At 48.1% G+C, this 57,671-nt stretch carries 50 protein-coding genes (1 of these 50 running past the window's edge); 19 read left to right on the top strand and 31 right to left on the bottom strand.

Translation table 11 applies throughout. The annotated features are described in order from the left end of the window. The first annotated feature begins 66 nt into the window (after window positions 1-66). The 4 genes from DU002_RS11885 (at window position 67) to DU002_RS11870 (ending at window position 1,989) form a co-directional block, all read left to right on the top strand. Entirely contained in the window at window positions 67-669 is a 603-nt protein-coding gene (locus DU002_RS11885; RefSeq protein WP_158538044.1) for a lipoprotein intramolecular transacylase Lit, read from the top strand. A 38-nt stretch (window positions 670-707) separates the two neighbouring features. Further along, on the top strand, window positions 708-1,172 hold the full coding sequence (locus DU002_RS11880) for a hypothetical protein (RefSeq protein ID WP_114338603.1): 465 nt from the start codon (window positions 708-710) through the stop codon (window positions 1,170-1,172). A gap of 165 nt (window positions 1,173-1,337) precedes the next feature. Beyond that, on the top strand, window positions 1,338-1,541 hold the full coding sequence (locus DU002_RS11875; protein WP_114338602.1) for a hypothetical protein: 204 nt from the start codon (window positions 1,338-1,340) through the stop codon (window positions 1,539-1,541). A 55-nt stretch (window positions 1,542-1,596) separates the two neighbouring features. Then, window positions 1,597-1,989 carry a VOC family protein gene (locus DU002_RS11870; protein WP_233496484.1) on the top strand — a complete coding sequence of 131 codons (393 nt, stop codon included), beginning with the start codon at window positions 1,597-1,599 and terminating at the stop codon, window positions 1,987-1,989. Between the two features lie 85 nt (window positions 1,990-2,074). Here the strand turns inward: DU002_RS11870 and DU002_RS11865 are convergent, their stop codons facing one another. Further along, on the bottom strand, window positions 2,075-3,223 hold the full coding sequence (locus DU002_RS11865; protein ID WP_114338601.1) for an iron-containing alcohol dehydrogenase: 1,149 nt from the start codon (window positions 3,221-3,223) through the stop codon (window positions 2,075-2,077). Window positions 3,224-3,419: 196 nt separating this feature from the next. Here DU002_RS11865 and DU002_RS11860 point away from each other — a divergent pair, with 196 nt between their 5' ends. Next, a complete protein-coding gene (locus DU002_RS11860) occupies window positions 3,420-4,298 on the top strand; it encodes an AraC family transcriptional regulator (RefSeq protein WP_114338600.1) in 879 nt (292 codons plus the stop codon). Window positions 4,299-4,506: 208 nt separating this feature from the next. Here the strand turns inward: DU002_RS11860 and DU002_RS11855 are convergent. Both DU002_RS11855 and DU002_RS11850 read right to left on the bottom strand, forming a co-directional pair. Then, a protein-coding gene (locus tag DU002_RS11855; protein WP_114338599.1) for an IS3 family transposase occupies window positions 4,507-5,663 on the bottom strand; the annotation gives its coding sequence in 2 pieces (ribosomal slippage) (window positions 4,507-5,408 and window positions 5,408-5,663; 1,158 coding nt in all). Window positions 5,664-6,064: 401 nt separating this feature from the next. Beyond that, entirely contained in the window at window positions 6,065-6,499 is a 435-nt protein-coding gene (locus DU002_RS11850; protein ID WP_407642941.1) for a hotdog fold domain-containing protein, read from the bottom strand. A 529-nt stretch (window positions 6,500-7,028) separates the two neighbouring features. Here DU002_RS11850 and DU002_RS11845 point away from each other — a divergent pair. Then, entirely contained in the window at window positions 7,029-7,520 is a 492-nt protein-coding gene (locus tag DU002_RS11845; protein ID WP_131416727.1) for an Sbal_3080 family lipoprotein, read from the top strand. A gap of 138 nt (window positions 7,521-7,658) precedes the next feature. Here DU002_RS11845 and DU002_RS11840 read toward each other — a convergent pair whose 3' ends face one another. Both DU002_RS11840 and DU002_RS11835 read right to left on the bottom strand, forming a co-directional pair. Then, a complete protein-coding gene (locus DU002_RS11840; protein WP_114338596.1) occupies window positions 7,659-8,624 on the bottom strand; it encodes an electron transfer flavoprotein subunit alpha/FixB family protein in 966 nt (321 codons plus the stop codon). Continuing rightward, window positions 8,624-9,373, bottom strand: coding sequence for an electron transfer flavoprotein subunit beta/FixA family protein (locus tag DU002_RS11835; protein WP_114338595.1), 750 nt, complete (start codon window positions 9,371-9,373; stop codon window positions 8,624-8,626). Before DU002_RS11835 ends, DU002_RS11840 begins: the two co-directional genes overlap by 1 nt. A gap of 181 nt (window positions 9,374-9,554) precedes the next feature. Here DU002_RS11835 and DU002_RS11830 point away from each other — a divergent pair, with 181 nt between their 5' ends. From DU002_RS11830 to DU002_RS11820, 3 genes are all read left to right on the top strand, one after another. Further along, window positions 9,555-11,234 carry an electron transfer flavoprotein-ubiquinone oxidoreductase gene (locus DU002_RS11830; protein ID WP_114338594.1) on the top strand — a complete coding sequence of 560 codons (1,680 nt, stop codon included), beginning with the start codon at window positions 9,555-9,557 and terminating at the stop codon, window positions 11,232-11,234. Window positions 11,235-11,340: 106 nt separating this feature from the next. Next, entirely contained in the window at window positions 11,341-12,135 is a 795-nt protein-coding gene (locus tag DU002_RS11825; protein ID WP_114338593.1) for a substrate-binding periplasmic protein, read from the top strand. Between the two features lie 96 nt (window positions 12,136-12,231). Next, window positions 12,232-14,430 carry a tetratricopeptide repeat protein gene (locus tag DU002_RS11820; protein WP_114338592.1) on the top strand — a complete coding sequence of 733 codons (2,199 nt, stop codon included), beginning with the start codon at window positions 12,232-12,234 and terminating at the stop codon, window positions 14,428-14,430. A gap of 76 nt (window positions 14,431-14,506) precedes the next feature. On the opposite strand, the gene DU002_RS11815 is transcribed toward DU002_RS11820, so the two are convergent. From DU002_RS11815 to DU002_RS11790, 6 genes are all read right to left on the bottom strand, one after another. Then, window positions 14,507-14,926, bottom strand: coding sequence for a hypothetical protein (locus tag DU002_RS11815; RefSeq protein WP_114338591.1), 420 nt, complete (start codon window positions 14,924-14,926; stop codon window positions 14,507-14,509). 237 nt (window positions 14,927-15,163) lie between these two features. Next, window positions 15,164-15,976 (bottom strand): hypothetical protein, encoded by an 813-nt coding sequence (locus DU002_RS11810; RefSeq protein WP_114338590.1) that lies wholly within the window; start codon window positions 15,974-15,976, stop codon window positions 15,164-15,166. Window positions 15,977-16,004: 28 nt separating this feature from the next. Beyond that, window positions 16,005-16,232, bottom strand: coding sequence for a hypothetical protein (locus DU002_RS11805; RefSeq protein WP_114338589.1), 228 nt, complete (start codon window positions 16,230-16,232; stop codon window positions 16,005-16,007). A 187-nt stretch (window positions 16,233-16,419) separates the two neighbouring features. After that, on the bottom strand, window positions 16,420-17,094 hold the full coding sequence (locus tag DU002_RS11800) for a response regulator (RefSeq protein WP_199405225.1): 675 nt from the start codon (window positions 17,092-17,094) through the stop codon (window positions 16,420-16,422). A 94-nt stretch (window positions 17,095-17,188) separates the two neighbouring features. Beyond that, window positions 17,189-18,070 (bottom strand): YbaY family lipoprotein, encoded by an 882-nt coding sequence (locus tag DU002_RS11795; protein WP_114338587.1) that lies wholly within the window; start codon window positions 18,068-18,070, stop codon window positions 17,189-17,191. A 144-nt stretch (window positions 18,071-18,214) separates the two neighbouring features. After that, complete coding sequence (locus tag DU002_RS11790; RefSeq protein WP_199405224.1) at window positions 18,215-18,943, bottom strand: sulfite exporter TauE/SafE family protein; 729 nt, start codon at window positions 18,941-18,943, stop codon at window positions 18,215-18,217. Between the two features lie 215 nt (window positions 18,944-19,158). Between DU002_RS11790 and DU002_RS11785 the strand changes: the two genes are divergently transcribed. Both DU002_RS11785 and DU002_RS11780 read left to right on the top strand, forming a co-directional pair. Next, entirely contained in the window at window positions 19,159-21,045 is a 1,887-nt protein-coding gene (locus DU002_RS11785) for a Na/Pi cotransporter family protein (protein WP_114338586.1), read from the top strand. Then, window positions 21,042-21,323 carry a hypothetical protein gene (locus tag DU002_RS11780; RefSeq protein WP_114338585.1) on the top strand — a complete coding sequence of 94 codons (282 nt, stop codon included), beginning with the start codon at window positions 21,042-21,044 and terminating at the stop codon, window positions 21,321-21,323. Before DU002_RS11785 ends, DU002_RS11780 begins: the two co-directional genes overlap by 4 nt. A 172-nt stretch (window positions 21,324-21,495) precedes the next feature. Here DU002_RS11780 and DU002_RS11775 read toward each other — a convergent pair whose 3' ends face one another. From DU002_RS11775 to DU002_RS11745, 7 genes are all read right to left on the bottom strand, one after another. Then, window positions 21,496-21,837, bottom strand: coding sequence for a hypothetical protein (locus DU002_RS11775; protein ID WP_114338584.1), 342 nt, complete (start codon window positions 21,835-21,837; stop codon window positions 21,496-21,498). A 22-nt stretch (window positions 21,838-21,859) separates the two neighbouring features. After that, window positions 21,860-23,125 (bottom strand): hypothetical protein, encoded by a 1,266-nt coding sequence (locus DU002_RS11770; protein WP_114338583.1) that lies wholly within the window; start codon window positions 23,123-23,125, stop codon window positions 21,860-21,862. A gap of 305 nt (window positions 23,126-23,430) precedes the next feature. After that, window positions 23,431-23,772 (bottom strand): hypothetical protein, encoded by a 342-nt coding sequence (locus DU002_RS11765; protein ID WP_114338582.1) that lies wholly within the window; start codon window positions 23,770-23,772, stop codon window positions 23,431-23,433. A gap of 22 nt (window positions 23,773-23,794) precedes the next feature. Beyond that, window positions 23,795-25,102: a hypothetical protein gene (locus DU002_RS11760; protein WP_114338581.1), complete on the bottom strand. Its 1,308-nt coding sequence runs from the start codon at window positions 25,100-25,102 to the stop codon at window positions 23,795-23,797. A gap of 305 nt (window positions 25,103-25,407) precedes the next feature. Then, entirely contained in the window at window positions 25,408-25,587 is a 180-nt protein-coding gene (locus DU002_RS11755; protein WP_114338580.1) for a hypothetical protein, read from the bottom strand. A 56-nt stretch (window positions 25,588-25,643) separates the two neighbouring features. Next, window positions 25,644-26,249 (bottom strand): ankyrin repeat domain-containing protein, encoded by a 606-nt coding sequence (locus DU002_RS11750; protein WP_158538043.1) that lies wholly within the window; start codon window positions 26,247-26,249, stop codon window positions 25,644-25,646. A 327-nt stretch (window positions 26,250-26,576) separates the two neighbouring features. Further along, complete coding sequence (locus DU002_RS11745) at window positions 26,577-27,020, bottom strand: hypothetical protein (protein WP_147271855.1); 444 nt, start codon at window positions 27,018-27,020, stop codon at window positions 26,577-26,579. A gap of 305 nt (window positions 27,021-27,325) precedes the next feature. Between DU002_RS11745 and bfr (DU002_RS11740) the strand changes: the two genes are divergently transcribed. After that, window positions 27,326-27,790 (top strand): bacterioferritin, encoded by a 465-nt coding sequence (gene bfr / locus DU002_RS11740; RefSeq protein ID WP_114338577.1) that lies wholly within the window; start codon window positions 27,326-27,328, stop codon window positions 27,788-27,790. Between the two features lie 21 nt (window positions 27,791-27,811). Next, window positions 27,812-28,282: a bacterioferritin gene (gene bfr / locus DU002_RS11735; RefSeq protein WP_114338576.1), complete on the top strand. Its 471-nt coding sequence runs from the start codon at window positions 27,812-27,814 to the stop codon at window positions 28,280-28,282. Window positions 28,283-28,449: 167 nt separating this feature from the next. On the opposite strand, the gene DU002_RS11730 is transcribed toward bfr (DU002_RS11735), so the two are convergent. Next, complete coding sequence (locus tag DU002_RS11730) at window positions 28,450-29,049, bottom strand: PEP-CTERM sorting domain-containing protein (RefSeq protein ID WP_114338575.1); 600 nt, start codon at window positions 29,047-29,049, stop codon at window positions 28,450-28,452. Between the two features lie 515 nt (window positions 29,050-29,564). Between DU002_RS11730 and DU002_RS11725 the strand changes: the two genes are divergently transcribed. Beyond that, window positions 29,565-32,537, top strand: coding sequence for a DUF5060 domain-containing protein (locus DU002_RS11725; protein WP_199405223.1), 2,973 nt, complete (start codon window positions 29,565-29,567; stop codon window positions 32,535-32,537). Between the two features lie 205 nt (window positions 32,538-32,742). On the opposite strand, the gene DU002_RS11720 is transcribed toward DU002_RS11725, so the two are convergent. The 3 genes from DU002_RS11720 to DU002_RS11710 all read right to left on the bottom strand — a co-directional run bounded on the left by DU002_RS11720 (window position 32,743) and on the right by DU002_RS11710 (window position 36,305). Beyond that, window positions 32,743-33,513, bottom strand: coding sequence for a rhomboid family intramembrane serine protease (locus DU002_RS11720; RefSeq protein WP_114338574.1), 771 nt, complete (start codon window positions 33,511-33,513; stop codon window positions 32,743-32,745). A 139-nt stretch (window positions 33,514-33,652) separates the two neighbouring features. Continuing rightward, window positions 33,653-34,945, bottom strand: a complete 1,293-nt coding sequence (gene codB, locus DU002_RS11715) for a cytosine permease (protein ID WP_114338573.1) — start codon at window positions 34,943-34,945, stop codon at window positions 33,653-33,655. A 79-nt stretch (window positions 34,946-35,024) separates the two neighbouring features. Further along, on the bottom strand, window positions 35,025-36,305 hold the full coding sequence (locus DU002_RS11710) for an amidohydrolase family protein (RefSeq protein WP_114338572.1): 1,281 nt from the start codon (window positions 36,303-36,305) through the stop codon (window positions 35,025-35,027). 218 nt (window positions 36,306-36,523) lie between these two features. Here DU002_RS11710 and trpB point away from each other — a divergent pair, with 218 nt between their 5' ends. Then, window positions 36,524-37,747 carry a tryptophan synthase subunit beta gene (trpB, locus tag DU002_RS11705; RefSeq protein ID WP_114338571.1) on the top strand — a complete coding sequence of 408 codons (1,224 nt, stop codon included), beginning with the start codon at window positions 36,524-36,526 and terminating at the stop codon, window positions 37,745-37,747. Window positions 37,748-37,872: 125 nt separating this feature from the next. On the opposite strand, the gene DU002_RS19630 is transcribed toward trpB, so the two are convergent. After that, window positions 37,873-37,968: a PEP-CTERM sorting domain-containing protein gene (locus tag DU002_RS19630; RefSeq protein WP_407642940.1), complete on the bottom strand. Its 96-nt coding sequence runs from the start codon at window positions 37,966-37,968 to the stop codon at window positions 37,873-37,875. A gap of 110 nt (window positions 37,969-38,078) precedes the next feature. Beyond that, complete coding sequence (locus DU002_RS11695; protein WP_114338569.1) at window positions 38,079-39,356, bottom strand: esterase/lipase family protein; 1,278 nt, start codon at window positions 39,354-39,356, stop codon at window positions 38,079-38,081. Between the two features lie 572 nt (window positions 39,357-39,928). Here DU002_RS11695 and DU002_RS11690 point away from each other — a divergent pair. The 3 genes from DU002_RS11690 (at window position 39,929) to DU002_RS11680 (ending at window position 45,523) form a co-directional block, all read left to right on the top strand. Continuing rightward, a complete protein-coding gene (locus DU002_RS11690; protein ID WP_114338568.1) occupies window positions 39,929-42,103 on the top strand; it encodes a glutamine synthetase III family protein in 2,175 nt (724 codons plus the stop codon). A 330-nt stretch (window positions 42,104-42,433) separates the two neighbouring features. Beyond that, the gene (locus tag DU002_RS11685) at window positions 42,434-42,925 is read left to right on the top strand and encodes an Hsp20 family protein (RefSeq protein ID WP_114338567.1); all 492 of its coding nucleotides are present in this window, start codon (window positions 42,434-42,436) and stop codon (window positions 42,923-42,925) included. Window positions 42,926-43,099: 174 nt separating this feature from the next. Beyond that, window positions 43,100-45,523: a fatty acid cis/trans isomerase gene (locus DU002_RS11680; protein ID WP_114338566.1), complete on the top strand. Its 2,424-nt coding sequence runs from the start codon at window positions 43,100-43,102 to the stop codon at window positions 45,521-45,523. A 64-nt stretch (window positions 45,524-45,587) separates the two neighbouring features. On the opposite strand, the gene DU002_RS11675 is transcribed toward DU002_RS11680, so the two are convergent. Then, window positions 45,588-46,637, bottom strand: coding sequence for a CNNM domain-containing protein (locus DU002_RS11675; protein ID WP_114338565.1), 1,050 nt, complete (start codon window positions 46,635-46,637; stop codon window positions 45,588-45,590). Between the two features lie 831 nt (window positions 46,638-47,468). Between DU002_RS11675 and DU002_RS11670 the strand changes: the two genes are divergently transcribed. Then, window positions 47,469-49,232: a S8 family peptidase gene (locus DU002_RS11670; protein ID WP_114338564.1), complete on the top strand. Its 1,764-nt coding sequence runs from the start codon at window positions 47,469-47,471 to the stop codon at window positions 49,230-49,232. A gap of 434 nt (window positions 49,233-49,666) precedes the next feature. Here the strand turns inward: DU002_RS11670 and DU002_RS11665 are convergent, their stop codons facing one another. From DU002_RS11665 to DU002_RS11640, 6 genes are all read right to left on the bottom strand, one after another. Next, a complete protein-coding gene (locus DU002_RS11665) occupies window positions 49,667-50,215 on the bottom strand; it encodes a hypothetical protein (RefSeq protein WP_114338563.1) in 549 nt (182 codons plus the stop codon). Window positions 50,216-50,403: 188 nt separating this feature from the next. Beyond that, window positions 50,404-51,246 (bottom strand): DUF7281 domain-containing protein, encoded by an 843-nt coding sequence (locus tag DU002_RS11660; RefSeq protein ID WP_114338562.1) that lies wholly within the window; start codon window positions 51,244-51,246, stop codon window positions 50,404-50,406. After that, entirely contained in the window at window positions 51,243-52,472 is a 1,230-nt protein-coding gene (locus tag DU002_RS11655) for a phosphoenolpyruvate carboxylase (RefSeq protein ID WP_114338561.1), read from the bottom strand. Before DU002_RS11655 ends, DU002_RS11660 begins: the two co-directional genes overlap by 4 nt. A 12-nt stretch (window positions 52,473-52,484) precedes the next feature. Further along, window positions 52,485-53,129, bottom strand: coding sequence for a hypothetical protein (locus tag DU002_RS11650; RefSeq protein WP_114338560.1), 645 nt, complete (start codon window positions 53,127-53,129; stop codon window positions 52,485-52,487). Next, a complete protein-coding gene (locus DU002_RS11645) occupies window positions 53,130-56,813 on the bottom strand; it encodes an ATP-binding protein (protein ID WP_114338559.1) in 3,684 nt (1,227 codons plus the stop codon). Between the two features lie 68 nt (window positions 56,814-56,881). Continuing rightward, window positions 56,882-57,671: the 3' portion of a hypothetical protein gene (locus tag DU002_RS11640; protein WP_114338558.1), read on the bottom strand. Its footprint extends 44 nt past the window's final position; 790 of the gene's 834 nt are visible here — the last part of the coding sequence; its start codon lies off the right edge, out of view — the gene reads right to left on this strand; it ends in the stop codon at window positions 56,882-56,884.

The raw sequence follows: 57,671 nt of genomic DNA, 5'->3' as shown, positions 1-57,671 counted from the left end.
GCTATAAGGCTCGATATACTGCGGCCATCACTTATTCGATCCATATGCGTCAGGAACACGCCCTTTATGGCATTAGTAAGCAGACTAAGAACCATCGTATTGGCGCTCAGCCTGTTTTACGCGACCTTCTATCCCGCACTCGCATCAGTGATCTATACCCCTACCAGCTACCAAACCGCCTGCCATTTTCACGGGCGCTGCCTCGCCAGAGGAGTCGAATGGTTAGATCAGCGCATTGATGAGTTAGTGGAATATTGGCGTCATGATCGTTATCGATTACCGAGAAACTGGACCATTAAAGAACGACAACACCTAAAAGAAGTTAGAGCGATGTACGATCAATTGGTGTGGGGATTACCAATCGCGTTGATCCTGCTACTCGCCTTCGCCAACCAGAAGCAGATGTTAGCCGCCGCACGCTTTAATACGCTGTTTGTCGTGTCATTACTGCTGCTGATCCCAGTGTTTAACCCGTTCTGGAAAGAGGTTTTTCATCCGTTACTGTTTGATAACCTGATGTGGAAAAACAACCGTGCCGACACCTCCTGGTACTTTATGCCGAAGACCTTCTTTCGCGTCAGTACCATCTACATCATCTGCGCAACAACATTCGTAAACCTGATCATATGGCAGTGGTTACGAATCTCCTCTCGCCGGAGAACAGAATAATAATCATTAAGATAGATAATCAAAAAAAGGAAGTTGTAATGAAAGCAATAATACTGGCCTCTTTCACCGCCCTAGTACTCAGTGGTTGTGTATCCGTTGATGTTGATGCCGTTCAAAGGGTTTCAGTAAAAGAAGCAAGGAACACTCAGCCAATCGATGGTACGGCGGCAACATGTTCTAGCATGGGAGAGCTCACCAAAAGCTGCGACAACTGGGATGGCGCTAACAAAGAAATTGAAATAGATGGCCATAAGATGCGGATCGGAGCCAATGAAGCAGGAACTACGGTATTAATAATGTTTCACTCCGATGATTGTGGCGTGAGCGAGCTTCCCTGCATGACAGGCGCAAGTAATACTGCATACAAGTTGCTAAAAAGACACTATGAGAATGCAGACATCAACATCATTTCAGTTCAAGCGTTTGCAGTTGGAGAATATGTCGCGGGCTATCTAATAACACTGGATAAAGATGGGTTCAGCGTATTTGAGAATGCAAGCTAAATAGGACCAGCCCCCCCAAAATACCGCGGTCAAATCTACCGCGGTAGTTCAGTAACTCACTTCGTATACGTAAACCTCTCATTGTTTCACTCCAAGTCGCTACACGAATTTAGATGGCAAGCAAAGGTATAACTTCGCGGAAGAAGTTCATTTGAAAGGCAATGAATGGCTACTATCAAATGCCGCATATTGCAGTTCCATGACCCACGGGGAAAAATTGATAAACAAAAACTCGCCGATATCGTAGCGCTAAAGCTACCCAATCAGAGCGGTTTTCATCCTAGCGAGATGCAAGCAAAATCTGTCACCAGCGAAATAGAGTTAGCACAGCTGTTCCAACAGCAGGAGTTAACGCTGGCGATCCGCTAGCTGTTTTGCATTACTATATTGATAAGAGTTAGAGCTATCACTTGAAAGGTCACCGATGATAAAGCTAGAGCACATTGCCATCTGGACTAGAGATCTGGAGGGATTAAAAACCTTTTACGTTGACTACTTCGAAGCCACAGCCAGCCAAAAATATACCAATGAAGCAAAAGGCTTTAGCTCCTATTTTCTCGCCTTTGATGGTGAGGCTCGTATCGAACTGATGCAAAACAAAAGTATTCCCGACTGCACCAACGATCCTTATCAACAGGCAACGGGTCTTACTCATATGGCGATATCCGTTGGCTCTGAATATGCAGTAGACAACCTGACCGAGCGCCTGAAAGCTGATGGCTACGAGGTACTGGATGGCCCCCGCCGCACTGGCGATGGTTACTACGAAAGCGTAGTGTTAGATCCAGAAAACAATCGGATTGAGATAACGGCTTAGCATTTTTTCTTCTTCTAACTAATTAAAAAACGAGGCTTAGAGCCTCGTTTTTTAATGCTCTTAATTGTCTTCACTTCTCAGCAAACTACGCGACCGCTTGCTCCAATAATTCACGGCTCTGTTCAAGGCTGATTTTCTGATGTTCGCCCAGTGCAGTCATACCGTGGCTTTCCAGGTTACCAACAATGCTGCTGATGGCGGCGGCTTTATCCGCGCCATGCTCGGTCAGCTGGGTTGGCACATCTAAGCTGTGATAGAAGGCTTCTATCGCTTGCACGGTCCGCTCTGCCAAGTCATCACCAGCATCCAAACCGAACACATTACGCCCCATCTGCTCCAGCTTGGCCTTTTTATCGGCCATCTGGTTACGTAACAAAGATGGCTGCACAATCGCCAGCGAACGAGCATGATCAACGCCATACAAAGCGGTCAACTCGTGACCTATCATGTGCGTCGCCCAATCCTGTGCCACACCGGCACCAATCAAGCCATTCAGCGCTTGGTTAGCAGTCCACATCAAATTTGCACGCCAGCTATCGTTATCACGATCGGCAAATTGCGAGGCTAACACCCTCAGATTCTTTAATAAGGCTTCTGCGTAACCATCCTGCACCATCGCATCTGCCGGAAAGGTCAAATACTGCTCACAAGTATGCACCCACGCATCAACGATACCGTTAGCCAATTGGCGCTCAGGCAATGTCTTCATTACATCAGGGTCCATTACGGCAAACTTGGGTTGTACCGCAGGTGCCAAAAAGGCCAGTTTGGTTTGCGTCGCGGCTTTAGTGATCACGGCGCCCATATTTGATTCTGAGCCTGTCGCTGGCAAGGTTAAGATCGCCGCCAATGGTACAGCCTCTGTCACCTGATGCTTACCCTCAAGGATGTCCCAACCGTCGCCTTCATATAACGCCGCTGCGGCGACATATTTAGAGCCATCTATCACCGAGCCACCGCCGACAGCGAGAATATAGTCAACGCCCTGCTCCTTCACGATAGCCACTGCTTTATTCAGTGTCTCCGCCGTTGGGTTGGCTTCAACCCCAGAAAATTCTAGCCAGTCATACCCTTCTAATGCCGCGCCCACTTGCTCATAAACGCCGTTGCTCTTAATTGAGCCACCACCATAAATCACCAGCACTTTCTGCTGTTTCGGGATCAATCCACTAATAGAAGCAATCTGACCCTGACCGAACTGGATCTGTGTTGGATTAACATAAGAAAATTGCATTGAATTCACCCTTAATTTTTAAATTCTTTAACAACACGGACTCAACGAAGCGACAACCATCGCTCCATCAATAAACTTGTGACTAGCATAATAGTATTAACAGGTGTAACCAAAAAGGTCGATTACTGCCTTTATCTTGCCTAATTCTATCAGGTGATTTATTCTCTCTTTCAAATTGTCTGTACAGGTTATCCCTATGTCGATCGCGACACTGATGAATCATTACGTCGAAGCGCAGCAGCTCGATCATCTCGATGGCATTAAAGAAACAGGGATTCCAGGCGTGCGTTTTTACCGCGCCCCGCACAGTAGCGCCAGGCAGCCGCTGCTTTACCAATCCGGGATAATCATCATAGGTCAGGGTCGTAAGTTGATCCATTTAGGCGAGCATAGCGTTGGCTACGGCGCTGGTGACTATCTGGTACTTGGCGTGCCCCTGCCGCTGGAGTGCGAAGCCTTCACTGATGGGGATAAACCCATTCTCGGTTTAGTCATCGATATTGAGCCTGCAGTACTCCATAAACTGGTGGGCCTAATTGAACAACAGACAACTGCAAACGACGGCCTAAATACACCAAGCCGCGGCGTCCATTCAGTGGCTTTAGATCCCGCAATGGAGCTATCAGTAGAGCGATTGCTCACAGCGATGGCTTGCCCTTTAGATAGTGCAGTATTAGGCCAACATCTGCTGGAGGAGATCATCTATCGCGTATTGATGGGACCACAGGGCAACACCCTGTTTGGACTCGCGCAGCAGGACGGCCATTACGCTCGCATCGCCAAAGCCCTAAATCGTGTACACAGTGATTACGCAGCACCGATCACCATCGATCACCTCGCAGATGAAGCCAACATGAGCGTATCTGCGTTTCATCGTGCGTTCCGCCAAGTCACCTTGGAATCACCACTGCAATACTTAAAGAAAGTGCGCTTAGTGAAGGCAAAGGAACTGATCCTGCTCGAAGGAAAACGCGCCAATGACGCTGCGCGACTGGTTGGTTACACTAGCCCTTCCCAATTCAGCCGCGAGTTTAAGCGCCACTTCAATCGCTCTCCGAGCGCAATGCGGGCATAGTAATTCTTTCCCTGTAAACGCAAAGACAAAAGCCCTCTCCCCTTGGAGAGGGAACTAAGAATTGTATCGTCTTAATTGGCCACTATTTCGTCGTGTGGAGGTGGCACGGTAATTATCGCTCCCTTGTTTTTAGCCTCTTCTCCCCGAGGGAGAAGATTGAGATGAGGGGGCTTTTAGCGTTTCGCTCGGTATCTGGCTTTTGTAGTGGTCAACTAATACCGGACAGTAAGTTAGGTCGAATTTCTGCCTCAGCAGGTGCCACACCATTGTTGTAACGGTGTGGCCGTTGCCAGTTGTAATAGTCCATTAAATAAAAGCTGATATCCTTCATCGCTTCAGATATTGATGTATAGCCGGTTGTAGGCACCCATTCTGACTTTAAGCTGCGGAACAACCGCTCCATTGGAGCGTTGTCCCAGCAGTTACCTCTGCGGCTCATGCTTTGCGTCATACGGTAACGCCATAAGTGTTGGCGAAACTTGCGACTGGCATACTGACAGCCCTGATCTGAATGGAACAGATCACAACTTGGCCTGCCTCGTTGTTCATAGGCCATTGCCAGCGCTTTTGTCACCAAGGCTGCATCAGGCTTATCGGACATCGCCCATCCGACAACGCGACGACAATACAAGTCCAGAACAACAGCCAGATAGCACCAACTATTGCCAGCCCAGATGTACGTGATATCTCCGCACCAAACTCTGTTTGGGCCTGAGGTCGTAAACTCTCGCGCAAGGTGGTTAGGTATATCTGACCGCTCTACCGAGGCATGTTTGTATGCGTGAGACCCCGGCTGCTTGCTAATCAGCTTTGCCTCTTTCATTAGCTGCCGTACTTTATAACGGCCAATGCAATAACCGAGCTTTCGCATCATATCGACCAGAATACGACTGCCCGCAGAGCACCGACTTAGCCCAAATAGTCGGCTTACTTCGCTACGTAATGCCATACGCTCGCTATCGACCTTTTGCTGCTTGTGCTGGTAATAACTTGATGTGGCGATATCAAATGCCGCACAGACCAACTCTACCGATTCATGCTCTCTCAACTGGTCTATCAGCGCGTACGTTCGAGTTCGTCCGACATTAAGAGAGCTGTGGCCTTTTTTAAAATCACCTTTTCTCGCTCAAGACGGTTAACCCGGGCTTCAAGCTCCTGAATTCGCTGTTGCTCAGGTGTCAGGGCTTTAGCCTTTGGGGTGGTACCACCTCGTTCGACTCTCAACTGCTCAACCCAACGCCGAAGCGCCGTTTCGCCAACATCAACTGCGCGGGCTGCTTCGGGAACAGAATACTGCTGGTCGACAACCAGGCTTGCCGCTTCGTGTTTAAATTCTGCTGTGAATGAACGACGTTTTCTAGTCATTGAACACCTCTTCTATGGTGGCGACTTTACCACCTTAAATGGTGTCCGGGATGATTAGACCACTACATTTACCATTGAACGGCAAATAGTGAAGACCGCTCACTCTTGCCTTTTCCCCTTGGAGAGGGAACTAAGAATCGTATCGCCTTAATTGGCCGCTATTTCGTCGTCTGGAGGGGGCACCGTAATTATCGCTCCCTTGTTTTTAGCCTCTTCTCCCCTGGGGAGAAGATTGAGATGAGGGGTCTTTTAGCGTTTCGCTCGGTATCTGACTTTAGTATTGAACAGCAAATAGCAAAAGCACCTCACTCTTGCCCTCTCCCAGTCTCTTTAAAAAAGAATTTGGGAACGTTGGCTTTAACTATTAATGCTTTCATTTTGAAGCGGGAATAACCCAATAACTATTTGCTTGGCTTTTCTGAGATCCACAGATTAATACTGCCTTTGACCACGACCGTGTCGTTATCGTCTAACGCGGTCACCGTGACAGGCATATCTCCGACCTGCCATGCCGACTGATCTACCTCAGCCACACAGCGGATGTCCGACCCTGCTTTCGCCGTGTAATCCAGTGTCATCCCTTTCGGGATCCAGCGAAGGTGGCGAGGAATAGAAGCTTCCGCCATGGTTCCCATCGCCATCTCTAGGCCATTTGCGATGGCAATAACGTGAACCGTACCTATGTGATTTTCAACACCACGGCGCTTGCGGATCAAACATTCGCACTTACCTGGAATAACCTGAGTAATACGCGGCGTAATTGTACCGAAGTATGGCGCACGACGGCTGATCACCTTGCCAAATAACCAACTACTAAAGGGAAGCTTGGAGAGCAGTCTCTGGGTTCTCAGCACGTAATTTTCAGCCACAATATACTCCTAACATCTGTATTCTTCTGCAGATGGCTATCAAAGTGGATACATCTGTCATTCGTAGCGCTCAGTAAAACAAGTACTGGTCGGATGTGTCAACCTTAATATAATTCCACGTTAAACAACACTCGCAATTAACACATAATCAAGAGCATATAGTCCGGCGTGAATCAGGCGAACTATAGCCCGTCTCTCTGCAAGAGAAAGAGCCGTAACCAATCAATACAGAGTCGCGTCAGTGATACAAATAATCAAATCACTTATCACTCAACATAAAACGCTTGCGTCACCAGCTAGGTTAACAAACTGTTAATTTTTGTTTGAACTTATGTGACTATCTACTGATTAATAGGTAGACTATTGCCCGCTTTACCTTGAAACAAGTCTTATTAAATTTCTCGAGAACGATGAAGTTAGCATTAAGACGTGTGTGAAGCGTATATTTTGAAGGTTGTTTCCAACCGCCCATTAATTATCCAATGAAGGTCATGGAATGAAGTATTCAATAATTTTTGTGTTTATGCTTTTTGTCACCGGTTGTGCAACTGACAAGGGAGTCACTTATCTCGAACAAGTTAACGTAGAGCCCGGTGCAAAAATCGTCATTTTGAAAGATGAACCCACCAGAGAAAGCGTTTTGCCAGTATTGGTCAAGTGGTTCAAGGATAATGGCTACGACTCAACCGTTGTCATGGCAGTCAGCGAGTCGACCCCTGACGACTACGTATTTTCATATAGAGCATGGTGGGGTTGGGATATTGCTACTTATATGAAAGACGTTGAGATGACGGTCAATAAGAACGGTGAAAGGTTGGGTGCACTTAATTTTGATGCATTGCAATATGGTGGCTTTGGGAAGTTTGGTGATGCCGAACAACGCTTACAGATTTTACTGGATGTGTTATTTGGAAAAATAACAGTTGACCAAGCGAATGAACAATTAAAAGTCACACAAGAAGAAACTGCAGAGCCTCCTCTACGGTAACACCTGCCCTCCCACAAAAGCTAAATATCATTTAGCTTAATCAAAGAGCAGGGCTGAGGAGAGAGGACAACGATAACTTGTCACTCTCCTCTTACTAGCTAAGAGTCACTTAATTTAATTGCCAGCAATACAAAATATTTATGATTGAGGGAGTCTCTTAATCATTTCAGGAACAAGATCAAACAGATCACCCACCAAGCCGTAATCTGCCACATCGAAAATAGGCGCATCGGCATCTTTATTAATCGCGACCACCACTTTAGCGTCTTTCATCCCTGCGATATGCTGAATAGCCCCTGAGATCCCCAATGCGATATACAGATCCGGCGCAACTATCTTACCTGTCTGTCCGACTTGAAAATCATTGCCGATAAAACCCGCGTCTACAGCAGCTCGCGATGCACCTACAGCGCCATTAAGTTTGTCAGCCAGTTGTTCAACCAGATGAAACTGTTCAGCACTTTGTAGACCCCGACCGCCCGACACAACGACTTTAGCGGCACTGAGCTCTGGTCGTTCACTTTCAGTGATCTGTTCACTTACAAACGACGACAAGTCATTCACGGCCAATGCTGCGATATCCTCTCTCACTCGCACCACAGTGACGGGATCACAGCCATTAGTTAGCGGCAAAGCAAATGCAGCACTACGGATAGTAATGACCTTAATAGCATCATGGCTACGCACTTTGGCGATGGCATTTCCCGCATACATTGGGCGAATAAATGTATCCTCGGATTCAATCGCGATCACATCAGACGTCATACCAACATCGAGCATAGCCGCTACCCGCGGTAATAGGTCTTTAGCAAACGTACTGCTGCCAGCCACTACAGCTTGATAATCCACTGCCAGAGCAGTAATCACCGGCGCCAAAGATTCTGCTAAACCATGTTCGACCGCGGCACTCTCCAATAGGTGGATCTGTCCGAGCGGATAACCCTGTAACTGGTCGACGATATGGGCGCTAGACGTTCCCCACAACAACAGATCAACATTGTCGGAGAGCTGCTGCGCTGCAGTCACCGCGCGGCAGGTTTGCTCACTGAGTCGCTGACCAGCAACACCATCACCTTGTATCTCAGCTATCACTAACACGGCCATCAGATCACCCCCGCTTCATTGCGTAACTTATCGACCAGTTCATCGACACTACTGACTTTAACCCCGGCTTTTCGGGGCGCGGGCGGCTTCAGTTCTAGTATCTCTATATGTTGAGACATGGCCGATAGATGCTCATCAACCGACTCCGATTCCAGCGGTTTCTGACGCGCTTTCATGATGTTGGGCAGAGATGCAAAACGTGGAGTATTCAAGCGCAGATCTGTAGAAATTACAGCTGGTAACGTCAGGCATAATGTTTGTAGTCCTGAATCCAGCTCTCGCGTCACATTGACCTTATTCCCGTCAATCTCGACTTTGGATGCAAACGTACCCTGCGACCAGTTCAATAGCCCGGCAAGCATCTGGCCAGTTTGATTATTGTCGCCATCAATCGACTGCTTACCCAGCAGCACTAGTCCGGGTGACTCACGGTCAACCACCCCTTTAAGCAATTTGGCGACATTTAACGGTTCCAGTTCACTATCTGTTTGCAAGTGAACCGCACGATCGGCGCCCAATGCTAAGCTAGTGCGCAACTGCTCCTGACTTGCACCGTCACCAATTGACACGGTAACCACTTCACTTGCGAGACCAGCCTCTTTCAGCTGCACGGCTTGCTCTACTGCTATCTCACAAAATGGATTAACGGCCATTTTAACCCCTGCGGTCTCAATCCCAGTGCCATCAGTCTTTACCCGCACCTTAACGCTGGGATCGATCACTCGCTTAATAGCTACTAAAACCTTCATTTCTACCCCATTAATTCAACCAGACTAGGCTAAATGCCAGTGCCATTAGCACGCCAGAGCGCTGCTGTAAGAATGGCTTTCCAATCTGTCATGTTTTGATTATCTTAGTTTTCGTTGACGTTAACGTAAACCTGTATCAAGGTGACAACTATCAGGTTTTGTGTAAAGGGAACTGAACAAGATGCAACGGGAACAGATGAGTTTCGATCTGCTGATCGTGGGCGCAGGGCCAGCGGGGCTTTCAGCAGCGATCCGAGCGAAGCAACTGCAGCCAGAAATGAATATCTGTGTGTTGGAAAAAGGCCCGGAGGTCGGTGCACATATCCTTTCTGGTGCCGTATTCGACCCGATAGCACTGCAAGAGTTGTTTCCCGGCGAACTCTGGCGGCAAGCTCCATTAGGCCTTAGCGTCAATCAAGATCAGTTACTTCGCCTCTCCCAAACAGCCAGCAAGTTGATGCCTGAATGGACTGTACCCAAAGCCTTACACAATGACGGTTGCAAGATCCTTAGTCTTGGCAAGCTCTGCCGCTGGCTAGCGGAACAAGCACAAGCATTAGGCGTCGATATCTTTCCCGGCTTCAGTGCGCATCAACTTAAATATGAAGGTGAACAAGTCGTTGGCGTGATCACCGGTGACATGGGGCGTGACAAGCAGGGAGAGCTTAAGCCCGGTGGCATGTTAGGGATGGAGATCCTTGCCCCTTATACCCTGCTGGCAGAAGGCTGCCGAGGTCACTTAGGCAAACAGGTCGTAAATAGGTTTGCGCTGGATGCAGGCAAAGATCCGCAGCATTACGCCCTTGGCTTTAAAGAAGTATGGCGCGTCAGTAAAGACAAGCACCAACCAGGGCTAACCCAACATACCTTCGGCTGGCCACTGACTGAGGGCAGTGGCCACAAAGCGAACGGCGGCGGCTTTATCTATCACGGCGAGAACCAGCAGGTATATATCGGGTTAATCGTCGACCTTAACTATCAGAATCCGCACCTGGATCCATTTGAAGAGTTTCAACAGTTTAAGCGCCACCCGATGCTCAATCATCTGCTCGCAGAGGGCGAACGTCTGAGCTACGGCGCCCGCACCATTGCAAAAGGTGGTTGGCATTCATTGCCGAAAATGAGCTTCCCTGGCGGTATGTTGATCGGCTGCGATGCGGGCACATTAGATGCTGCACGTATTAAAGGCTCCCATACTGCGATGAAGTCCGGCATGTTAGCCGCCGAAGCTATCGCAGCCGCCGCAACTAAAGGGGCTGCAACTAAAGGGGCTGCAGAGGCAACAGAGAACACAGCGACGAACCATACAATCACAGATTTCGACAGTCGGGTCGAAAACTCGTGGTTAGGCAGATCACTTTATTGCCATCGCAACAGTGTCGCTAACCTACATCGTTTTGGGCTACTGGCAGGCGGGGCGCTAAATTGGTTAGAACAAAATCTGCTGAACGGACACCTTTTTTGGCATAGCCGCGACCAAAGCCATGATCATGAACATATGCTAACCGCGGCTGATGCGCCGCCTATCAACTATCCAAAGCCCGATAAAACCATCACCTTCAGTCGTACGGCATCACTGTTTTTGTCCAATCTAAATCACGACCATGACCAGCCAAATCATCTGCAACTCACGGACGACAGTATCCCGATCAACGTAAACCTCAGCAGTTACAACGAACCAGCACAACGCTACTGCCCCGCTGGCGTATATGAAGTACAACAGATCGACGGCAAAACCAACTTTGTTATCAATAGTCAAAACTGCCTGCACTGTAAGTGCTGTGATATTAAAGACCCTTCCCAGAATATTCAGTGGGTCACCCCGGAGGGTGGATCAGGACCGCAATATACGGATATGTGACCAAAACAAGCGTATTAATCAGTTGAGTAATTTGTTGTTCTGCAACGTGCAAAATCAACTATTGTTAGAGATTAAGTAAGATCCCAACAGGATTAATAACGAGCCAATGCAGTTAGTTAATTTTAGCCCGTACAAACTAGCGCTGCTGTTGACATTCCTCGCCAGTGGGATCGCTGAATCAGCCGCCGGATCAAAGCTTAAATCTCCCGTTCAGCAAGGGATTATCCAGTTAGGCGTGCAAGACTTCCCATTCTACGCGCCATACTCGCTCTGGGAGAAAGATAGTTATCAGGGGTTTAATCGCGAGTTATTTGATCTTTTTGCGAGCTATTTAAATAAACAGATCCGCTACCAACCTTACTCAGTAAAGCGACGAACGTTGACACTGATAAGCGGCGAATCTGCGCTTATCTATCCTGATAACCCCCAATGGGCTCCAGAAGCAAAAAAGAGCAACAAAATATACTACAGTCAGCCAGTTACCAGCTATATCGACGGTGTTATGGTTGCGCCATCTCAGCAGGCTATGACACTGCCTTCACTAAAAAGATTGGGCATTCTCCTCGGATTTACTCCGGTACCGTATCAGGCGATGATCGACCGCGGTGATATTGAAATACATACCGATGCAAACATCGGTGTGTTAATAAACATGGTGATCAGTGGCGCGTTGGACGGGGTGTATTTAAATACCGCAGTGACTAAACAATACCTGCAACAAATCATAGCTAAACCTAACGCTTTGGTGGTCGCCGAGCAGTTGCCGTTGATTCGCAGTTCACGCCATTTAAGCACAGCACACTACCCCGGACTTATCGCAAGCTTTGACAAGTTCCTGAAAACTCATCAGGAAAGTGTGGACGCACTGAAACAGAAATATGGCTTGCCGCACAACAACTGAGTATGGTCGATTACAGCACAATTCTTGGTTATCAATAGACATAGGCGTCAAGCCGAATAAAATACCCTGCATTAGACTCATCTTACGTGTACCCCCATGCTTCGTTACTTTGTCCCGCTTATCATCCTCTTATGCTACGCAAAATTGGTGTGGGCTGATGAGCAATCACAACCCCTTCCAGAAGAGTTAGTCGCTGATAACACACTAAGCGCAGAACAGATCAGCAGCAGAGTGACGCTGATCGAAAGCTATTTAACGGCTGGACACTATAACCAACAGCCCCACGTTAGATTGGAAGCGATGGACAGGTTGGTACAGTTGCTTCGTACCACTGGGCGACTGAAACAAGCGGAACAATATAACTTGCAACTGCTTGGTGACTCCGTAGAGCAGAGGCAGCCCTCGTACCAGATCCGCGCCGAAAATAACCTAGGTAATATTGCGTATACCCGCAGCAACTATTTAAAAGCGATCGCGCACTTCAAGACGGCACTGTCACTGGCAGAGCAAACAGACAGCCGGCGCGCCGTCGCCCGTGCCAACCTGAATGTGGCGCGCGGGTTACGAGCGATATCCCGCTTGTCGGAAGTGCAGCCTTATGCCCAAAAAGGGCTCACATTGAGCCAGGAAGTGGGTTACCTCGATGGCGTTCTCTCTGCGAACACCCTGCTATCTCAACTGTTCGAAAAACGTGGTCAGTATGATCTTGCGTTGAGCTATATGCAGAAAAATTTAGCATTAGAAACCGAACTAAACGATGAGAGAGGGATAGCAAGTACGCTATACAACATTGGCTCACTGTACATTGACACTGGGGATTTCGAGCGAGCAGAAAGCTACTTTAACCAAGCACTTAACATTGACAAGAAATACGACAATGCCAGTGACATTGGCCACGACTACATGAAATTAGGAATACTCGCAGGCGAACGTAAACAGTGGGAACAAAGCACGCGGCTCCTTCTTCAAGCCCTTGAAAAATTCAAAAGCATCGACGCCAACAGAAACCAAGGTTGGGCACTCATCAATCTTGGCCGCAGTTACACCAGGCAAGGCCAGTATCTGCTCGCTGAAGGGGTTTTAAAACAGGGAATAGATAAAGCGACGACTGCCGAAGATAAACACTTAGTGGCACTTGGACAAAGATTTGAGGCCGAACTTGCCGGTAAATTAAAGCAGTTCGACCGCGCCCATGCCTTGGTGGATCGCGCATTGGTAAAAGCCATCGAAGAAGAAGACCTCGATGGCTTAGCCAAGCTGTATTTGTTACGCAGCGAGCTGTTCGAATTAGAAAATATGCCGTTTAAAGCATTAAAGGCCTATAAAGAGAGCGCCCTGGTAGAAAAGAAGCTTTTTGGCCAAGGAAAAAACCTGACCATAGGTCACTTGCAGGCGAGCGTGGAATCACTTAACAAAGAGCATAAAATCAGCCTGTTAGAAAAGGATCGAGCCTTACAGCAAGCCGTTGCCAAACAGCACAAGCTGGAACGAAACAGACTAATTACAGTTCAAATATTTAGCATATTAATTTTGATCGGGTTGATCCTCTATCTCTACAGCAAACGGCGGGTCGCGCAGTTAAAGAACCAGGTCATGGAAGAAGCTATCGCCCGAAAGAATAATCTGCTGGCAGAAGTTTCTCATGAACTCCGTACGCCGCTTGCTGTGCTTAAGCTACAACTTGAAGGGCTGGAATATGATCTAGTCGACGACCGCCAAGGAGCTTATCGCAAACTGCACGGAAAGATTGCTGAGCTTAACCAACTGATCCACGATATCTATCAGTTGGCTCGCGCGGATAGCGGACTACTGGAGTTGAACTTTCAAACACTTCCCGCCCTTGAGCTGTTAGAAGAAGCGGGAGACGAATTTCAGGAGCTCGGCGAAGATGCAGGATTTGATATTGAAGTTCGCTTAAATATCGATGCGCAACTGCATATTGATGTTGATGCTGTGCGCTTTAAACAAGTGCTGGTTAACCTATTGCGAAACAGTATACGTTACACCGACACACCGGGTTGTATTCGCCTCTTAGCAAGACAGCAAGCCCATGAACTGCATATCCGCGTGGAAGATTCTGCACCAGGCGTGATGAACGAGGATTTGCCAAGGCTATTTGAACGACTATTTAGAGCCGAAGGATCGCGCAGCAGGGATACCGGCGGCTCGGGTCTCGGCTTGTCCATCTGTAAAAGCTTAGTGGAGGCGCATTCTGGCACTATTGCTGCGGCAAGAAGCAAACGCGGCGGCTTACGAATAGACATACGCCTTCCAATCAGTACAGCAATGGGCTGATTGGATGCCGCCATCAAACCTTGAGATTTAAGATAGAAACCAGCATTGAGTATACGCCTCACCAGCGATACCTTGTTTATTCAATACACGACTTAACACTATTAACAACTTGAATAGGCGCGCTTTTTGCCGAACCAACCCAGTTGCCGAATCGGCCAGAGTAGATCTCTCTTGCAAGGTAGTTAATTACCGCTTTATCTTGCAACCTGTCACTTGAGGTGAATGTGTCATGAACACTTGCGACATCAGTGGGATAAAGAGTCACCAAGCCTAATTCTTCCGCTGGTGGAACCAAAAGTCCTCCATCCACCGTCGATTCACTATTGCTCAAGGTGATCTCTGGCACTTCGTAAAAAATCCCCAGTACGTCACTGGTTTTGGTAATAACAGTGAGGTTGCTTTTACCTACATTCTGCAGGTAAAGATAGATCTGATATTGGTAACGCCCCCTGTCATCTAGCCCTGTGCAGACCACCTGCCCCTGTTTCACGATCAAATCATTCGCCCATAGAGATGACGATAATGCGCATAAAACCGTTGCCAAAACTAACCCGGCACATCTGCAAAAGGTCATAAATTCACCAGTAAAGTAATTGTATTCAGCAGGTTATAGCACTTAGACTAATGAATTCTCAACGCCATATAGAGATATACTTAGGCTGCCATGATCTACAGCGACAAATGCAGGAGTTAAGCAACATAAAGCGCTCGCTAAAAAAAGCTGACATAGCGTCTAATGCCCTATAGAGAGTCCTACCACCTGCAAGCTTGCCGGCTGTGCACTGGCGATGAAATCGGTGGGGATGACAGGCGTTTGGGATGGCTCATCGAGTGACACCCTATTGATCATGCTTCGTCCTAACTTACAGGCGCCAAGCACTTCCCGCGCAAGTTTTATCTCTCGCCAGTGATCACTATGACGTAGCGTATTGATGGCCAGCCGATCCGAATCAGGCAAATGATCTGACGGGTGCAGGTCATGGCTCATCTTGGCGGCTTCCAAGCGCCATAAAAGTTCCAGATTAGCATCACGCATATAGTTAACTAGAAACTGACGACTGCTATCAGCATCCTCAACTGCCATTAGCTGGTCTCGTCGTTGGCTAACGCCATATAGGCGACTCAAATTTTGGCGAAGACCTTGTGCGGCTGCAGATATTTGGTCCGACCTTTTCAATGGCAGATGTTGCGGCAGCAACTTGATCTCCCCTCCTTCGCCGAAAACAACATCAAAACCGCTGCCAGCTCCCTTTAACATCTCCGCTAACTGATTGACCACGGCTTCGCTGGATTCTCCTCTGCCTAAATCCAGCCATGGCTCGCTATCTTGCGGCAAAGACACAGGCGTAAAAACAATGAGGTCAGCGTTGTTAGACCCGATTTCGTCACTTGACGGAAGCAGGTTCACCTTAACAAACAGCGCCAGTAACCATATTGAAATTAAGCTAAACAAGATCGGAATAGCGCACTTATTTATCCATAAGTGCGCTTTTATAACTGTGCAATGCAGCTTGCCAACGATTTGCTGCTGATAGCTTGTAGCCATATTTGCTTACCGTCCCTGGTTTGCTCGTTTACTCGATTAGTGCCAATGTTTCTTCTGCTTGGCGCCGTATTCCCGAATGCAATGTGTCATCGGACGCCATCATGTTCAGTAACATTATCAGCTCTTTGGCGTGGTCTATGGTGACCCCGGGGGCTTGCTCTACGGCAAGCTTCAAGAATGGTGATTGTTCGATAAATCTTGATGTCTCAGAACATTTACTAAAATGCTGGCTGACGTTGTGGTTTGCAACACACATGAAAAACTCCACTGAATCGATTGAAAGCGCATAACTGGTAAGCGCTTTGCTTTAGCTCAGGAGAAGTATCAAACAGAAATGTGCAGCGATTGTGGAGATTGTGCAGGTCAGAGGTGTAACCAGGGATAATTCAGTAAATACGCAGCGAATGGCCACGCACCCTGCTTTTTTGCATTGTACGCTTCGACTAGCTTGCCGCTGGTTCGTACTTATAGCCCACTGAATAAACGGAGCAGACTGGCTCAGCTGGCATATTAAGACACTTAAGCTTCTTGCGCAGGTTTCGGATATGGCTGTCTACCGTGCGATCAGATATCACGCGATAGTCTTTGTATACCAGATCCATGATCTGTTGCCGTGAATAGATACGGCCGGGCTGACTGTGTAATAAGGCCAACAAGTTAAACTCTACCGCAGTAAGCTGCTCACTGACGTCACCATAACTGGCCGTAAATCGCTCATGATCTAAAAGAAGCTGCTTTGCTGGCGCAGACTTTGGTTGAATACGTCGAAAAATCGCCTTTATTCTCATCACCAGTTCAGGTGCGCTAAACGGCTTACATACGTAGTCATCCGCACCGATCTCAAGCCCAATCAAACGGTCAACCTCTTCCGTTTTGGCCGTTACCATGATGATAGGCACTTCTGAAAAAGCTCTGATCTCTTTACAGCAGGTTAAACCATCTTTGCCTGGCAACATCAGATCCAGTAACACCAAATCGGGACGATGCTGTTGCACAAACTCCGTAACCCCAACCCCTGTAGAAAAGTGGGTAACATTAAAGCCTGCCGCCTGAATGAATTTCACCACCATTTCAGCAATGTCGGCTTCATCTTCAACAAGTAAAATTGAGGGTTCCAAAGAGATATCCGTCTACCTAGCTTAGCCATATTTGTAAGGGCTTGAACGAAACCATCAGCCCCACGCGAATGCTTTATCATCACAGCGCCGTATGCTATTGCCCGCGAACCAAGGTTGCAATCTCAACTTCATCGCCATTGAGTAAATTCAGCTGATGTTTTGTCACGGTGAAGTACTTGCTTTGAGACAGCATAGTCAACATCGCAGATTCCACCTCCATGATGCGCTGACACATCTTTCGTGTACCAGCAATGGGCCCAAAAGAGAGTGTGGGTCTACCCTCTCCTTCCGTACTGATCACGTAGTCGCCACGAAAATGATTACATCCTGAGAAACCTGATGCCGAACCACTGGTCATCAAGGTCAATTTCAGATTTGATTCTTCTGCTGTGTTAGCCAACACATCACCGTTAAGAGATAACAACGTCCAATCCCCGATAACGGCACTGATATCGACAGCTGACGCTGCAGGAGACTCGGTGGGCTCATCCACAGCAACCTCCGGCGCATCTACCGCTGCGCGTTTGCCACCCACCTTTTCAAGCAACATTTCAATCCGTGGCACGCCAAATGGCTGATACGCTTGTGTGGTTGTAAACAGCAGCTGGTCAGCCATGTATATCTGCCCACGCAAGCTATATCGTGCTTTCGGCTTTAACTTGGCCGGCTCATAACTTAATTCGAATTCGTAAGGCGGCGCCGTCGTCAAAGTTTGACTTAAGCTCGCAACAGTTTCGCTCGCGGCATCCGCTTTCGACACATCTTCAAGCGATATAACCAACTCAGCACCCGGCGGCAAAGCTATCCTTTCACGGTAGCTAGCGCTCCCCACTAACTTAGCTGCCATTGTCTCTTCCTGTTGTGCTTGCTCAGTTGGAACCGTCTGGTTCTGGCTGTCACAGCCAGTGACAATACCTGCACTCATGCCAGCAAGCATCAAGGTAGCGCCTAATCGGCAAAGGTGAAGTGTACGCATCTTAGAACTCCTATCGTTCCCATATCATCAGTATGGGAGCATAAACTTTGTTAACCATTACATTGGCATTAACGATAAACGCTAGCCTAAAAACCAAGTAAACGATCATTAATAACCAGTGAGGCACGAATTAAGCGAGCCGACCTAAATGCCTCCCCAAATAGCACCAACCAGTGCCACTGTTCCTGCGACGCCACAAAGCCACATTAAGATAGGGCGAAACCGGCCACCGTCAATATAGCCACGGCTACGCGTTCCCAGCATCAGCCCCAATACTGATATTGGTACAAAGCTAAGGCTTTGCCATAACAGCTCACTATTTAAGATCCCACCGACACTATAGCCAGCCAAACTCAACAGACAGGAACACATAAAGTACAACGACAAATTGGCGCGGATCCGGTATGGCTCACCATGTTGCATCACCAAGGCTAACGGTGGGCCACCGACCGCAGTGGTCGAACCCATCACCCCCGAAACAAGCCCCGCCCAAGCTAATCGTCCTCGGGTGGCTTCAAATTTACGCCCCCAAAACGAAATAACCACAGCCATCAGCACCGCTGTCGCCACGGATATCTGTAGCCATTGCACGTTGAGTGTCATCAATAGCCAAACGCCGATAACCGTACCCGGCACCCTGGCGACAATAGGCACCGCCATCATTCTCAGTTGAATATGGTGCCGTAACTGCCAAACATTCATGGCGCTCAGGGGCAGCGCCACCACAGTGAGCATCACGGGCACCCATTCCGGCTTGATCAACACGATAATCGGCGCCGCGACAATCGCCAGACCAAAACCCAGCGCCGATTGCAACCAGCAACCCGCCAACACCATTAAGGCCGAAATCGACCAAATCAACAGTTCACTCACAACAATCTCTAATATCCAGTTTCATGCCCGTTTGGCCTGTCTGATAAAAGCGATAAAACACACTGAACGATATCGCCCTAGAAGGTACCCGAAATGCTACGCCCATCGGCCGCGTGTGACTACGTCAACGTATTAAAAGTCATTGAATGCGAATGCTTTCTTGATCACACCCAGCAAACAAGCGTTGGCTATACTGAACGATAGCCAAGGAGGTCATGATCAAGAAACTCATTCTCCCATTAATCTTAGTGCTATTAAGCTACGGCTTTTGGGCCATGCCACAGCTAAAGGAGATCTTAGCCGGCGTCGCTATTTTCCTGTTTGGTATGTTAGCGCTAGAGGACGGCTTTAAATCTTTCACCGGCGGTGTTCTAGAGCGCCTACTCAAGCGCACCACCAATAAACTCTGGAAAAGCCTGTCATTCGGTGTACTCACAACGACCCTGATGCAGTCCAGTTCACTGGTCACCATTATTACCATCTCCTTTCTCAGTGCCGGATTACTCCCCCTCATGCAAGGCGTCGGTATTATTTTTGGCGCAAACCTGGGAACAACCACGGGCGCCTGGCTGGTCGCCGCTTTTGGCCTAAAAGTAAAAATTTCCGCTTACGCCATGCCGTTGTTAGTGTTTGGCGTGATCCTGGTGTTCCAAAAACTAAAAACCTTAAAAGGAGTGGGTTACCTGCTCGCCGGTATCGGTTTCCTGTTCCTTGGCATTCACTATATGAAAGAGGGATTCGAAACCTTTCAATCCAGTATTGTACTCTCAGATTATATGGCGGATGGCATCGCTGGCCTGCTTATTTTCACCTTATTGGGAATGGCCGCGACCGTGGTCATGCAGTCTAGCCATGCCACCCTGGTATTGATCATTACCGCACTAGCCGCCGGACAAATCACCTATTACAACGCCTTAGCGCTGGCGATCGGAGCCAACGTAGGCACCACCATCACTGCCATCATCGGCGCGTTGGGGGCGAACATCGAAGGTAAACGCCTTGCTGCGGCGCATCTGGTGTTTAACTTGGTCACGGGTATCACCGCATTGGTACTGATTGTACCGCTAGCTAACTTGGTGGATGGCATTGCCGAAACCGTCGGCATCGGCGAACAGAACTACACCCTAAAACTCGCGCTTTTCCATACGCTATTTAACGCCTTAGGTATCGCGCTGATGTTGCCATTTATCAAAGCGCTGTGTCGCGGATTGGAGCACTACCTGCGCACCGATGAACGTCGAGAAAGCGTATCGTTGCCTCTGTCCCGCCCCGATAGAAGGCGTGAACAGGTGAAGCCGCTCTATCTTAAAAAAGCCGTACTAAATAACCCTGATACGGCACTGAAATCGATGATCATGGAAACCCATCATCTATTCGATAACGTCTACGGCGTTATTGCCCGCGGCCTCATGTTGGATCGTTCCGTGGTTGAATCAGATAAAGACCTAAATTCGCAACTTGAATCTCCGATTTCTAAAGATGCATTCTGTGATATCGATGAGCTGTACCAGCGTTACATTCAACCAGTCTATAGCGAGCTGTTTACGTTCGCAGCCACGGCACAGCCGGAAATGAACAGCGCACAAAGCAAAGAACTATTTGCGATAAAAGCCACCGCGCGCGATCTAGTCAATGCAGTCAAAGATATTAAACACCTGCAAAAAAACCTGCGCCAATATCTGGTGTCAGATAATGTGCATATTCGTCAGCAATATGGCGAGATCCGCAGCCAAATTGCGTTCTTACTGCGACGACTCTACTTTATCCGCCACGATTCCCTCGCGCAGGAAGACAACGACGCCGAGCTGGTGATCAGCCAATTACGCATGACACTAGAAAAAAATGACGTCATCTCCAATGACGCACTCGACGAACTTATCCGTCACCGTGAGCTAACCCCCAGAATGACAAGCTCATTAATGAACGACAGTCATTACTGTCGGTCTATATCTAAGAACCTGATAGATACCGTTGAAGTATTGATGACAGCAGGATCTGGCGGCGAAGGCGTACTCAGCAGAGAGCTCGCCCTGGCCCCCGATGAAGTTGAAGCCCTACTGGCATCAGAGCAGTCTGAAACAGAAGCAGGAGATAATGGGTGAACAGGTCGATCGAACGTCTTGCCAGCTGGTTTAATCGGTTCCTCACCGAGGACGCCGAGCACAACAAAGAGCAGCTGGAACGAGTAAAAAAGAAGTTGAATAAGCTGAAGCGTAAATCCCATATGCTGCAACAACTGATCGACGAAACTAACGATGAACAGGAAAAAGAGACACTACAAAGCGAACTAAAGATCGCCAAAGCGATCCGCATTAAAGCCCAACAAAAGTACAAAGCCCTAAAAACTGAAATGCAGGATAAAAAGAGCAGCAAAGAGTAAAGGCATATTCAGCGGGAGTGAGCTATCGGCCTTCCTATTTTGAAGTCAATGACGCAGATGATTAATGGTTTTTTCCTTTGATCTATGTCTAGAACCAAGAGCGGCATTGAAACAGAAAAGCGGGGATTGGAAGACCTTGGTTCCGCTAAACACACAACTAACACCGCTCAATTTAACTGCCACTGTCGCTACCCAAGCTGGCGACAAAACCCTCTACCGGAAGCTGCAGAAATATCGGTTCTAATGCTTCAATAAGATCTTCGCCGAATCCCCCTGCCAACAATTCTATTTCGAATCTATTCGCCTCATGATGCCAGTTTTCAGCATACAACTGTTCACTATCAAACTCGTCAAAAAACTCATCCAGTAAATCGCCCGCATCCGCTTGCAGGTCGTCGAATAAGTCTTGCAATTTTGCGCCGCTGCCACCTTCGGCAAGCAGCGTACAGATAGATGACCACAAGCTGACTTGACTAGTTTTTACAGAAAACTGAAGTTTTACAATATCACTCATCACTTACGCTACTTACGCAAAATTAAATTGGACCGAAATACTGCCAACTGGATAAATCAGAGACAGGTAACTGACTAACAATATCAATGAGACTGACTTCCAGCGCGTCAAGATCTTCTACTTGTTTGGGGAAGATATATAAGAGCATGATAGAACCATTACTATTATTTCGACGATCGAACTGCACCCTCGCTTGATGGTTTGCAAAGGCATTGTCCCAAGCTGCTTCAAGTAACGGGTTGCATTGCTTAAGGACTCTTCGCAACTTCGTGTCTAGCGCTTTTGCAGAGCACCAACATTCATGCTCGTCATTTTCACCAACCAACGTGGGACGTTTGTCATTTAGAATCAGGCTGCGCCACCCTGTTAACTGGTCATCACTCAGAGTAAAGGTGATTTTAATCTCCCTTTCAAAATCCACACCATGCTTATCTATGTGCTGCCATAGTGTATCAAATGCAGGTTTGTGGTCAGCTATCTCACGGAAGCGAGCGAGCAGCTTATCACGTATCTGATTCATCTCTTTTATATGGGTAGGTAGCTTATTTGCAGCACTTTTTATCGGGCCAGCCAGCAGTCGCCATAGCCCCTCCTGAAATAGCTCTTCGTCACCATCATATCCCTCATATTGCGCAGTTGAAAAAGACGTATCATGAATCAGATAAAGTGCTGATAAAGCAAAATCAGAGCGCTCCAACCAAAGTGGTGTAGCTTGATGTTTCTCGGCACAGAGCATCCACGAAGAAACGCTTGATAAAAAGTGCCGCAAGACAGCCATTGCAGTTATTTGCATCGGCAGAGAAGAACCTCCGACTAAACAGGGAACCCGTCTATTCAGGTCAAACTTGTCACCCCAAAACCAGTCAAAAATCGCTAACCGCTGCGCTTTTGACTGATCTGCAAACCTGCCGTAGCGTATATCAGGTTCCGTTTTCAACAATGCATAGAAAAATGTTGCCGCTTTAACGCTCTGATCGAACTTTTTAACTTCGTCATCCTCAAGCTGCCCCAGAATAAACTCGAACGCTTCTCGACTTTGTATCGGAAAGTGATCGAAGTAGAGCCGGATTCGTTGCCCTGCCGAAAACTTGGCGAGCCCTTTGCGATTGATTTCTCCCCGCATAAAGAGTTGCTTAACGGCCTTTACTGTAGTGCGTGGCCAGCATTCAGCATAAGCGTCCTGATGCTCTTCATCCCAATGTGCCTGACGCTGTTGTTGCCACGTAGGGTCATCAATAATTTTCATCTGCAACGCCAATGCGCTGGTTTCATTCAACGTTTCGCTCATTCGTCCTCCTAGGTTTATTGGGCATCCATTCCTCATCAAGTAAAAAACTTCTAAAGCGATCCGCATTAAAGCCCAACAAAAGTACAAAGCCTTAAAAACTGAAATGCAGGATAAAAAGAGCAGCAAAGAGTAAAGGCATATTCAGCGGGAGTGAGCTATCGGCCTTCCTATTTTGAAGTCAATGACGCAGATGATTAATGGTTTTTTCCTTTGATCTATGTCTAAAACCAAGAGCGGCATTGAAACAGAAAAGCGGGGATTGGAAGACCTTTGTTCCGCTAAACACACAACTAACACCGCTCAATTTAACTGCCACTGTCGCTACCCAAGCTGGCGACAAAACCCTCGACCGGAAGCTGCAAAAATATCGGTTCTAATGCTTCAATAAGATCTTCGCCGAATCCCCCTGCCAACAATTCTATTTCGAATCTATTCGCCTCATGATGCCAGTTTTCAGCATACAACTGTTCACTATCAAACTCGTCAAAAAACTCATCCAGTAAATCACCCGCATCCGCTTGCAGTTCGTCGAATAAGTCTTGTAATTTTGCGCCGCTGCCACCTTCGGCAAGCAGCGTACAGATAGATGACCACAAGCTGACTTGACTAGTTTTTACAGAAAACTGAAGTTTTACAATATCACTCATCACTTACGCTACTTACGCAAAATTAAATTGGACCGAAATACTGCCAACTAAATAAATCAGAAACAGGTAGCTGGCTAATAATGTCAAAAACTCCCACCTCTAATGCATCAACATCTTGGATACTTTCAGGAAAAATATAAAGTAGAATTAGAGTACCGTTGATATTTTTTCTCAGTTCTAATTGAACCCAAGGTTCATCTAAATCCTCTTCATCAGCTCCTAATTCAACATTTGAGGTACCTTTACAAAACAGATCAGCCCATGCTTTATCCAAAAGTGGATCGGTTCGCTTTAGCAATCGACGTAGTTTGCTATCAATTGCTTCAGTTGAAGACCAGCGCTCATGGCGATCATCATCACCAAAGTAGGTAGGTGACTTCCCCTGAGTGATTGTGCTGCGCCACTCGATTAACTGTTCCTCACTCAGAGTAAAGGTGATTTTAAGCTTCCTCTCAAAATCCACACCATGCTTATCTATGTGCTGCCATAGGGAATCAAAAGCAGGTTTGTGGTCAGCTATCTCACGGAAGCGAACGATCAGCTTATCACGTATCTGATTCATCTCTTTTATATGGGCAGGTAGCTTATTCACAGCACTTTTTATTGGGCCAGCCAGCAGTCCCCATAAAACCCTCTGAAATCCCTCTCTGTTTTTATCATGTCCGTCATATCGCTGTATCGAAAACGCATCTTCATCAAGGCAGTCAAAAGCCGATAAGGCGTAATCCATTCGCTCCAACCAAAAGGGAGCTGGTTGGTGTTTTTCCGCGCAATCCATCCAGGAAAAAATACTCGATAAAAAATGCCGTAAAACAGTCATTGCTATTACGTCTATCGGCTGTGAAGAGCCTCCGACTAAACAGGGTACCCGTCTATTCAGGTCAAACTTGTCACCCCAAAACCAGTCAAAAATCGCTAACCGTTGCGCTTTTGACTGATCTGCAAACCTGTCATGGCGTATATCAGATTTAATTTTCAACAATGCATAGAAAAACGTACCTGCTTTCTCATGTGCATTAAAATTGGCAATTTCATCACCTTCAAGTTGACCCAGAATAAATATAAACGCTTCTCGACTTTGAACTGGGAATAATTGGAAATAGAGAGCGACCCTTTGTCCTGCTGAAAACTTAGCGAGCCCTTTGCGATTGATTTCTCCGCGCATAAAGAGTTGCTTAACGGCCTTTACTGTAGTGCGTGGCCAGCATTCAGCATAAGCATCCTGATGCTCTTCATCCCAATGTGCCTGACGCTGTTGTTGCCACGTAGGGTCATCAATAATTTTCATCTGCAACGCCAATGCGCTGGTTTCATTCAACGTTTCGCTCATTCGTCCTCCTAGGTTTATTGGGCATCCATTCCTCATCAAGTAAAAAAACTCCTAAAGCGATCCGTATTAAAGCCCAACAAAAGTACAAAGCCTTAAAAACTGAAATGCAGGATAAAAAGAGCAGCAAAGAGTAAAGGCATATTCAGCGGGAGTGAGCTATCGGCCTTCCTATTTTGAAGTCAATGACGCAGCTGATTAATGGTTTTTTCCTTTGATCTATGTCTAAACCAAGAGCAGCATTGAAACAGAAAAGCGGGGATTGGAAGACCTTGGTTCCGCTAAACACACAACTAACACCGCTCAATTTAACTGCCACTGTCGCTACCCAAGCTGGCGACAAAACCCTCGACCGGAAGCTGCAGAAATATCGGTTCTAATGCTTCAATAAGATCTTCGCCGAATCCCCCTGCCGGCTTTGCTGGACACCCATCTCGCACCGATTTAACAAACGTATCTGAAATTCTGATCGAGCTCACTTTTAACATCAGAAAATCATCAACATTTAGCTACCGCGTCGGGGGTGTCCTGCTAACCGTCGTTTTTAACTACCAGTTTTGTCCGGGCATCCTTTGAGATACGCCGCATAAAATGCATCACCTGCTTTCTTAGCCTTATCCTTCATCACTACCGTTTTATCCCATATCTCAAGTTTTTCCACGCACTTGGCTTTGTGCTCAATCAACGCACTAAAGATAGAGATCTGGGCGGATTGGTCGTTTCCATCAGCAAAGAATACAGACCATACGAGTGGTGAACGGCCTAGCTCATCAGTAAATGCCTCCGGATCGGCACCATTAGACAGAAGCAGTGATACAACTTCCGCATGACCTTTCTTAACCGACCGGTTGAGCGCTGTCATCTCACCAGCGTCTCCTAAATTGGGATTGGCTTTGTGCTTAAGAAGCAAGCGCACAACCTCAACATGGCCGTTACGACTAGCGGCGATAAGTGCCGTTCTATCCCATCCTGAATACTGATCGACGAAATTAATGTTTGCGCCAGCATCTAATAACGCTTTGACTTCATTCAGATCGCCATCACTTGCTGCAGTAACCAGCTCATCGCTTGCATTCACTGTGAGCGGCAAACTAATAACCGCAAATATGACTAACTTACGTATGTGGCAGATAAAGCGAGAACAGTTCATTGGTGTGTCCATTATTAACTCGAATTAGCGTCAATTCTAAATCAACATCCAGTGAGCGCAAAGCACGCTGAATAAACGTAACTAAAAGCTCAGCGAATGAAGGATCTTCTGGCACCATCCCTAATCAAGTAGCCAATGCGCCTAAAAACCTAATAGTGCATACCTTGCACAAAAGAAATAATCACGACTTAACGATCTCATGGGGGCTGGGTGATGTAAGCTCCTTGAGCGAATTCATCACTCACAGCGATGGCGAATAGAATATCTCGGAAAAATTACGATATGAGGGATCGCCCCGCATCCCAAAAAATGCTGTACCAGCGGTGCTTACTTGCACCGTTCCGCTGGATTTTCAACTACTGCCTTTATGTAAAGGCCAAATAGGGAGAGCGCTGTGATCACAGCGATTCCAAGGCCGACTATATCAAAGTGATAGTAAGTAACACCTGTTTGCAAACTCATGACAGGAATGAGCATAGCGGCCAGATTCAGCTTCCATGCCACCGCACTTATCGGCGTGGTTTTGGTGACAAAATACAGCCAAATCGTCGTAATAACGATAACCGGTGTTGTAATGATAAGGTGAATGAGCAATTGCATGCCACCCGGGTCGTGAGCCACTAGCCAGCCGTGCAGTGACAGATAGATAACAGCAGCATAAACAAGATTACAGATTGAGACGGCAATGGCTGCGGTTAGATTTAGCATATGTCCCTTTTCTATTGTAGAAGGGAGATCTCCTCCTTGGCCGGAGTGAATTTTCCCTGCCATCACTCATAAATCAAACCACTCTACCAGCTATTTAACTGCTAAAACAACCAGTTACAACACACTTTAGTCTGTTCTCATCGCTAAAAATGGATAACTTTGTAGCTATGTTGATATCCATTCGCAATCACCCTAGTAGCGACGGAAAAATACGGGTTTGGTTCATGGGTTCAAATCAACATACGAATAGCAACCATTCTAACCTAGATTATCAAACAGGTTATTTTTCAATTGTTTAATGGCAGTTCTCTGCTGCCCTAGCTACTTTTATAACTGGCTATCAATTCCTACTAATTTCCGGAGGCTCAATGCGCGGCGACACAGATATCATCAGCTGTTTAAATCAGGTTTTAACCACTGAACTGACCTCAATTAATCAGTACTTTCTCCATGCTCGGATGTTTAAGAACTGGGGGCTGTCAGCGCTGAATGAGAAGGCTTATAAGAAGTCGATTAAGGATATGAAGCAAGCCGATGCGCTGATTGAACGCGTACTGTTTTTGGAGGGGTTACCTAACTTGCAGAAGCTGGCACATCTAAGGATCGGTGAGCACACCGAAGAGATGATCAGCTGCGACATGGAGCTGGAGCATGACCAACTGATCCAGCTACGCTCTGCTATCTCTTTGTGTGAAACAAAGAAGGATTATGTCAGCCGTCAGTTGCTTGAAGAGATCCTTGAGGATGAAGAGGAGTATCTTGATTGGCTAGAAACCCAGCAGCACTTGATAAAAGAGATCGGTCTCGAAAACTACCAACAAGCCCAGCTTTAGCAGCGGATAAGGAGAACAAAGATGAAAGGTAATGCAAAAGTCATCGGCGCACTAAATACCCTACTCGCGGCTGAACTAACCGCAATGGATCAGTATTTTATTCACTCTCGCATGTATCAGGACTGGGGCTTGGAAAAACTGTACGAACGCATCGCCCATGAGTTTGAAGATGAGAAAGGCCATGCTTCGTTGCTGATTGAACGCATTTTGTTTTTGGAAGGTGTGCCCTGCATGACCAAGCGTGACGGCCTGCGCATTGGCAGCAACGTAGAAGAGATGCTGCAAAACGACCTGCAACTTGAGTACGATGTCGCCACCAGTCTAAAAGCAGCGATCGCGCTGTCTGAAGCAGAGCAGGATTATCAAAGTCGTGAGATCCTGGAAAAGCTGTTAGAAGACACCGAAGAAGATCACGCTTACTGGCTGGAGCAACAGCTGGGATTGATCAAGCGAATTGGCTTACAGAACTATCAGCAATCGCAAATGGCGTAATTTTAGTCGCAAAATAGCGGCTGCAAAGAAAAAAACAGGCTTAACCGCCTGTTTTTTTGGGTAAAAACCGGCGGACTCATCGCTCTTATAAAACACAATATGCTTATCTAACGTAAAAAAGCCCCGACCAAGGTCGAGGCTAATATTTGATAAGACAAACCTCAGAGCTAAGCGGAATGTCTCTTTCTTGCAAAAGCAAACCCTGCGACGGCTAAACCTAGCAAAGCGATACTAGCAGGCGCAGGAACTGTGGCAGAGTTCCACTGAATATTATCTACACCGTATGGGTTAAATCCGCTACCGAAGCCCATCCAGCGCACTTCATCCACCGCTGTCGAAAGCGCTAGCGTTGACCATGAATTTACCGCACCAAAAGTAATATCCAAGGTTTGTACTAATGCACCGTCCAACCAACCTTCGACGGTAAACGTGTCGCCATCGTTGGAACCGCTGGAACGTGATGCATCAAGAGAAAAACCTGTGACGTCTGATGAGAACAACATGGTAAGCCCATCACTCGCACCGTTAAAGCCTGAAAAAATACTGCCGTTAGTCCCTTCTAAGTCCCAATTACCAGGGTCTCCATTGGCTAGTCCGCCCCAGGTACTGCCGTCATCTGTGGCGACAAAAGTCACGCCAAGATAGTCATACCTTGCTGATGCAAGCGGCCCATTAGCATTATCTGCAGCAAACTCGTCAAACGTGATAACCCCAGCATTCGCAGTCCCAGCGAGTAACAGCGAGAGTATAAAAACAGCCTTGTTCATGTTTAGCCCTCCAAGTTTAATTAGGTCAAAAAACACGCAAAACCTGAACCAATCTCACAACCTATTGTTTAGTGGCGCTTTTACAATATGGCTACACGATCATCTGATGAGAATGTAAAAAGGTTCGACACTATTTTTAACCGATTGGCACGACAAGAGAGGGACAGATTCTCTACCCCCAACCTGAGGCCCTGCAATCCGTAAGAACTAAAGTGCTGTGATAGACAATCGCTCGCCACTTAGTTCTACCTAGCGCTATAACCGGCTAGCCAGTTAGTCAATGAAAGATAATGCGTCAAAAATATACCCACCATTACCCTTTGCTTTATAAGACAAAAACATTTTTAGTCAATTTTTTGACGCAAACACAACCTTTCGGCATACTCAGTAATCTGACCACTTCAGCATTGTAGTTTCTGTGGGTTGTATTCCGGATTTGCTGTCGTGATCGACTGACGAAAAGTCGTCCACCTTGGTCCTTTACGAAGGGCTCAGCCAATAATAGGAACATAATAATGAATAACGGGATACTAAAGGCACTGTGCCTTTTAAGCCTGCTGATTGGTCAATTTGCGTACGCCGCTCAAAATAACGGGATCGACCTATCCGCAGGCCCTGCTCCTTACGAAAACTTATTCGCCCGCAGCCATTCAATGGTGGTTGCTGCAGTAGATCCTGATGAATGTGACACTACAGCAGAGTGTCGCGCCCAGTATGGCGATGAAGCCTATGACTGCGTTAACTCCTACTCAAACGAAAGCTATTGTCAATGCAATGACGGTGTATGCAGTGAGTTGAGTGAGCCAGACGCGCCAGCGCAAGAGCAACCACAGTTAGGTGATGAGTGCGACACCACGGCACAGTGCAAAAATATATATGGCGACACCGCTTACGATTGTGTCAACTCACAATCAGACCAAAGCTATTGCCAATGTGATGATGGCGTATGTAGTGAACTAAATGAGCCGGATGAACCACCAGTAGAAGAAGAACCCGATTATGGGGATGAGTGCGACACCACAGCACAGTGTAAAAACATTTACGGCCAGAGCGCCAATGACTGTGTTAATTCGCGCTCCGATCAAAGCTACTGCCAATGCGGCAATGAAGTGTGTCGTGATATGGATGGCGACACGGATCCTGAACCAGATCCTGATCCAACCCCTGGCGGTGAGGAAGAGGTAACCGGTGAGATGCGCCAGTGGCACAAAGTGACAATCACCTTTGACGGCCCGAATAGCAGCGAGACAGCGTCTACCAACCCATTCACCGACTATCGTATGGATGTCACTTTCAGCAACGGCGACAACTATTTTGTCGTGCCCGGCTACTACGCCGCCGATGGTAAAGCAGCTAACAGTGGCGCTTCTTCTGGTAATAAGTGGCGCGTCCATTTTTCCCCGAATGTAACGGGTACCTGGGATTACTCAGTCTCTTTCCGCAAAGGTAAAAATGTTGTCTTTGAAAATGATCGATATGCTGGTCAGTCTGGCGGTGATATCGACGGTGTAGAAGGCAGCTTTGATATTGCTAAGAGTAATAAAACAGGCCGAGATTTCCGCGGTAAAGGCCTTTTGGCATATGTAGATGGCCGCTACCTCCGCTTCGCTGGCACCGGCGAATACTTCCTCAAGCAAGGGGCTGACTCACCAGAGAACCTGCTAGCTTACGCTGACTTTGATGGCGGTTTTAAATCTGACGGTAAAAAAGACCACCTGATTAAACAGTGGACACCGCACGTTGCTGATTGGAAGAACGGTGATCCCACCTGGAAGAATGGTAAAGGTAAAGGCCTGATTGGTGCGGTGAACTATATCGCCAGCGAAGGCCTGAATGCGATGTCGTTCCTAACCATGAATATCAATGGTGATGACCAAAACGTATTCCCTTACACCAGCTACGGTGAGCGTTACCGTATGGACGTTTCTCGCCTGGATCAGTGGGAGATCGTTTTTGCTCACATGCAAAGTAAAGGGATCTTTCTCCACTTTAAGACTCAGGAAACTGAAAATGATCAGCTACTAGATGGTGGCAATTTAGGTAACCAACGTAAACTCTACTATCGAGAGCTGATTGCACGATTTGGTCACAACCTGGCACTGAACTGGAATTTAGGCGAAGAAACGACCCAGACCACGGCTCAGTTGAAATCGATGGCCAAGTTCTTTGCCGATAATGACCCATACCAGCACCCGGTGGTATTGCACACCTACCCTGGTGAGAAAGAAAAGCGCTATGCGCCACTGTTAGGCAACGCATCTAAGCTGCATGGTCTTTCAATGCAGATGAGCAAAGCTAACTTTAGTGATGTGCATAGCCAGGTGGTTGAATGGGTGCGCCGATCTAATGAAAGTGGCAGAGACTGGGTTGTTTCTGTCGATGAGCCTGGTGATGCTTCCCATGCCATGCGTCCAGACAATGATGCCGGTAACAGCCATGTTGATGGTCGTAAGAATGGCCTCTGGGGCACATTTATGGGCGGTGGCACAGGTAACGAATGGTACTTCGGTTATAGCCATGCCCACTCAGATTTAAGCCTGCAGGACTTCCGCAGCCGTGACAAATGGTGGGATGTAGCACGTTATGCATTGGAATTTTTCAATAACAACGACATTCCATTCTGGAATATGAAAAATGACAACAATATCAGCACCAACGCTAATGACTATGGATTCTATAAGCATAACGACACGTACGTTGTGTACCTCAAACAGGGCGGCACAACAGAGCTGAACCTGAACGGCACGCAAGGTAGCTTCAACGTCTACTGGTATAACCCTCGCAGCGGCGGCGCTTTGCAGCAAGGTTCGGTGAAAAGTGTCTCTGCCGGTGGTTATCGTGCGTTGGGGAATGCTCCGTCTAGCAGTAACTCCGACTGGGTGATCTTAGTACGCAAAGGTGATGACTCTGCACCGGTTGAGCCTGATAACGGCCTATTCATTGAGAAAGATGGCCTTGTTATCATGGAAACAGAAAGCACTAAATCAAACCTTGGTAAGTGGCAGAAAAAGCAGTCTGTTTCTGGCTTTACCGGCAGCGGCCATATCGAGTTTACGGGCAATGGCTCAAACGGTGGCCCAGCCACTTCCCCGCTGACTTATACCTTTAAGGTATCTAAAGCAGGTGATTACCAGCTGTATATCCGAGCGCACAAACGCTTAGATGGCCAGCCTAGTGATAAAAACAACGACGGCTATGTACGCATGGTGGGTAACTTTAGCGCAGGTGCCGGCGGTGCAGACCTGGCTGTTCTGAAGAAGGACACCAAGCTTTATGGCGGTAACGCGTCAGGCTGGGGTTGGGCACGTAAACTAAACCCGTCCCATGACGAACACCTGAACCCAGTTTATAAGTTGAAGGCTAATACCGAGTATTCACTGATTGTCAGCGGTCGCTCTATCAAATGGAACATCGACCGACTGGTGCTTAGACACAGCAGTGTGAGTGAGTCAGAAGCGTTAAACACTTCTTTACCTGAAACTAAGTAACCCCCCCCCCTTTGCAAAGCACTAGCAAATATTTTGCTAGTGCTTTTATTTATACCGCTAAACAACAACGATTTTTGATGCGTTAAGACAAGGGTTCAATACCACCTCGCCTTACGCGCCCCCATATAAACAACCCCATCATGCGACGAACAGCCTTACTCCATCAGGGAGTGACCGTAGCCTTCGGCATACTGCACTAAACCAATCAATTTCTGGAAATGTGAATAGGTCTTGAACGCTGTGTTCTATTTGGTTCAGCGGCAAAAGGCGACGCTTCTGGATCGGCTTCTAACTCGGTTGCTGCAGCATGTTCTGATGATTTCTGCCACAAATCACCGATAGGATCTTCGTCCAGCTGCACCTCATCGATATCTTCTGCTTCAGGCTCTAATTCCCAGGAGTACTTCTTCTCTTCTGGCTTGGGATCCCAGCGCCAGAACAGCAGAGCTGATACGAGGCCGCCAATGCCGCCAAACAGGTGATATTCAAAACTAATACCCGGCTCGCGGGGGAATACAGTCAACAACATGCCACCAAACATAAAGAAGGCGATCATCATCAAAGCGATAGAGCGTTTATCACGACGAAACAGGCTGACAAAAAACAGATAGAAGAACAGCCCATGGGTAAGGCCACTGGCACCAAAGTGATAGCTTTCCCTGCCCCACAGCCAGACACCTAACCCGGACACGATCCAGACGATGCCAAGCACCCACCAGCGGGATCGTGGATAGCCATAAAGCAGCGCAGATCCCAGCACCATCAAACCAACGCTGTTGGCAGAGATGTGAGCAATAGAGCCATGAATAAGCGGGCCGGTGAATACACCAATAAAACCACTAGCGGTGCTGGGGTAAACGCCCAAGTTGTGTAGGTTCCAGCCAAGCAGTAACTCCCCCAGTTTTAATAACCAGAGAAAGCCAACAAAAATGGCGGTGACGGTAATGGCGTGACCTAAGGAATCGCTTCTCTTCATGACTATAACGTGGGGGCATTTATCTGTAGAAAAAGCCCCCGGCCAAAAATCAGTGATACTGACTAGACCTGTTACGAACCCATTTTCTGACAGAATTTAGTCAGTCGCCCGCAACAACGCTAACCTCCCCATGCACCATCTAGCCCCGATTCAGCAGCCGGCACAGCACAACATGGGCGATCATGGCAGTTAATATCGCATTTAACGGCGCGATACTGAATATCCCCTCTGCTGGCGAAATCACTGAGGCGCCAATGGCCAAGCCCCATGCGATCATCGCGCCCCAGTTGACTGAGCTAAAATCATGGCTGGCAGGAGATGGGTATTGCCCATGGCAGCGCAAGTAAAAATCAGCAATGATGATGCCGCCTATCGGAGGCAACGACACACTTAAAAACACCAGCCAGTCGACAAAATTGTTGTACAGCCACTCCGCCAATAACGTACCAATAACCCCTGCGGCGATCACCAGGTGCACACGCTTAAGGCCAGTGAGGTTGGTCAAACCTAACCCCGCTGCATACAAGGCGTTGTCATTTGTGGTCCAGATATTCAGTACCAATAGAAATATCCCCGCCCCCAATAGTCCTTGTAGAGCCAACACTTCGGCAATGTCTGCCACACCTGTGGCCATGGCGCCAACAGCACCGAAGATAAACATCAAACTATTACCAAAAGTGAAGCCGATGATAGTCGCGGCAACGCCGATTTTTCGAGTTTTGGCATAGCGCACAAAATCTGGCGTGAGTGTCGCGCCACTGATAAAAGAGCCCACTGCAAGGGCAATACCCACGGCAAAAGTTAGGCTAGCCGTAGGCTCAACGTCCATCAGCGCCTGCAAACCACCCGGCGTATCAGAAATAGCCGTGCCAACGGAGGTCAAACCCAACAACAAGATGGCTGGTACCGCGACGACACTCAGCCACTCGATCGCTTTAAAGCCGACCACAACGGTATAGGTCATCACGATACCGCCGCCGATAATCAATGGCAGGTTAGGCACATCGATAAACTTGTTGATCGGGTAAGCGAACATCGCCACCCCCACGCCAAACCAACCAATTTGGGTGAACGCGAGCATAAATGAAGGTAACTTTGAGCCATTAACGCCAAAGGCATAGCGGGAGAGAACGTGGGTCGAGAGGTTGGTTTTTGCGGCGGCATACCCAAGCAAAGCGCCGTAGACGCCAAGGATCAAATTTCCCAACAAGATCACCACGATCAGATCCGGCCACAACTTAAAGCCCTGCCCCAATTTACCACCGGTCCACATGCTGGCAGCAAAGAAGGTAAAGCCAAGCATAACGGCTGACATCGCCAGTAACCCTCGACGCGCATTTTCCGGCACCGGTTGTTGGGCAAAATCCTCATGACTGGTAGCAAAGTCGTGTTCACTGTCATTCGGCGTTGGCGCTTGAGTGCTGTTGGACATTTAAGTAACTCCTATGGCATTCGAATTCGGCTGGATAAGTTACTGCCGCAAAGCCACTGCCTGCGTTCGGCTACCCAGACTAAAAAAGCCCTTTACTAAAATTTACCTCGGTTTGGCTATCACCCAGTGTTAACTGTGGCTGAACCGGTGCCGTCTGCGATATCACCCGACCGCGACGCACCACAAACAAACGCGCCGGACGGAGCTGGATCGCTTCGATGGCGCTATTAGCCTGTAAAATGATCAAGTCAGCGTGACAACCGGGCGCCAAGCCGTAATCCCGTAATCCCATAGTTTTGGCACCGCTCACTGTGACCGCATCAAAGGCATGCTGCATGCCTTGTAAACTGGTCATCTGACCAATATGCATTCCCATATGTGCCACATCCAGCATGTCGTGGGTGCCCATGCTGTACCAAGGATCCATTACGCAATCATGGCCAAACGCAACATTCACGCCAGCGGCAATAAGCTCAGGTACTCGGGTCATACCTCGACGTTTCGGATAGCTGTCGTGCCGCCCCTGCAAGGTAATGTTAATTAGCGGGTTAGCGACTACATGCAGTTCCGCTTCGCGGATCAGTGGTATCAGTTTACTCACGTAGTAATTATCCATGGAGTGCATGGAGGTGAGGTGTGAGCCAGTTACCCTGCCCTGTAAGCCAAGGCGCTGAGTTTCACACGCTAGGGTTTCAATATGCCGAGACATCGGATCGTCACTTTCATCGCAATGCATGTCGACCATTAAACCGCGCTCTACGGCGAGTGCGCACAGTTGCTTGATTGACTCTGCGCCGTCTGCCATGGTGCGCTCAAAATGGGGGATGCCCCCTATCACATCGACGCCTCGGTCCAGCGCACGTTTTAGATTTTCAGCGGAGCGGGGGTAGCGCAGATAACCGTCTTGTGGAAACGCCACCAATTGCAGGTCGATGTAAGATTTCATCTCTTCACGGACTTCAAGTAACGCATCGACGGCCAGCAAGCTGTCATCACAGATGTCGACATGACTTCGGATCGCCAACGTGCCACGAGCAATCGACCATTGGCACATTGCCAACGCCCTTTGTTTAATCGCATCAAACGTGAGTTGCGGTTTTAGCTCACCCCATAGGGCGATCCCTTCCAGCAGAGTGCCGCTCTGATTGAGGCGCGGCTGGCCAAGACTCAACGCTGAATCCATATGAAAGTGGCTGTCAACGAATGGCGGGCAAGCAAAGGCACCGTTACCATCGATCTCGTTTACCGCTGACGCTGCAATATCCTTTCTAACCTCAACAATCTTGCCATCAGCAATCGCGATATCAACGCCCTGCTGGCCATCGGGCAGATTGACTCTGCGAATGAGTAGATCAAACATAGCGGTTTCCTGTCGGTACTTTTCGCTGCAAAACAATCGGTTGTACTTTACTCTCCCCAGTGTTGATGCTCTTACGTTTCAGATCCAGAAAAAGCTGGATGAAATCAAAAAAAGTTAGGTTCTATGGCTCGGCGTGGCACTAACTGCGGCCTTAACCACAAAATTAGAATGGGTTAATTGCTATAAAACGCTGCTAAAAAGCAGTAGAAGGCCCACACATGATAAATACATTTGTCCATTCGCAGCCTAATCACGAAGGCTTTTTCGGTGACTTCGGCGGTAGCTTTATTCCGGAACAACTCCAAGCCATCATCGACGAGATCACTCAGGCGTATCAGGCCATTCGCCAAGATCCTGAATTTTTAGCTGAGCTGGCGCGGCTATATAAACACTTTGTTGGACGCCCAAGCCCGATTTTTCATGCGCAAAATTTGTCAATGAAATATGGCGCAGACATCTACCTTAAACGTGAAGATCTGAACCACACGGGTGCCCACAAAATTAATCATTGTCTGGGTGAAGCCCTGCTAGCAAAAAAGATGGGTAAGGCCAAATTGATCGCTGAAACCGGCGCCGGCCAACACGGTGTTGCACTGGCGACTGCGGCCGCGCTGGTTGGCCTGAAATGCGATATATATATGGGCGAAGTAGACATCGCCAAAGAGTATCCCAACGTGGTGCGGATGCGGATCTTAGGCGCGAAAGTCATCCCAGCAACTCACGGTCGTAAAACCCTGAAAGAAGCCGTAGATGCCGCGTTTGACGCCTATATGACAGATCCTGTCAGTCAGTTTTATGCCATCGGCTCGGTTGTTGGCCCCCACCCTTTCCCTATGATGGTTAGAGATTTCCAATCTATTATCGGTAATGAAGCAAGAGAGCAGTTTCTGCAGATGGAAGGCTGCTTACCAGACAACTTGGTTGCCTGTGTTGGCGGCGGCTCCAACGCTGTCGGTTTGTTTACTGCGTTTTTAAAGGATGAGGCAGTGGCGATGCACGGCATCGAACCAGGCGGCCGCACCCTCAACGAACCGGGCGAACATGCCGCGACATTGACCTTGGGAACCCCTGGGGTGATGCATGGTTTTAAATCGTATATGTTGCAAGATGATGAAGGCGAGCCTGGGCAAGTTTACTCAGTGGCCAGTGGTTTGGACTACCCATCGGTAGGACCACAACATGCCTATCTAAAAGAACTGGGGCGGGTGAACTACGACACCATCAGCGATGACGAAGCGATTGAGGCTTTCTTTGAGCTATCTCGACAGGAAGGCATTATCCCAGCAATAGAATCGGCTCACGCCGTAGCTTATGCGATTAAACTCGCCAAGCATGGCGAAGATGGCAGCATACTGCTTAACCTGTCTGGCCGTGGCGACAAAGATATCGATTTCGTGGTGGCAAATTACGGTGAAAAATTTGGTATTGACGATATAACTTAAACCGCAACGGCGTATAGAAGATACCGTCAGCGGTTTGATTAAAAAAAGCAGTAAAAAACGGCGCAAAAAAGCGCCGTTTTTTTATTGTATTAGTGCCACGCTATAGAGCAGAGGAACTAAACAAACTATACCAACTTACGGCGAGCGGCGCCCATCCCTACCAAGGCTGCAGCCAGCAACAGTAAGGTTGCTGGCGCTGGAACAGAGGCAAGCGATTGCACATTGATGTTGTCAATGTTGACGCTCGACCGTATCAACAAAACATATATAAAAACACCATAAAAGATGATTAATACAGGCAAGCTCTCAGCTATTTACCGATAAAGGCGTGTTACTCATTAAGAAAGTCATTTGCAGCACCTAACCAATCAACCAGTCGTTCTCCAACTTCTGGTCGACTTAACAGCGCCAAATGGTTCATCGAGTAAAATGTATGGTGGTGACAATCTTCAAACGGCTGCGCTTTTTCAGCTAAATCATGATATCCCAAGGCACTGTTAAGCGGCACCAAGCCATCACCGACCAAGCGCTTAGCCAACGTACTGGCTTTTGATGCCGTTGTGGCTGCAACATTCAGACAGTTGACGCCTGTAGGCAATGCCACTGCCCGACAAGCATCTGAACGATGATGAAAGCGGTCTTCGCCATGCCACTCCTCTTCGAGCACTGTGCCATAACGCAGATCAGTTATCCCTGCACTTCGCAGTTTTGCCAGCCGGCTAAAAGGCGCAGTAAACGGCGTATGTAGCAAGCTTCGGTGCAACCAACTACCAATCAGCTCTAGCGGCGCGCCGTGGTGAGGAGTACCTAAGAAAATAATATGCTTGAGACACCGCTGCCACTTCATACCGCATTGCTCCGCATGGTAACAGGCACTTCTGATCACCAAGCCGCCCATGCTATGGGCTAGCACAGTTAAATCAGCAATTGACTCCGGCCAATGTTCATGAAGTCGCTCAAGCATCTCTGCCAGTTGCCGACCATTGGCATACACGGGTAATCCGCTGTTATATCGCAGATAGATAGGTTGATAACCACAGGCTTGGCTGACTGTTTCACCATGATTAACGAGCCGCCCTTCATGCTGTTGTTGCCAATGGAGATCGTTTCGACACAAGCCATGAACCATCAGTAGGATTTTGCCACCAGTAGAACTGAGCCGTGAGAACAATGCCTCGGTGCTGTTGGCATGTGAAAGGTCAATAAGTTCGCCATTCAACCGAAGCGTCATTGGTGTCGCAAACGGATTATGGGTTTGCTGCAACTGATCACCAATCACGCCGTTAAGCACGGCCATTAAATTCGCCCGTTTCGGTGATTCCTCTCCTTCTACCACTGTTTGCAGAGGTAACGCATTGAGCAGTGATACTGCACCTTTACTTAAAACGGCCGTTGTACCGCGAATAGATTTGTACACTAAGCCTGTGATCCCACCTGTGGTATGCGGCGCTTTACCCCCTTTCACACCAAAGCTACTCCAAATAGCTTGATGCACCCCCTCAGCAATATGCGAAACCTGGGTAACGGCCAACGCTGACAGTTGGGTAGCCCCAATAAGATCTTTCACCTTTAAAGGCGACTTACCTGATTTTACATCCCCGTTTTTCATCTAGTTAACCTACTTATAGCAACCTATGACAAAGCGCCTGCAGTCAGTTTTGGGTCATCACTGTTATCGCCTAATTTAGAGCAATAACTCGGCTCACTCTATTGAGCATAGCAAGCCTTACAACTTAGCCGCGGAGAAGTTGGAATATAAAAAGAGAAAGCTGCACAACTGATGACTTAAAACAGATATAACAACGACACTCATTTTAGTGAGAGGGTCTAGTTACCTAGCATGAACATAAACCTTTACGCATAGCACACAGCCACAATTGCACCACTTCAGTGCAAAAACATCAAGAAGCTACGATTCGCACCAATTTGGAGCTCCATAAATACAAAGCAATCCTCTATCGCACCATATTGGTGCCTTCGTGATGCAGGTAGACTTAGCTAATCAGCTAACAAAGATCCGAGACGAGACTAAAACAATATATATATCAAATAGTTAAAAAATAATCTTCATCCGTGCAATATCAGTTCAAATTATGGTTCAAAAATTGCGTTACATCAGCAAACTGCGTCGTACGCGCAAACAGATCAAATGCAAAATCTTTAAATTATCCGGGGAATCAAATGAGCGGAAATCAAGCAAGGTTAATGGCTATCAGCAACATCACGAATGGTTCGGCGATGGATGTTTGCACACCGAAATTAATGAAAGACCTATGGGCATGTGACGTATTTGACTTCGCCAAAATGGAACAGTCGCTGTCTAAGAACGCCTTTAAAGCGATGAAGAAGACAGTCCAAACTGGCGCACCTCTTGAGCCAGCAACTGCCGACGTTGTTGCCGCAGCTATGAAAGACTGGGCCCACTCTAAAGGTGCCAAGTTCTTCTCTCACATCTTCTATCCAATGACTAACGCCACCGCAGAAAAACATGATGGCTTTATCATTACTAACTCTGATGGCCATGCAATTTCTGAATTCACAGGTAGCCTGCTGATCAAGGGTGAGCCAGACGGTTCATCTTTCCCTAACGGTAGCCTGCGTATGACCAACGCCGCCCGTGGATATACTGCATGGGATCCAACCAGCCCTGCTTACATCATGCACACGCCAAACGGCGCCACCCTGATGATCCCAAGCGTGTTCATGTCCTGGACTGGTGAAGCTCTGGATAAGAAGATCCCTCTGCTACGTTCAAACTCGGCAATGAACACTGCGGCGCAAAAAGTGCTTTCACTGATGGGTGAAACTGAAATCGCCACATTGAACTCAAGCTGCGGTGCTGAGCAGGAGTACTTCCTGGTCGATGAGAATTTCGCTGCCGCCCGTCCAGATCTGTTGTTAGCAGGTCGTACCCTGTTCGGCGCAGCCCCGGCGAAAGGTCAGCAGTTTGATGACCACTACTTCGGTGCTATCCCTGAGCGTGTTCAGGTGTATATGCAAGACGTAGAAAACACTCTGTATCGTCTCGGCATCCCAGCTAAAACACACCACAACGAAGTGGCCCCTGGCCAGTTCGAGATTGCCCCTTACTACGAAGCGGCTAACGTGGCTGCCGATCATCAGCAGTTGCTGATGACTGTGCTAAAAATCACGGCGAAGAAGCATGGCTTCCTGTGCTTGTTACACGAAAAACCATTTGCTGGTGTTAATGGCTCAGGTAAGCACGTTAACTGGTCTGTCGGTAACTCAACCCAGGGTAACTTGTTAGATCCAGGCTGTACGCCTGAGAAAAACCTCAACTTCCTGTTGTTCTGTGGTGCGGTTATTCGCGGCGTCCACAAATACGGTCCTTTACTGCGCGCAGTGATCGCATCTGCGGCTAACGACCACCGTTTGGGTGCCAATGAAGCACCTCCAGCGATCCTCTCTGTTTACCTGGGTGAGCAGTTAGAGAAAGTCTTTATGGATATTAAAGACGGCAACCTTAAACCAACAGTCAACGGCGGCCTGATGGACCTAGGTCTATCACAGATCCTGCATTTTGAGCGTGATCCTGGAGACCGTAACCGTACTTCACCGTTCGCCTTCACCGGTAACCGTTTTGAATTCCGCGCAGTCGGCTCATCACAATCAGTTTCCGGTCCATTGGTTGCAATGAACACCATGCTGGCCGATTCTCTCGATTGGATCGCTGAGAAGCTAGATGCAGAGCTAAGCAGCGGTGCAGACCAGACCACAGGCGTAATCAACGTACTGAAAGCGTTGATGGAAGAGCACGGTAACGCCGTGTTTGGTGGCGACGGTTATGCGACTGAATGGCACGAGAAAGCAGTTTCTGAGCGTGGTTTGAAGAACATCCCAACCACAGCAGATGCCTTGCCTGCATTCCTAGAAGAGTCAGTCAAAGAGCTATTCTCTAGTACCGGCGTATTAACACCGGTTGAACTGGAAAGCCGTTACGAAGTTTACTCGGAACAGTACATCCTCTCTATCGAAGTGGAAGCGAATTTGGTTGTAGATATCGCCACCACCTCTATCTACCCTGCAGCCATGAGCTACTTGTCAGAACTGACTGGTAGCATTGCAGGAGCATCAAGCATTGGCATTGAGCTGGATACATCAGTTGCCAAGAAAGTGGCCACCGACGCTAACGCCATGATGGCTGCAGTTAATAAACTTTCAGCTGCGTTGGAAAGCCACGACTTCCCATCTGTTGAAGCACACATGCAGTATTGTGCCAATGACATTCGCTCACTGATGGACGAAGTGCGTCTGTATGCAGACACGCTGGAGACGCAAGTTTCTGACGAACTGTGGCCGCTGCCTAAGTACGCTGAAATGTTGTTCATCAAGTAATCGTAAACAACTATCAAAAACTAAAAAGCCGCAGCAATGCGGCTTTTTTATCGCTTATTTTTGCTGAAAATATTCATTAAAAAAATCACCATACGTTTCGAACTACCGCAATCACACTCAACATTCTATTACCGATAACTCTCAACTCGTGTCTGTTTTTAATGCTTCACCAAGGCAACCAAATAGAACGCAAGAAAAATAATTTTCGTAAATAACCTTGAATCAAAAATTTTCCGCCCCTATCTCTTTAAGCACTGGTGAGAGGGCGAATATCGCGCTCACCGGTACCGACAACAATGTCATGTATTGCTTCTAATGGAGAATATAACTATGAACACTATCGATTTATCACCACTTTACCGTAACAGTATTGGCTTCGATCAATTTGCATCACTGCTGGATCGTGCGCTAAAAAGCGACAACAACAGTGCTGGTTACCCGCCATACAACATCGAGGTGCTGGATGAAAACCAGTACGGTATCCAATTAGCTGTCGCCGGCTTCACGCTCGCTGAGCTGGATATCACGGTGGAGAAAAATGTACTAACGATCCGTGGTAACAAAGGTAAAGAAGAGGGTAAGAAATACCTCTACCAAGGCATTGCTCGCCGTGGATTTGAACGTAAATTCAACCTCGCTGACCACGTTGAAGTACGCGGTGCGGATCTGGAAAATGGCCTATTGATGGTACATCTGGTCAAAGAGATCCCAGAAGCGATGAAGCCACGCAGTATCGCCATTAATTATAAAGACGCAGCAACATCGCAGCCGCGTTTGAACGAAGCGGAAGAGCAGCAAACCGTCACCATCGACGCCGCCTAATCAGTAAAGCAGCCGTCAATTATACGGCTAGTTATCTCTTCCTAATCAAGGGCTGCCTCTGCAGCCCTTTTTGCTATTGGTCTATTCTTGTAGCTGATATACAGGCGTGATAATAAATATGAAACATATGGTTCACTGCCCTCTCCACTTCTCAATCGGTTGTAGAAACAAAGCATGAATAAAGGCCTAACGAAAACGTTTTCAAGTGAGTATGTTCACCATGTCTGGCGCAAAAACCGACGCTATTGGCTTATTACGCTTGTCTCATTGTTCTCAGGTTGTACTGTTTACACCGGCCTGCATTACGACCAGATTTACGGCTTTGCCGAGCCACAACCACGGTTGGTCAGCAAGCAAGATCCTGCCGCGCAACACTATTTAGATACCGTTCGCCCTATCATCGAAAAGCGCTGTGTTGCGTGTCATGCCTGTTACGATGCCCCTTGTCAGCTCAAACTATCCTCGGCGGAAGGGATCGACAGAGGCGCAAGTAAAGACCAAGTCTACGATGGCACACGTTTACTGGCCGATAAGCTCACCCGTATGTTTGTCGATGCGCAAACCACCGCCGAGTGGCGTGACAAGGCCTTTTATCCCGTCCTCAATGAGCGCGCACAAACAAAAGAAGCAAACCTAGAAGCCGGTGTGATGGCGCGTATGCTGCAGCTTAAGCAAGCACACCCGCTTCCTACAACCCCGCAATTAGACGCTGATAAATGGGACTTTGCTCTCGACCGCGATCAGCAATGCCCCGACATCGAACAGATGACTAGCTATGAAAAAGATCATGCTCTATGGGGAATGCCCTACGGTTTACCGGCCATCCCCAAACCGGAACACGACATTTTGATCGACTGGCTGGCTAAAGGTGCCATCATGGCGACAATGCCAGAACCCAATGCAACAGACGCGAAAAAAATTGAGCACTGGGAAGCTTTTCTTAATGGCGACGAACTGAAGCAGCAACTTACCAGTCGTTACCTCTACGAGCATCTATTCCTTTCATCACTCTATTTCGATGAGCCTGACACAACACCTCGTTATTATCGTATCGTACGCTCAGCCACACCTCCCGGCCAAGCCATTGAGCCTATCGGCACACGGCGTCCGTTTGATGATCCAAAAGTTAAACGGGTTTATTACCGCCTGATGCCGGATCGAGAAACTATCGTCGACAAAACCCACATGCCCTACCGCCTCGATGCTCAGCGACTTGAGAATTGGCAAACTTGGTTTATTGACAGTAATTATCAGGTATCTGCGCTACCCGGTTATCATCCTGACGTTGCCTCCAACCCGATGCGGGCATTCCATGATCTACCCATTGATAGCCGCTACCGCTTCCTACTCGACGAAGCACAAAATACCATCATGAACTTTATTAAAGGCCCCGTTTGCCGGGGACAGCTAGCACTCAATGTTATCAACGACCGATTCTGGGTGTTTTTTGTCGACCCGGACTTGATGAAATCAGCCAGGCTCAGTCAGTTTATCAATGAACAGGCTGTTAACCTCGACCTTCCGGCAGAGAAAGATACCGTTGTATTGCCACTCAGTAACTGGCTTAACTACAGCCACGCTGAACGCCGCTTTTTAAAAGCAAAAAGTGAGTTTATGAATAAGGTGTTTCAAGATGGAGAACATTTAACGCCAAATCTGATCTGGGATGGGGATGGGGTCAATCAAAACGCTTCGCTCACCATCATACGCCACTTCGACAGTGCCAGCGTCATGCAGGGGCTGGTGGGCAAGCCACCAAAAACAGCATGGATCATCGATTACACCCTGCTGGAAAGGATCCACTACCTGCTCACTGCTGGCTTTGACGTTTACGGTAATTTCGGCCACCAGTTACTCACCCGTATGTATATGGACTTCCTGCGAATGGAGGGCGAGTCAAACTTCTTAACCTTGTTGCCCGAAGAGAGCCGTAGTAAGGCGCTTCAAAGCTGGTACCAAGGGGCAAGTAAAGAACTGAATGACTATCTGGATACAGGCGTTGGCCAATTCCATCAACCCACAGCTATCCGCTACCGTACTGAAGATCCAAAAGCAGAACTATATGACTTACTGAAGCAACGCTTAGCTAAAGTACTTCCAGATAATTACGAAGTTGATAGCAGTCAATTGACCGAAACATCAAAAGCGTTATTGAAAAAACTAGAGGTAAATATCAGTGGTGATCGCGCCACCCTGTTTCCGGAACTGACATTTATTATGATTGAGCAAACGGATCCAACCGCAACACCTCAGCTATTCACCCTGATGCGCAACAGTGCGCATAAAAATGTCTCCAGTCTGTTTGACGAAACGGATAACCGTGACACAGCCAAAGACAACATGACCTTGATCCACGGTTTAGTCGGCAGCTACCCCAGCGCCTTTTGGCATTTGCAGGAATCCGATCTACCACGACTCGTAGACACTATCAGTGCCGTTGAATCAGAGTCAGGTTATCGGCAATTACTTGATCAATATGGAATACGGAGAACCGCTCAGGACTTTTGGAGTTTCAGCGATCGCCTTAATCAGCAGTATATGCAGATGCGCCCAATTGAGGGCGGGCTACTGGATTACAACCGTATCGAAAATCGTTAAATAGCCAGGAGGCTATTTAACGCACCAGTGAAATAGCAAACATGATCAGGCAGTTTAATCGCGGTTAGTCGTCGTGAACGATCTTACTCTTACGACGTAAACGATCACGAAAACGGCTTTTCGCTAACTGCTGCATATCTTCAGTGATATCTGTTTCATCAACAATTTCACGTCCTAACAGAGTTTCAATCACATCTTCCAGCGTCACGATACCTGCTGTTTGGCCGTACTGATCCTCAACCAGAAACAGATGTTCTTTTCTGGAGATAAATAAGTCTAATAATTGTAAAACCGGCAGCTGCTCTGACACGCGATGAATTGGCTGAGCTAACTCCGCCAATATGGTATCCCCTTTGCCATGTCGGGCTTGTTCCGACATCGCACGATGGTTCACTATACCAATAACATGATCGATACTCTCCTCATACACAGGAAAGCGGGTGAAGCGCTGTGTCAGCTCTTCGTTCAACGCATCAGTGACAGAACTCTGTTGGTTGAATGCATGCACGACTGTGCGTGGCGTCAGGATCTGCTGCGTAGTGCATTCCCTTAATCCAAGGATATTTTCAAGCAGCAAGCTCTCTTGTTTAGCAATAGCCCCGCCCTTATAACCCAAGGTGGTAAATGCCTGAATCTCTTCCCTACTGATACGATCCTGTTGGTCTTTACTAAACAAACCTGTGATATAGCTCGACAACCACACCAACGGAAACACCAGTTTTACCAGAAATGAAATGAGCCTAGCAGACGGATAGGCCAAGCTACGCCAGTGCGTCGCACCCAGTGTTTTTGGAATAATTTCGGAAAGATAAAGAATGGCTAAAGTAAGTAAGACGGCAATCAGGCTTTCCCATTTAGCGCCAAAAAGTTGCACAGCCTGCGCACCAACACCTGCCGCCCCCATGGTATGAGCAAAGGTGTTCAAGATGAGAATACTAGAGATGGAGTGCTCTATATTATCTTTTACTCTGGATAACGCCTTTCCCTTCGTCTGATCGGCCTGGCAAGCACTTTCAACATAACTAGGAGTAATCGATAGCAGCACCGCCTCCAAGACCGAACAGATAAACGAAACACCAATAGCTACAAATAGATAAATCAGCAGTAGAGTCATTAAAAATCTTTTAAATCCAATAAGAAACAGGTTGAAGAGCTACAACAGCAAAGGTTTTTCCTCAGCGCCTGGAACGAAGTGAAGAGGCAAAGAATGCTGCTTTCCACAGGATACCAGCAAACAGAGATATACCGTTACTCTCCATTGCAGCAGGATAGATCAAAGGTGAGCCAAAATTGAATGAAATTTTTTGAAACAAACGACATAGCTGACGGCGTAAAACTTGGTAGTCGCGATAACCTACACAGGTTTAGGCAAGGGATACCCAATCTTAGCTCTCACCATGAGACCTTCCATACCCCCAGACTCAAAAACCTCACTTCCGTAAAACTTACGGCACAGGCAGTTTCTATAGTTTTTTGTAACAATCACCAACTATTTTCCATCTGAGCACCCGAACTAATAAAGGGCAGACTAATAATGCGTGTACTAATTAATATTTTCTGTTTGTTTAATTGAGATTAACATATAAAACCAATAGAGAATTAATCCTATTAATAAATAAAGAGTTAATTAAAACCCATTGAATTACAAATACCAAAAACCAAAAAACTCACGTTTAAAACGGATCGTATAGCACCAACATAAAAACTCACAAAATTAGTGAAGGCAAATATAAAAACAAAGATAAACATTCAAAAACAAATTTAAAATGAAAATGTTTACCCAATAAAAACAAACCACTTGGAAACAAGTGCAAAATATGCTTTACAAATAAGTCACCTCACAATTCAAGTGCTCACTCATAATATTGTAAAAATCATAATCTCTCTCTAGGTTTTTATTTGGTTCTAAGACCAGAAAAATTAAAACAACACCAGAGAGAGAACAATGAAACCATCAAACAGCAGAAATAAATTATGGTTGGCGCTACCGTTCACCGTCGCCATATCTACACCAAGCTATGGCGCAGAACTCAGCGCCTTTGACGGCACATCCCAAGCACTAGAACGCCCCATTACCCTTGTTAAACAAGGACCCCAAAAACGCTACATCATCAAGTTCAAAGCAGCGTCTACGCCCTCAATGCTGACGACCGCAGACGCAACTGAATCAAAAAAGAAAGTCAGGAGCAAACTGTTACGATCTGGATTTGCTACTAACGCTAAAGTTATTCGTCAGATCGCAACCGGTGCCTTTGTTGTTGAAGGTTCGATGAAAGCGGGTGTCAGCCCACTGATCATGCAGCAGAATGCAATGGCCAGCGGAGAAATTGAGTACATTGAAGAGGACCGTTTACTACAGCATTTTGCGGTACCGACAGATCCGAGCTACAGCCAGCAATGGCACTACTATGAAGCCACTGGTGGTATGAATCTGCCCGCAGCATGGGATGAGACCACGGGTAACGGCGCAGTCGTTGCGGTGCTTGATACCGGATATCGTCCCCACATCGATCTGGTCAACAACCTCCTACCCGGCTATGACATGATTTCAGACGACTTCGTCGGTAACGATGGCAATGGTCGTGACGCTGATGCCCGCGATCCTGGTGATGCCGCATCACGAGGTGAGTGCGGTGGCGGTCAACCTAGCCAAGATCAATCTTCGAGCTGGCACGGTACCCATGTAGCGGGCACCGTCGCAGCAGAAACTAACAATAGTACCGGTGTCGCGGGTGTCGCATATAACGCAAAAATAGTACCTGTACGCGTACTCGGAAAATGTGGTGGCTACACATCAGATATCGCTGACGGCATGATTTGGGCCGCAGGAGGAAACGTATCAGGCGTGCCCGCTAATGCCAATCCAGCTCAGGTGCTTAACCTTAGCCTTGGTGGCGGTGGGAGCTGTGACAACACGACTCAGGCCGCGATCAATACCGCCAGAAACTTAGGTGCAACTGTGGTGGTTGCTGCTGGTAACTCTAATGCCAATGCGGCCAATTATAGCCCAGCCAGTTGTAGCGGCGTGATCACTGTGGCAGCAACCAATCGCAATGGTGGTCGTGCATATTACTCTAACTACGGCAGTGTAGTGGAAGTCGCTGCGCCTGGTGGCGATGTTCGCAGCTCAGCGAGTAACGGTATACTGTCCACGTTAAACAGTGGTGCAAACGGTCCAAGTAGTGATAATTATGCGTGGTATCAAGGCACATCGATGGCCTCCCCCCACGTCGCCGGTCTGGCTGCGCTGTTATATGCCGCCGATCCTAATATTACGCCCAATGAAATCGCCACAGCCATTCAACAAACGGCCCGCCCCTTCCCTGCATCATGCTCAAGTTGTGGCGCAGGTATTGCCGATGCAGCAGCGGCTGTTGATTATGTATTAGGTAATGACGGCGGCGGTGAACCCAGCGGAGGCTTTACTGAAACCAACCTTGCTGACACCCGTCGTGGTTGGCAGTATTTCACCGTCGAGGTACCCGCAGGGATTAACAAGCTAGACGTTACTATGAGTGGTGGATCAGGAGACGCTGATCTCTATGTGCGTTACGGCGCAAAGCCAAGCACCCGCAACTGGGACTATCGCCCTTACCTAAATGGTAACAACGAATCGGTCAGTGTAAGCAACCCCAACTCTGGCGTTTGGCATATAGGTGTTAGAGCCTATAGCACCTACAGTGGCGTCACGCTGCAGGTAAGCTACTAAACAGATCGAGCTAACCGCACTGCAAGTGACAGGTTTGATGTTAATGCCGCTTACCAAGGGTGAGCGGCATTATTAAGGGCACGTTTCGTTGGCTTATTAATCAACGACGATAACCTTTTAAGTAGATAAAGGTAAAGATGAAAAAATTTCCCAAAAGGCAGCTTGCGCGAAGCGCTTAATAGAAACTAACGAGAGGTATAATTTACACCAATGACTTTGACTCTTACGGGGTCAATTAGCCATATCCGACGCGTGAAAGACGCACATAAAAAATCGGAATCCTGAAAACAGAATTCCGATTTTTATCTCTTTAAAAGAGCCGTCAAGTGAACATTAAAACCGTTAACTTATCGGCATTATCACCGTAGTGATTTTTGGATGTTCGAGTAATCAACACTCAAACGCCAAGGGCAATTATCATCACTGCTGTTGTATCAAAATCTAAAGGCGATTTTCAACAAGCCCGAGACAACCGTTAAATCATCATCGTCATCGCCAAGATCCTCATAATCACTAGGATCTCGAACAGCAAGAGAGAAATCTAGAGCAACGTATTCCCAATTGTAGCCCAACCCGCCGTTAAGCTGCAGACCTGAAAAATCTTCATCTAAACCAAACGGTCCATCTAAATTTTCACTAAAAAATCCACCACCAATATACGCTTTGAAGCCTTCGGTCATCAGGCCCGTGCCAAAATAACCAAGTAATTCGAAGCCATCAATTTCAAGAGATGAGAGATCTTCATGCTCAAGGGAGTAATAGTTTCCTCGAACTGCAAAATTATCGTTTATCGCATAATCAGCCGAAAGAGCATAACCTTCAAAGGTGTCATCACCATAATCATCACTATCAATAATTAATGCATAGCTGCCCACACCAACCGACCACTGCTTTGTCTCTGACTCAGCAATTGACTCGGCGTTGGCTAAAAAGGGAGCGAACGCAAGGATGAGAATGAAAGGTAAACCAGCAAAAGTCTTCATATAGTTCCTTCTATATTGTATATATTCTAAATTAGCTAAACAGGGATGGTATTCTAACAAGAAATTCAATGGGTAAACAACACATTACGAAGGGTATTTCACATTTAGTTAACAACTTTATTGCGCAACATCAGTGCAGCAACGGTTACTCTCGCTCAATCTATTTCAGGCCATCAAGTGACTGACAGTCACTTCGTTAGTGGTATTAGTCGCAACTCAACTTTATGCGCCAACATATGCTGCTGTTTGATGCTGCGTTTATGCTTTTTTAATTCCGTCCACAATGGCTGCCAAGCCGCTAGCTCTGCCCCATCCAGATACTTCGCTGCCTGATGCTGTTTATTGAAGTCATCGCTACTTCCAACGGCGATTAAGTCATCAGTAAAATCACAGATCAGCAGGCTATTTACTTTAGGTGTGGTCAGGGCGATTTTTAGACCATCGGGGTCAAGATCAGGAAATACCACAATCTGTACTGTTTGAGGCAAACGCTCGATAAGATGACACACCCCTTTAGCCACACTATCGTGACCACGGTAAGTGGCCACAGCGGTTCCCAGTTCGGCCGGTAAGTTCGTGCAATGCCAGTGGTCAAACACATCGAGATTTTCCACGATCACCAACACATCAATCAGCGCTAGCGCTAAGTCGTCGATAGCGACCCGTACACTCATTCTAGGCTGCAGTTTTTCTACACCAGCGCATGGCAGTTTGCCGCCTTGGCTTGTTAATAGAACATACTGCTGTTCGGGCGTCACTGGCGCTAACTTTTCATTCACTAGTCCACTGCGGGCGGCATCTATGCGATGACCCGTGGGTGCGTCATCTAATAACAGGTCACCGTAGCCGCTGCGCTTTGCTTGTTCGCGCAACCACGCTTTGTCTTTGAACTGGAAACGGATCAAGGAACCTTCGATCCGCTCCTGCAGTTCAAACTCATCACAGATCGCCCGCCAACTCGGATTAAGCGTCACTTCATCGCGCCAATAGCGGATCTGTCGCCTGAGAACCTCCAGCTGGCGTTTATTCATCGCAAGCCGACCGACACATCCCGGATCACCACATTGGCAAACGGTGCGCGGGTTTCAGTTTCAGGGTCTAGTTCAAAGTAGGCTTTTTGCTCCTGCGGCAAGCCCTCGTAGCCACCTATCACCTGATAGAGCCAGCTTTCTGCATCGTATTCCAGCTGCTGCTGTTGCAAATAATCCAAGGCGGACAAACTGGCAGTACCGGGTTCAAAGTTATCGATGACATGAACAAAATACTCGCTGACCGCTGCCTTAATCGGATGTTCATCCAGTTCGTAATCTGGATTGTCCTGCAAGATCACTGAATCGCTATGCTGCGGGGCGGCCTGAGTAAATCGCGCCAGACGGTTGGCCTTAATATGCGCCACCAATTCGACTAATGTACTCTCGTGGGCGCTGTTATGAATATCAACACTGGCCGCAGCTATGGCTGCATCCGCCTCGTTAAACAGTGCTGGGATCTGTTTGTGGGACACATGGTTGCCCACCTCATAATCCGGATGCTGCTCGGTATACAGCAGCCAGCCTTTCAACAGTTTGGCACGGCCATGGATCTGCCTAAAACGTCCTAGCAGTTGCAGTAAACGCCCCTGCACCACACTCAGCTCCTGAATACATTGACTGATATTTTGCTGCAAATTCGCCACTAATAGGCGGCGAAGTTCGCGAATATCGCCAGCAATGTCCGCCAACTCTTCAAAGCTGATCATCTCCAAACCTGCCAGCAGTTCGCTGACCTGAGATTGCGCTAATTCATTTTCGCGGATCTTGGCATTAATGGAGCTAACGTAACCGAACTCATTGTTGATGCGACTCCACATCACGCGGATCGAGTGCTGTAAGCCTTCGCTGAAGGCATACACATGCTCAGAGAGATCACGATAGTGAGCATCAGCGGCGGCAATATCGCCCTGATGGCGGGCTTCGGTATAGTGCTGAGCCAAGGTTTTAAATGCGGCGATCGCCGATCCGGCGTTGGCATCGATCTGGCGATTACGCTCATCCTTTAACGCCTCTTCCAGCAAACTACGTACAGCGTGTCGTAGATGCAGATCAGCCCCCGGCTCTGGTCGATATAACACGCCAGCTTTAACCAGTTTGTCTTGTACCTTGGCCTCGACCTGATGATCGCCTATAGAACCTGAGATATAAGCATCCATAATGGCATCGCCATGGCGGGCCAATAGGCGTAAAAACTTAGTGCCCGCTTGATGCAGATTATTACTCATACTCTGCTCCTATCACAGCAAGCTACCCTGGGCGGTGGCGGCTTCAGCATGCGCCTCCAGATCCAGCGCCTCAGTTTCATTGATAAAGCGGATCACCTCGTACAGGTAATCGATTTTTCCGGTGGCAATATAGTATTGCTTCTCCGGGTTCGGGCGCAGTAAGTACCCCAGCTCAACCAAGCGCTTGAAGATCTGCTTAATCTGGCCATCCACTTGCGTGCTTTGTGAGCCAAACAAGCGGTACTTGCTTAGCTTATCCAGTTGCTCGCGAAACGCGGGCGTATCCTCAATAGTACTTTGCAGTTCAGTTAACCTTACTGGCGAGCCTTCACTGAGCGGCGCGTCTTTACCCTCAGCCTCCTGCACTAACATCAACCACTGAGTAAGCGGTATTAAGCCGTTAACGATATCTTTAAACTGCTGTGCAACCACTTTGCGTTCGTCATCACCGAGTTGGCGATAACCGCAAAAAAACACTTCCGAGTCACTGCCGGCACCACACTCACTGAGGGTACGGTTAAGCACATTCAGGTGTTGCTCGACCTGCTCGCGGCGCGCCGGATCTTTAAGCAGGCGCCAGCCCTCTTCATCACTGGTGCGACAGATAAATGCCCCCTGCAGCAGGCGTTCAATCACATGTCCCATGTTGGATAACATCTACACTACCTCCTGCTGCATCTGCGCGGCTTTTTGGTTTAACTTTTCAGCTATGGGATCTATTTTCGGCTTAACCACTTGCAGTTGTCGGCTCTGTTTGTTGATGATGTAGCGGTTGCTGAACAGGCTCAACACCTCTGCGTCTGGATTTGGGAAAGCCCCCAGCACACGGATCTGATTGTTACCGCAGGCATCAAAGATCTTCTTAATATTGTTGTGGGCCAACGTACCCAACTCATCGATTGGCCAATGGATCACGGTTTGCGATCTCCCCCGCAACAAACGGGTAAAGGCCAGCAAGAACTTACACAAAATCAGGTAAGCCATACCGTGGCTGGAGGATTCGTTTAGTTGGCGGTCGGTACGGATCACCAGATCCGAGTTCCCCTCCCGCAAACGCAGTTCGATACCAAGCAAGCTGGCAACCCCGCCACTGAGCGCCGAACGGCCAATAATCTCTAGGGCGCGGCGCATGCTGCTGGTGTACTCTTCGCTGGGTAGCGTATTGAAATCTTCTGCCTGCCAGTTCTTGTATGCCTGCACAAACTCTTGCAACTGTGGCCAGAACTCCAGCTCCGCCACACGCGAGCGGATCTTCACCGCCGATTCAGACACACCATCAAGAAACAGTTCCTCATCCACTTCGCGCGTGATGCGGGCGCTCTGTGAGGCAATACGATTATCAATGCTGTGCAGGACATCGTAGTAGTTGTTCAGATCACGGCCATAGGTGCGTCCAAGTTGTTTAACAGCAGTGATCTTTTGTGGCACCAGCTCGTTAATCAACCGTGCCAGTTCAGGCACTAGCTTGCGATAGTCCAAACTACGCACGCCGCTCTCACCAATCAGCATGCACTCTTCGCGAGAGCGCTCCCATGTTTCCGCCAATGACGAACCATACTGGTTAGCGATCTCGCGATCGAAGCGGTCCACGCCATCTTTCACGGCCGTCAGCAGCTGTTCACGGCTATGCAGTAAAGACTCACCAAGGTTCAACCGCTCGTTCAGCGAACCGGCCACTTCAACAGCGTCCCGCGGCAGTTGCAGTTCATTTAAGCGACGTAACAGGGTTTTCAGTTTTTCTAGGAGCTCTTCTGACTCCAGACGGATAGCCTTAGCCTGCTGCAGCTGACTTTCCAATGTTTGCCGCTGCTGTTTAAACTGGCTGTTAGCAGCGGCCAGTTGTTGCTGTAGCTCGGCTTGTTGATTCTGCAACTCGCTAAACTGGCTTTGCAGCTTCGGCTTGCGTTGAGTCCACTGTACCTTGTACCAGACTAAGTAGTTCGCCACTTCGTCGCGCATCCGCTCGGTGTCCTGGATCTGCCGTTCCAGCGCTTCAATTTCCCGTTTTAATTTACCGATCTCACTGTCATCAACACCACGGGATTTCAATTCACGCTTGTACCAATCACTGCAGGCCTTTAACTCCTGTTTAGCTTTGGCCTGACGCTCCGCCATCTCGTCTCGCAGTTGTTGCAATTGACTATCAATAGCGCCAACGACCTCATCCCAATAGGCCCGCTTTTCCATACTGGCGTCACGTTCCAGCGACTTCTGTAGCTCCAGCCACTCAGCTTGCTCGTTAACTAACTGCCCCAGTTGATGCGCAATTTGCTCTAACTGCTGACGCGCCGCCAGCTTCCGCTCCGCCAGCGCGGCATCGATGCGAGTCTGCTCGTTGCGCTTCTCTTCTTGCAGACGCTTAACGTCAGCACGGGCATTCTTCAGCTCGGTACCGGCAAAGACAAGTTCCCGGCGCACGTCGTCCAATACTTGCGATGCCTGTACCAAGGCCTGCTCAGCCTGCTCCTGCTGATTGCGGGTTTCCACCTGACGCTCTTCGGCTTGTGCTAACTGCAGTTTCAGCTCCTGCTCTGAGCGGGCATATTCTGGGGTCTCTAACGCAGAAAGATCCAACCACACGCGATAGAGCGCTTCTGCGCCATCGGCGGTTAGACTGGGCTTTAGATCCGAGCGTTGCAGCAGTTCCGGATGGATCACCTTACCCAGAGTTCCTTCCCATTGTGGATGTTCTTTACGCAGAAACTCCAACAGCGAGTGGTGGCCTGGATACAACAGTTCATTAAGCGCACGGGCTTGGCTCTCGCATTCGTTGAGGCGGCGAGTCGTCTGGCGCAACGCCTCGTCAGCCGTTTCCTGCTGACGCTTGGCGATCTTTTCCTCTTTGTGTAGACGCTCCTGCTTCTCCTCTACCGCTTCGCGACTCTCATCAGCAAGCAGGATCCGCTCGTCGAAGATCATCAATGCTTGCTTCTCTTCGTCGATATAAGTGACGCCGTCTAACTTGGCTTGCTGCTCCGCTTTTGCTAATTTCAGTTCATACTCGCGCTCTTTAAAACGTGCCAGTCCAGACTGACGACGTTCACTGAATAGTTTCTCTTGCGCCGCTAAGTCATCATGCTGCTGCTCACGCTTGTTATCACGTTCCTCTTGCAAGGTATCTTTCTGCTCATTGAGCTCACTGAGTACTCGATTAAGCTGACGGTCGATCTTACTGCGACGTTCGTTATAAGCGGATTCAATGTCCTGATGGGCTTCGGTGAGCAAACGGAAGCGAGCCTCCAGATTGGCGAGATCATCTCGCCATGCCGTCATCCGCTCTAAGTTGGCACGCGCCTGTTCAATATCTTTGTCCTGATAGCTTTGATACTGGTCTTCAATATTCTGCAGCTCGCTGTCAAAGCTCTCTAACTCCCCCTTAACCACAGACAACTGCTGATTAAGGGTGTCGCGCTGATCTTTCCAGCCGCTTTCCAGTTGCTTATGCTCATTGCCTAATAGCTCTATTTCGGCTTTGGCGTCGCTTTGCCGCGTTAGCTGCAGCGACTCGTCAGCTTGATAGCCCCGCTTTAACCCCGCCAAGCGCAACTCGCATGACAGCAGCTCGTTGTATTGCTGCTCCAGCCGTTCAAACTCCGGCCTTATCGCGGCGAACCCCTGGATTAATTGGCTTTCACGGATCCACCCTTCCACCTTTTGCGGATTAAGGCTGGAAGCGGGCGGCGTCACACCATCCTCTTCCAAAATGGCGGCGATCATCGACTTGATCGTCTCCATCTTGCCCTCTTTCGAGTGCACAGCGCGTGCTAGTTTTTCGATATGTCGCAGGGTGTGTTCGCTATCACACAAGGAGAACTGCCGCGCCAACGTACGGAGTTCAGCTTTGCTACTGCCACTGCTCAGCGCCACACGATCATTCTGAATAATGCCGCGGAATTCACGGGTATTAAGCTGGCGAGTCACTGCCAAGCCTTTACTTTTCATCACCCGACCAAACTCTTCCATGGTCAGAAACGTCAACGTTTCACCATCCCGCTGCTTGAGGTAATCCTCCAGATCAAACCCTTTACCTAGCAGGCGATAACGTACCCCATTGCGATCACTAGCCGCCGCCATCACCGCTTGGCAAAATTCACCGTCCATTCGCTGATATTCATAGACGATATAGCTGTCCTCTCGCGGCAAATACCACTTTTCAAAGCTGTCACGGGTCGACGGCACGACGCGGCTGGGGTATTCACCATAAAACACCGGCACCAGACGCTGCAGCGTGGTCTTTCCCGATGCGTTAGTACCGCAGATATTGGTGTGGCCATCGAGCGCCAATTCCACTACACCGGGTAAGTGGGTGTTAATCAAAATAATGCGATTTAAAGCTGACATAGTTGTTCTTACTGTCTGTGTTGTTCAAATAATGGCCGAGACGCCTGTTGCGTTACCCTGAGTGACATCTACTCAGTGTTAACGCGATCCCTCAGTAGCATCTCTTGCTCCATAAATTTTCGGGTTTTCGCAAATGCTTTTTCCAGCGTGACAAAGCCCAGCTCGGATGCCAGCTTACGTCCACGCATGTAGCTTTTATCCGATTTTGGCTGACACTTAAACAGTGGCAGCCAAGCACTATAATCAAGGGGTTGTAAATAACTGACCTGGGTCGAAACGCCCTCTTGCTGCTCCCGATTACGGCGCATCTGTTTGTTTAATGCCGCATACATCTCAAGCCCTGCGGTATCGTAGTCAAATGCGCAGATCACTTCGGCATAATGCTGGTACCAATGAACTCGCTGTGGGGACAACCCCTGAGAACCACTGGCCAGAGCCACATCCGTGTTAGCCAGCGTCAGAGTCTGCCCCAACATGTCACTGGCAACATCAAGCATCAGCTCGGGATGAAAGAAATTCTCTTCGTTTTCCACCAGCAATAACTGCTTTTTCGCCGCAAAGCCCTGCACCGCACCCTCGGGCTTCAGAAGCACGACATCAGGACGCGCATCAGGTAAGCCCATACGATATACCAGCAGGTAGCTGCACGTGGTTGTCGCCAGATGGGAATCGCCTTGGGCACTGGCTTGGATACGGTTGACTGGCTTTTCGGCAGCGGCAAGCAGCTGCTCGTAACGAATAGGATCTATCACCGTCACTTGCCACTGCTTTGCACCACGTTTAGTGACAGTGAATATATCACGCCAATCGTCTTCATAGCCCTGCGGTAACAAGCCGTGAAACTTGTCCCAATTAATC

The organism is Corallincola holothuriorum (assembly GCF_003336225.1).
GTDB classification, from domain to species: Bacteria; Pseudomonadota; Gammaproteobacteria; order Enterobacterales; family Neiellaceae; genus Corallincola; species Corallincola holothuriorum.
This window is presented reverse-complemented; position numbering and strand designations above follow the sequence as displayed.

Coding starts and splice junctions, on each gene's coding strand:
- DU002_RS11835 (WP_114338595.1), bottom strand. CDS start 9,373: ATGAAGGTTTTAGTAGCTATTAAGCGAGTGATCGATCCCAGCGTTAAG.
- DU002_RS11650 (WP_114338560.1), bottom strand. CDS start 53,129: ATGTTATCCAACATGGGACATGTGATTGAACGCCTGCTGCAGGGGGCA.
- DU002_RS11745 (WP_147271855.1), bottom strand. CDS start 27,020: ATGGCAGGGAAAATTCACTCCGGCCAAGGAGGAGATCTCCCTTCTACA.
- DU002_RS11820 (WP_114338592.1), top strand. CDS start 12,232: ATGCTTCGTTACTTTGTCCCGCTTATCATCCTCTTATGCTACGCAAAA.
- DU002_RS11665 (WP_114338563.1), bottom strand. CDS start 50,215: ATGAAGACTTTTGCTGGTTTACCTTTCATTCTCATCCTTGCGTTCGCT.
- DU002_RS11710 (WP_114338572.1), bottom strand. CDS start 36,305: ATGTTTGATCTACTCATTCGCAGAGTCAATCTGCCCGATGGCCAGCAG.
- DU002_RS11865 (WP_114338601.1), bottom strand. CDS start 3,223: ATGCAATTTTCTTATGTTAATCCAACACAGATCCAGTTCGGTCAGGGT.
- DU002_RS11750 (WP_158538043.1), bottom strand. CDS start 26,249: ATGAACTGTTCTCGCTTTATCTGCCACATACGTAAGTTAGTCATATTT.
- DU002_RS11875 (WP_114338602.1), top strand. CDS start 1,338: ATGGCTACTATCAAATGCCGCATATTGCAGTTCCATGACCCACGGGGA.
- bfr (WP_114338577.1), top strand. CDS start 27,326: ATGCGCGGCGACACAGATATCATCAGCTGTTTAAATCAGGTTTTAACC.
- DU002_RS11695 (WP_114338569.1), bottom strand. CDS start 39,356: ATGAAAAACGGGGATGTAAAATCAGGTAAGTCGCCTTTAAAGGTGAAA.
- DU002_RS11765 (WP_114338582.1), bottom strand. CDS start 23,772: ATGAGTGATATTGTAAAACTTCAGTTTTCTGTAAAAACTAGTCAAGTC.
- DU002_RS11655 (WP_114338561.1), bottom strand. CDS start 52,472: ATGAGTAATAATCTGCATCAAGCGGGCACTAAGTTTTTACGCCTATTG.
- DU002_RS11795 (WP_114338587.1), bottom strand. CDS start 18,070: ATGCGTACACTTCACCTTTGCCGATTAGGCGCTACCTTGATGCTTGCT.
- DU002_RS11870 (WP_233496484.1), top strand. CDS start 1,597: ATGATAAAGCTAGAGCACATTGCCATCTGGACTAGAGATCTGGAGGGA.
- DU002_RS11775 (WP_114338584.1), bottom strand. CDS start 21,837: ATGAGTGATATTGTAAAACTTCAGTTTTCTGTAAAAACTAGTCAAGTC.
- DU002_RS11840 (WP_114338596.1), bottom strand. CDS start 8,624: ATGGCCGTGTTAGTGATAGCTGAGATACAAGGTGATGGTGTTGCTGGT.
- DU002_RS11685 (WP_114338567.1), top strand. CDS start 42,434: ATGAACACTATCGATTTATCACCACTTTACCGTAACAGTATTGGCTTC.
- codB (WP_114338573.1), bottom strand. CDS start 34,945: ATGTCCAACAGCACTCAAGCGCCAACGCCGAATGACAGTGAACACGAC.
- DU002_RS11720 (WP_114338574.1), bottom strand. CDS start 33,513: ATGAAGAGAAGCGATTCCTTAGGTCACGCCATTACCGTCACCGCCATT.
- DU002_RS11845 (WP_131416727.1), top strand. CDS start 7,029: ATGAAGTATTCAATAATTTTTGTGTTTATGCTTTTTGTCACCGGTTGT.
- DU002_RS11830 (WP_114338594.1), top strand. CDS start 9,555: ATGCAACGGGAACAGATGAGTTTCGATCTGCTGATCGTGGGCGCAGGG.
- DU002_RS11730 (WP_114338575.1), bottom strand. CDS start 29,049: ATGAACAAGGCTGTTTTTATACTCTCGCTGTTACTCGCTGGGACTGCG.
- DU002_RS11675 (WP_114338565.1), bottom strand. CDS start 46,637: ATGACTCTACTGCTGATTTATCTATTTGTAGCTATTGGTGTTTCGTTT.
- DU002_RS11810 (WP_114338590.1), bottom strand. CDS start 15,976: ATGGCTACAAGCTATCAGCAGCAAATCGTTGGCAAGCTGCATTGCACA.
- DU002_RS11755 (WP_114338580.1), bottom strand. CDS start 25,587: ATGTTAAAAGTGAGCTCGATCAGAATTTCAGATACGTTTGTTAAATCG.
- DU002_RS11825 (WP_114338593.1), top strand. CDS start 11,341: ATGCAGTTAGTTAATTTTAGCCCGTACAAACTAGCGCTGCTGTTGACA.
- trpB (WP_114338571.1), top strand. CDS start 36,524: ATGATAAATACATTTGTCCATTCGCAGCCTAATCACGAAGGCTTTTTC.
- DU002_RS11690 (WP_114338568.1), top strand. CDS start 39,929: ATGAGCGGAAATCAAGCAAGGTTAATGGCTATCAGCAACATCACGAAT.
- DU002_RS11770 (WP_114338583.1), bottom strand. CDS start 23,125: ATGAGCGAAACGTTGAATGAAACCAGCGCATTGGCGTTGCAGATGAAA.
- DU002_RS11670 (WP_114338564.1), top strand. CDS start 47,469: ATGAAACCATCAAACAGCAGAAATAAATTATGGTTGGCGCTACCGTTC.
- DU002_RS11785 (WP_114338586.1), top strand. CDS start 19,159: ATGATCAAGAAACTCATTCTCCCATTAATCTTAGTGCTATTAAGCTAC.
- DU002_RS11880 (WP_114338603.1), top strand. CDS start 708: ATGAAAGCAATAATACTGGCCTCTTTCACCGCCCTAGTACTCAGTGGT.
- DU002_RS11680 (WP_114338566.1), top strand. CDS start 43,100: ATGAATAAAGGCCTAACGAAAACGTTTTCAAGTGAGTATGTTCACCAT.
- bfr (WP_114338576.1), top strand. CDS start 27,812: ATGAAAGGTAATGCAAAAGTCATCGGCGCACTAAATACCCTACTCGCG.
- DU002_RS11760 (WP_114338581.1), bottom strand. CDS start 25,102: ATGAGCGAAACGTTGAATGAAACCAGCGCATTGGCGTTGCAGATGAAA.
- DU002_RS11660 (WP_114338562.1), bottom strand. CDS start 51,246: ATGAATAAACGCCAGCTGGAGGTTCTCAGGCGACAGATCCGCTATTGG.
- DU002_RS11725 (WP_199405223.1), top strand. CDS start 29,565: ATGAATAACGGGATACTAAAGGCACTGTGCCTTTTAAGCCTGCTGATT.
- DU002_RS11885 (WP_158538044.1), top strand. CDS start 67: ATGGCATTAGTAAGCAGACTAAGAACCATCGTATTGGCGCTCAGCCTG.
- DU002_RS11860 (WP_114338600.1), top strand. CDS start 3,420: ATGTCGATCGCGACACTGATGAATCATTACGTCGAAGCGCAGCAGCTC.
- DU002_RS11805 (WP_114338589.1), bottom strand. CDS start 16,232: ATGTGTGTTGCAAACCACAACGTCAGCCAGCATTTTAGTAAATGTTCT.
- DU002_RS11645 (WP_114338559.1), bottom strand. CDS start 56,813: ATGTCAGCTTTAAATCGCATTATTTTGATTAACACCCACTTACCCGGT.